This window comes from Colwellia sp. SU-HH00943 (assembly GCF_057546125.1).
In genome coordinates, this window is record NZ_BAAJLW010000001.1 from 519,043 (window position 1) to 576,713 (window position 57,671).

At 38.3% G+C, this 57,671-nt stretch carries 47 protein-coding genes (2 of these 47 only partly in view); 18 read left to right on the forward strand and 29 right to left on the reverse strand.

The features are described 5' to 3' along the window. Nucleotides 1-772 carry the start of a M13 family metallopeptidase gene (locus AC27GZ_RS02225; protein WP_487093247.1) on the reverse strand. Its footprint begins 1,313 nt before the window's first position, so 772 of the gene's 2,085 nt are visible here — the first part of the coding sequence; the start codon lies at nucleotides 770-772; its stop codon lies beyond the left edge, outside the window. 197 nt (nucleotides 773-969) lie between these two features. Between AC27GZ_RS02225 and mtnN the strand changes: the two genes are divergently transcribed. Genes mtnN through AC27GZ_RS02245 form a run of 4 tightly spaced genes read left to right on the forward strand, consistent with a single transcriptional unit; the run spans nucleotide 970 to nucleotide 3,808 of the window. Beyond that, on the forward strand, nucleotides 970-1,680 hold the full coding sequence (mtnN, locus tag AC27GZ_RS02230; protein WP_487093248.1) for a 5'-methylthioadenosine/S-adenosylhomocysteine nucleosidase: 711 nt from the start codon (nucleotides 970-972) through the stop codon (nucleotides 1,678-1,680). A gap of 30 nt (nucleotides 1,681-1,710) precedes the next feature. Next, entirely contained in the window at nucleotides 1,711-2,709 is a 999-nt protein-coding gene (locus AC27GZ_RS02235) for a cobalamin biosynthesis protein CobD/CbiB (RefSeq protein ID WP_487093249.1), read from the forward strand. Nucleotides 2,710-2,767: 58 nt separating this feature from the next. Continuing rightward, complete coding sequence (locus AC27GZ_RS02240; RefSeq protein WP_487093250.1) at nucleotides 2,768-3,172, forward strand: rhodanese-like domain-containing protein; 405 nt, start codon at nucleotides 2,768-2,770, stop codon at nucleotides 3,170-3,172. Nucleotides 3,173-3,181: 9 nt separating this feature from the next. After that, nucleotides 3,182-3,808 (forward strand): trimeric intracellular cation channel family protein, encoded by a 627-nt coding sequence (locus AC27GZ_RS02245; RefSeq protein ID WP_487093251.1) that lies wholly within the window; start codon nucleotides 3,182-3,184, stop codon nucleotides 3,806-3,808. A gap of 18 nt (nucleotides 3,809-3,826) precedes the next feature. On the opposite strand, the gene AC27GZ_RS02250 is transcribed toward AC27GZ_RS02245, so the two are convergent. The 12 genes from AC27GZ_RS02250 to nosR all read right to left on the reverse strand — a co-directional run bounded on the left by AC27GZ_RS02250 (nucleotide 3,827) and on the right by nosR (nucleotide 17,536). Then, complete coding sequence (locus AC27GZ_RS02250) at nucleotides 3,827-4,489, reverse strand: lysophospholipid acyltransferase family protein (protein WP_487093252.1); 663 nt, start codon at nucleotides 4,487-4,489, stop codon at nucleotides 3,827-3,829. 32 nt (nucleotides 4,490-4,521) lie between these two features. Further along, on the reverse strand, nucleotides 4,522-4,845 hold the full coding sequence (locus tag AC27GZ_RS02255; RefSeq protein ID WP_487093253.1) for a ribonuclease E inhibitor RraB: 324 nt from the start codon (nucleotides 4,843-4,845) through the stop codon (nucleotides 4,522-4,524). 117 nt (nucleotides 4,846-4,962) lie between these two features. After that, nucleotides 4,963-5,430 carry a hypothetical protein gene (locus tag AC27GZ_RS02260; RefSeq protein WP_487093254.1) on the reverse strand — a complete coding sequence of 156 codons (468 nt, stop codon included), beginning with the start codon at nucleotides 5,428-5,430 and terminating at the stop codon, nucleotides 4,963-4,965. Further along, a complete protein-coding gene (locus AC27GZ_RS02265) occupies nucleotides 5,430-6,032 on the reverse strand; it encodes a DUF4136 domain-containing protein (protein ID WP_487093255.1) in 603 nt (200 codons plus the stop codon). Before AC27GZ_RS02265 ends, AC27GZ_RS02260 begins: the two co-directional genes overlap by 1 nt. Nucleotides 6,033-6,082: 50 nt before the next feature. After that, nucleotides 6,083-8,101, reverse strand: a complete 2,019-nt coding sequence (locus AC27GZ_RS02270; protein ID WP_487093256.1) for a TonB-dependent receptor plug domain-containing protein — start codon at nucleotides 8,099-8,101, stop codon at nucleotides 6,083-6,085. Between the two features lie 158 nt (nucleotides 8,102-8,259). Next, on the reverse strand, nucleotides 8,260-8,772 hold the full coding sequence (locus AC27GZ_RS02275) for a nitrous oxide reductase accessory protein NosL (protein ID WP_487093257.1): 513 nt from the start codon (nucleotides 8,770-8,772) through the stop codon (nucleotides 8,260-8,262). A 23-nt stretch (nucleotides 8,773-8,795) separates the two neighbouring features. Then, the gene (locus tag AC27GZ_RS02280) at nucleotides 8,796-9,614 is read right to left on the reverse strand and encodes an ABC transporter permease (RefSeq protein ID WP_487093258.1); all 819 of its coding nucleotides are present in this window, start codon (nucleotides 9,612-9,614) and stop codon (nucleotides 8,796-8,798) included. A 2-nt stretch (nucleotides 9,615-9,616) separates the two neighbouring features. Then, a complete protein-coding gene (locus AC27GZ_RS02285; protein WP_487093259.1) occupies nucleotides 9,617-10,552 on the reverse strand; it encodes an ABC transporter ATP-binding protein in 936 nt (311 codons plus the stop codon). Next, nucleotides 10,549-11,922 (reverse strand): nitrous oxide reductase family maturation protein NosD, encoded by a 1,374-nt coding sequence (locus AC27GZ_RS02290; protein ID WP_487093260.1) that lies wholly within the window; start codon nucleotides 11,920-11,922, stop codon nucleotides 10,549-10,551. Before AC27GZ_RS02290 ends, AC27GZ_RS02285 begins: the two co-directional genes overlap by 4 nt. 128 nt (nucleotides 11,923-12,050) lie before the next feature. Next, entirely contained in the window at nucleotides 12,051-13,271 is a 1,221-nt protein-coding gene (locus AC27GZ_RS02295; RefSeq protein WP_487093261.1) for an Nramp family divalent metal transporter, read from the reverse strand. A gap of 152 nt (nucleotides 13,272-13,423) precedes the next feature. Continuing rightward, nucleotides 13,424-15,313, reverse strand: a complete 1,890-nt coding sequence (gene nosZ / locus AC27GZ_RS02300; RefSeq protein WP_487093262.1) for a TAT-dependent nitrous-oxide reductase — start codon at nucleotides 15,311-15,313, stop codon at nucleotides 13,424-13,426. 72 nt (nucleotides 15,314-15,385) lie between these two features. Continuing rightward, on the reverse strand, nucleotides 15,386-17,536 hold the full coding sequence (gene nosR, locus AC27GZ_RS02305; RefSeq protein WP_487093821.1) for a transcriptional regulator NosR: 2,151 nt from the start codon (nucleotides 17,534-17,536) through the stop codon (nucleotides 15,386-15,388). Between the two features lie 232 nt (nucleotides 17,537-17,768). Between nosR and AC27GZ_RS02310 the strand changes: the two genes are divergently transcribed. Next, nucleotides 17,769-18,836 (forward strand): sensor domain-containing diguanylate cyclase, encoded by a 1,068-nt coding sequence (locus AC27GZ_RS02310; RefSeq protein ID WP_487093263.1) that lies wholly within the window; start codon nucleotides 17,769-17,771, stop codon nucleotides 18,834-18,836. 368 nt (nucleotides 18,837-19,204) lie between these two features. On the opposite strand, the gene AC27GZ_RS02315 is transcribed toward AC27GZ_RS02310, so the two are convergent. Then, nucleotides 19,205-20,314: a CsgG/HfaB family protein gene (locus tag AC27GZ_RS02315; RefSeq protein ID WP_487093264.1), complete on the reverse strand. Its 1,110-nt coding sequence runs from the start codon at nucleotides 20,312-20,314 to the stop codon at nucleotides 19,205-19,207. A 157-nt stretch (nucleotides 20,315-20,471) separates the two neighbouring features. Between AC27GZ_RS02315 and AC27GZ_RS02320 the strand changes: the two genes are divergently transcribed. Genes AC27GZ_RS02320 through lnt form a run of 4 tightly spaced genes read left to right on the forward strand, consistent with a single transcriptional unit; the run spans nucleotide 20,472 to nucleotide 25,938 of the window. After that, complete coding sequence (locus tag AC27GZ_RS02320; protein ID WP_487093265.1) at nucleotides 20,472-21,275, forward strand: prolipoprotein diacylglyceryl transferase family protein; 804 nt, start codon at nucleotides 20,472-20,474, stop codon at nucleotides 21,273-21,275. A 55-nt stretch (nucleotides 21,276-21,330) separates the two neighbouring features. Further along, entirely contained in the window at nucleotides 21,331-22,857 is a 1,527-nt protein-coding gene (locus AC27GZ_RS02325; protein ID WP_487093266.1) for a B12-binding domain-containing radical SAM protein, read from the forward strand. Continuing rightward, complete coding sequence (locus tag AC27GZ_RS02330; RefSeq protein WP_487093267.1) at nucleotides 22,854-24,434, forward strand: B12-binding domain-containing radical SAM protein; 1,581 nt, start codon at nucleotides 22,854-22,856, stop codon at nucleotides 24,432-24,434. The genes AC27GZ_RS02325 and AC27GZ_RS02330 overlap by 4 nt, the downstream gene beginning before the upstream one ends. Further along, nucleotides 24,427-25,938 (forward strand): apolipoprotein N-acyltransferase, encoded by a 1,512-nt coding sequence (gene lnt / locus AC27GZ_RS02335; protein WP_487093268.1) that lies wholly within the window; start codon nucleotides 24,427-24,429, stop codon nucleotides 25,936-25,938. The genes AC27GZ_RS02330 and lnt overlap by 8 nt, the downstream gene beginning before the upstream one ends. On the opposite strand, the gene AC27GZ_RS02340 is transcribed toward lnt, so the two are convergent. Next, a complete protein-coding gene (locus AC27GZ_RS02340; protein ID WP_487093269.1) occupies nucleotides 25,935-27,062 on the reverse strand; it encodes a caspase family protein in 1,128 nt (375 codons plus the stop codon). The genes lnt and AC27GZ_RS02340 overlap by 4 nt on opposite strands. A gap of 46 nt (nucleotides 27,063-27,108) precedes the next feature. Beyond that, nucleotides 27,109-28,308 (reverse strand): tyrosine--tRNA ligase, encoded by a 1,200-nt coding sequence (tyrS, locus tag AC27GZ_RS02345; RefSeq protein ID WP_487093270.1) that lies wholly within the window; start codon nucleotides 28,306-28,308, stop codon nucleotides 27,109-27,111. A gap of 164 nt (nucleotides 28,309-28,472) precedes the next feature. Between tyrS and AC27GZ_RS02350 the strand changes: the two genes are divergently transcribed. The 3 genes from AC27GZ_RS02350 (at nucleotide 28,473) to AC27GZ_RS02360 (ending at nucleotide 31,504) form a co-directional block, all read left to right on the forward strand. Beyond that, entirely contained in the window at nucleotides 28,473-29,960 is a 1,488-nt protein-coding gene (locus AC27GZ_RS02350; protein ID WP_487093271.1) for an OapA family protein, read from the forward strand. Further along, complete coding sequence (locus AC27GZ_RS02355; RefSeq protein WP_487093822.1) at nucleotides 29,953-31,125, forward strand: anhydro-N-acetylmuramic acid kinase; 1,173 nt, start codon at nucleotides 29,953-29,955, stop codon at nucleotides 31,123-31,125. The genes AC27GZ_RS02350 and AC27GZ_RS02355 overlap by 8 nt, the downstream gene beginning before the upstream one ends. A gap of 187 nt (nucleotides 31,126-31,312) precedes the next feature. Further along, complete coding sequence (locus tag AC27GZ_RS02360; RefSeq protein ID WP_487093272.1) at nucleotides 31,313-31,504, forward strand: hypothetical protein; 192 nt, start codon at nucleotides 31,313-31,315, stop codon at nucleotides 31,502-31,504. A gap of 77 nt (nucleotides 31,505-31,581) precedes the next feature. Here the strand turns inward: AC27GZ_RS02360 and elbB are convergent, their stop codons facing one another. From elbB to AC27GZ_RS02375, 3 genes are read right to left on the reverse strand one after another with little or no spacing between them, the layout of a single operon-like run. Then, nucleotides 31,582-32,235: an isoprenoid biosynthesis glyoxalase ElbB gene (gene elbB, locus AC27GZ_RS02365; RefSeq protein ID WP_487093273.1), complete on the reverse strand. Its 654-nt coding sequence runs from the start codon at nucleotides 32,233-32,235 to the stop codon at nucleotides 31,582-31,584. Between the two features lie 16 nt (nucleotides 32,236-32,251). After that, the gene (locus AC27GZ_RS02370; RefSeq protein WP_487093274.1) at nucleotides 32,252-33,451 is read right to left on the reverse strand and encodes a multidrug effflux MFS transporter; all 1,200 of its coding nucleotides are present in this window, start codon (nucleotides 33,449-33,451) and stop codon (nucleotides 32,252-32,254) included. Then, nucleotides 33,451-34,926 carry an aminotransferase-like domain-containing protein gene (locus tag AC27GZ_RS02375; RefSeq protein ID WP_487093275.1) on the reverse strand — a complete coding sequence of 492 codons (1,476 nt, stop codon included), beginning with the start codon at nucleotides 34,924-34,926 and terminating at the stop codon, nucleotides 33,451-33,453. The genes AC27GZ_RS02370 and AC27GZ_RS02375 overlap by 1 nt, the downstream gene beginning before the upstream one ends. Before the next feature lie 193 nt (nucleotides 34,927-35,119). Here AC27GZ_RS02375 and AC27GZ_RS02380 point away from each other — a divergent pair, with 193 nt between their 5' ends. Further along, a complete protein-coding gene (locus tag AC27GZ_RS02380) occupies nucleotides 35,120-36,052 on the forward strand; it encodes a DMT family transporter (protein ID WP_487093276.1) in 933 nt (310 codons plus the stop codon). Nucleotides 36,053-36,147: 95 nt separating this feature from the next. On the opposite strand, the gene AC27GZ_RS02385 is transcribed toward AC27GZ_RS02380, so the two are convergent. Beyond that, nucleotides 36,148-38,652 carry a zinc-dependent metalloprotease gene (locus AC27GZ_RS02385; protein WP_487093277.1) on the reverse strand — a complete coding sequence of 835 codons (2,505 nt, stop codon included), beginning with the start codon at nucleotides 38,650-38,652 and terminating at the stop codon, nucleotides 36,148-36,150. 245 nt (nucleotides 38,653-38,897) lie between these two features. Here AC27GZ_RS02385 and AC27GZ_RS02390 point away from each other — a divergent pair, with 245 nt between their 5' ends. Then, a complete protein-coding gene (locus AC27GZ_RS02390; RefSeq protein WP_487093278.1) occupies nucleotides 38,898-39,866 on the forward strand; it encodes a class 1 fructose-bisphosphatase in 969 nt (322 codons plus the stop codon). 53 nt (nucleotides 39,867-39,919) lie between these two features. On the opposite strand, the gene AC27GZ_RS02395 is transcribed toward AC27GZ_RS02390, so the two are convergent. Then, nucleotides 39,920-41,134 (reverse strand): EAL and HDOD domain-containing protein, encoded by a 1,215-nt coding sequence (locus AC27GZ_RS02395; protein ID WP_487093279.1) that lies wholly within the window; start codon nucleotides 41,132-41,134, stop codon nucleotides 39,920-39,922. A gap of 258 nt (nucleotides 41,135-41,392) precedes the next feature. On the opposite strand from AC27GZ_RS02395, the gene AC27GZ_RS02400 reads away from it, so the two are divergent. After that, nucleotides 41,393-42,313 carry a manganese-dependent inorganic pyrophosphatase gene (locus AC27GZ_RS02400; protein ID WP_487093280.1) on the forward strand — a complete coding sequence of 307 codons (921 nt, stop codon included), beginning with the start codon at nucleotides 41,393-41,395 and terminating at the stop codon, nucleotides 42,311-42,313. A gap of 522 nt (nucleotides 42,314-42,835) precedes the next feature. Here the strand turns inward: AC27GZ_RS02400 and fadA are convergent. Together fadA and fadB are read right to left on the reverse strand one after the other, a co-directional pair. Then, entirely contained in the window at nucleotides 42,836-43,999 is a 1,164-nt protein-coding gene (gene fadA, locus AC27GZ_RS02405) for an acetyl-CoA C-acyltransferase FadA (protein WP_487093281.1), read from the reverse strand. Nucleotides 44,000-44,014: 15 nt separating this feature from the next. Next, a complete protein-coding gene (gene fadB / locus AC27GZ_RS02410; RefSeq protein WP_487093282.1) occupies nucleotides 44,015-46,183 on the reverse strand; it encodes a fatty acid oxidation complex subunit alpha FadB in 2,169 nt (722 codons plus the stop codon). 287 nt (nucleotides 46,184-46,470) lie between these two features. On the opposite strand from fadB, the gene AC27GZ_RS02415 reads away from it, so the two are divergent. Beyond that, nucleotides 46,471-47,646 carry an MFS transporter gene (locus AC27GZ_RS02415; RefSeq protein WP_487093283.1) on the forward strand — a complete coding sequence of 392 codons (1,176 nt, stop codon included), beginning with the start codon at nucleotides 46,471-46,473 and terminating at the stop codon, nucleotides 47,644-47,646. Nucleotides 47,647-47,738: 92 nt separating this feature from the next. Here the strand turns inward: AC27GZ_RS02415 and AC27GZ_RS02420 are convergent, their stop codons facing one another. Continuing rightward, complete coding sequence (locus AC27GZ_RS02420; RefSeq protein WP_487093284.1) at nucleotides 47,739-49,964, reverse strand: bifunctional diguanylate cyclase/phosphodiesterase; 2,226 nt, start codon at nucleotides 49,962-49,964, stop codon at nucleotides 47,739-47,741. Nucleotides 49,965-50,202: 238 nt separating this feature from the next. Here AC27GZ_RS02420 and AC27GZ_RS02425 point away from each other — a divergent pair, with 238 nt between their 5' ends. After that, nucleotides 50,203-51,099, forward strand: coding sequence for a TIGR03899 family protein (locus AC27GZ_RS02425; RefSeq protein ID WP_487093285.1), 897 nt, complete (start codon nucleotides 50,203-50,205; stop codon nucleotides 51,097-51,099). Nucleotides 51,100-51,122: 23 nt separating this feature from the next. On the opposite strand, the gene AC27GZ_RS02430 is transcribed toward AC27GZ_RS02425, so the two are convergent. From AC27GZ_RS02430 to AC27GZ_RS02440, 3 genes are read right to left on the reverse strand one after another with little or no spacing between them, the layout of a single operon-like run. Then, entirely contained in the window at nucleotides 51,123-51,929 is an 807-nt protein-coding gene (locus AC27GZ_RS02430; RefSeq protein ID WP_487093286.1) for a phosphoadenylyl-sulfate reductase, read from the reverse strand. Then, nucleotides 51,919-53,673, reverse strand: coding sequence for an assimilatory sulfite reductase (NADPH) hemoprotein subunit (gene cysI, locus AC27GZ_RS02435; protein ID WP_487093287.1), 1,755 nt, complete (start codon nucleotides 53,671-53,673; stop codon nucleotides 51,919-51,921). The genes AC27GZ_RS02430 and cysI overlap by 11 nt, the downstream gene beginning before the upstream one ends. Then, the gene (locus AC27GZ_RS02440) at nucleotides 53,673-55,499 is read right to left on the reverse strand and encodes an assimilatory sulfite reductase (NADPH) flavoprotein subunit (protein WP_487093288.1); all 1,827 of its coding nucleotides are present in this window, start codon (nucleotides 55,497-55,499) and stop codon (nucleotides 53,673-53,675) included. Before AC27GZ_RS02440 ends, cysI begins: the two co-directional genes overlap by 1 nt. 195 nt (nucleotides 55,500-55,694) lie before the next feature. On the opposite strand from AC27GZ_RS02440, the gene AC27GZ_RS02445 reads away from it, so the two are divergent. After that, nucleotides 55,695-56,321, forward strand: coding sequence for a lytic transglycosylase domain-containing protein (locus AC27GZ_RS02445; protein ID WP_487093289.1), 627 nt, complete (start codon nucleotides 55,695-55,697; stop codon nucleotides 56,319-56,321). Between the two features lie 87 nt (nucleotides 56,322-56,408). On the opposite strand, the gene AC27GZ_RS02450 is transcribed toward AC27GZ_RS02445, so the two are convergent. Continuing rightward, nucleotides 56,409-57,164, reverse strand: a complete 756-nt coding sequence (locus tag AC27GZ_RS02450; protein ID WP_487093290.1) for a TIGR04219 family outer membrane beta-barrel protein — start codon at nucleotides 57,162-57,164, stop codon at nucleotides 56,409-56,411. A 4-nt stretch (nucleotides 57,165-57,168) separates the two neighbouring features. Beyond that, a protein-coding gene (locus AC27GZ_RS02455; protein ID WP_487093291.1) for a DUF2333 family protein crosses the window boundary here: on the reverse strand, nucleotides 57,169-57,671 show its 3' portion. 499 nt of this gene lie beyond the right edge of the window; the window shows 503 of its 1,002 coding nt (coding positions 500-1,002); its start codon lies beyond the right edge, outside the window; its stop codon occupies nucleotides 57,169-57,171.

A 57,671-nucleotide genomic window follows, 5' to 3' on the forward strand; every position in this document is an offset into this window, starting at 1 on the left:
GCTCTTTTTTCATATGCTGTGCTGCTAAGCGAGTTTCAAGTGCCATAATAACCTTGGCAGACTGAGCCGCGTTTTCTATTCCAGCAAGATTAAACATATTCTCAATGTGTTCTAGATATTTAGCACGGATGCCTATTGATTTTTCATCTTCTGTAAAATAATACTCTCGATCTGGCAGCCCTAACCCCGCTTGCCAGGTATACATCATGTAAGTGTTAGGGTTTTTAAAATCGACATATTGCCCTAAAGAAAATGGCGTTCCGTAACCCAATTTATTCGCTGCAGCAAAATACACTGCTAATTCATCGTAATTACTAATCGCCGCAATTTTTTCAAATTCACTGGTCAAAGGCTCGGCAGCTAATTCGTTACGCTTTTCTCGATTCATGTAAGAAAAATATAAATCACCAACTTTTTGCTCATCACTGCCTTGCGCAAATTCTCCACTCGCAGATTCGTCAATGATGGTTTTTATATTCGCTTGCGATTCTTCATGCACGATATACCCCACACCATAACTTGCCTTATCGGCGGGTATTTCAGTATTTGCCATCCATGTGCCATTAACATAGGCATGAAAGTCATCACCAGGTTTGATGCTCAAATCCATATCCTTTAGGTACAAGCCTGATGTTAAATCTGCGGTGCTGATAGCTGGAGTTTTGTCAGCAACCATAGACGACTTATCTACTTCTTGATTTGGTCCACAAGCACTCAAGATCAGTGAAGTCAGTAATAGGCTTGGTATAAGTAACTGCTTTTTAATTATCATTATTTTTCCTTGTTCGGTAATAAGTTTATTTTTAAAACCTCTTTACCTCACCCATACTAGTGAACAATTTTTGAACTAGCAAGCTACCTCTTCCGTAACACGGTATTTCGTGAAAACATCTGACTTCACTACAGATTTTTCCCCATACTCAGGTTATAATTCTGTCATTATTAAGTAAAAACAAAGAAGACACTCAAATGAAAGCAGGTATTATTGGCGCTATGGAGCCAGAAGTTGCTATTTTAAAAGAAAGATTAAGCAACCCTAAAACCAGTACTCACGCAGGCTATACGTTTTACCAAGGTCAACTTGACGGAAATGAAGTGATTATTGTGCAATCTGGTATTGGCAAAGTGGCTGCTGCATTAGCTACGGCGCTTTTGATTGATAAATTCCAGCCTGATTATGTAGTCAATACAGGCTCTGCAGGAGGCTTTGATGCTTCACTTAAAGTTGGAGATATTGTTGTTAGCTCAGAAGTCAGGTATCACGATGTTGATGTCACCGCCTTTGGATATGAAATAGGTCAATTACCTGCCAACCCCGCAGCTTTTCTTCCTCACCCAATGCTGGTATCCGCAGCAAAAGAAGGTATTGCTAGCTTAACAGATATCAAAACAATGGTCGGTTTAATTACCACGGGCGATACCTTCATGACGAAAGAAGATGATATTGCTAAAGCACGTGCTAACTTTCCTGACATGGCAGCCGTGGAAATGGAAGGAGCTGCTATCGCTCATACCTGTCACCAGTTCAGTGTACCTTTTGTAATCATTCGCTCACTCTCTGATATTGCTGGTAAAGAATCTCCCACCTCATTCGAAGAGTATCTAGAAACCGCATCAGTGAATTCGTCGCAATTAGTACTTAATATGCTTAATGCCCTAAAAGGCAAAGTTCTGAATTAATCACGCGCTAATATAACTCATATGGATATAATGACTGATTTACATAATACTGATTTACCTAATATAACGGCGTTTAGTTATCAATTATTAATACTGATAACTGCTATTGCCGGTAAAAGTATTATCAGTCATTTTGTCGCACACGAGCCACTCAAATTTTTTCAATTTTATTGCCAAAAACTCAGTGATAAAGTCAATAAAGCTGAGAACTCGAAGCAACAACAAACCATTTCTGGCTTGGTAGCAATAGTTATAACACTCACGCCTATTGCGGTAATTTTATATTTATTTGAAGCCTTTATTGAAGTTGATTTTTTATGGAAAACCTTTTTACTTTACCTTGCTTTAGGCTCATTTGGTTTGTCTCAACTAACTAAGTCAGTTGCGCAAGCGATAGTCGCTAAAAAAAATTACCTCGCTAAAGCAACTCTATCCCCATTGGTGTTAAGGGAAACCGAGCCGCTATCAGAGTTGGGATTAAGTAAAGCAACCATTGAAATGAAATTGCTGCGTACAATACAACAAGGTTTTTCAGTCGCGGTTGTTTTTCTGCTAGCTGGCCCCTTAACTGCATTAATCTTCAGGTTATTACTTGAAATGCATTATTGTTGGAACAGCAAGCTCGAAAAATTTAATCACTTTGGTTTGTACGCTAAGTTATTTGTTAACTTATTACAGTGGCTACCAGTCAGGATTTTTGCATTACTCATACTTTTTACTGGTGTAGGCAAAAACTTTTTATTATTTTGGCGATTAAGTAAAAAACACTTCTTTAAGCTAAATAATAATATTGCTTTATTACTACTCGCCTTATCGTTAGAAGTAAAACTTGGCGGTGTAGCTATGTATGCCAATAGTAATGGTAGCAAAACTAAATTACGTAAAGTCAGCTTTAATGATTTAGCGAGACAACCACAGGCTACAGATATTATTCACGCCAATAATAAAATAACCTACTTACTCACCTTCAGTTTAATTTGTCTCATTGCGCTTGCCTTGGCAAACGAATTCATTGTCGCCAATATTTAGTAAATAGTTAGTAATTAAGATAAACTAATATTTTCATTAGCCGCTTGAAGAGATCAAAATGTTAAAAATAAACCGTTTATTTATTTTACTGTTAAGTGTTTTTGCTTTCGCTGCATTGGCAGCTAAAACAGTAGAGATTTCACAACAAGAATTACGCGCATCTCTTGCTAAAAGTGGCTCCAATATTGTGCTGTTAGATGTTCGTTCCCAAGATGAATATAATAAAGGCCACATTGCTGGCGCGATAAATATTAGCTATGAAAAAATAGAAGATAAATTAGCACAATTATCGCAATACCAACAAAAAACTGTGGTGGTATATTGCCGCTCTGGTCGACGTGCAGGCATTGCTGAAGAGATACTTGCTAATAATGGCTTTAACAATTTACTCCACTTGCAAGGTGATATGAATGGCTGGCTTGAGGCAAAGTTACCCGTTGTAAGTAATAAACAACCGCACTAACCCCTCATCATGAATGAACTTTTATACTGGTTAGATTTATTTGGAATTATTGTTTTTGCGCTGTCAGGCGCTTTAATGGCTGGCCGGTATAAATTAGATCCTTTTGGTGTAGTAGTACTTGCGGCAGTAACAGCCATTGGTGGCGGTACAATACGAGACGTTATTCTACAAACCCCAGTATTTTGGGTAATTAACCCTTATTACCTTTATGTTATTTTACTCACTGCCTTACTGACGATTATTTTTGTTCGTCAACCTAAGCGTATCCCAAAACGGTTTTTACTTATTGCTGATGCATTTGGTTTAGCGCTGTTTGCTGTTGTTGGAACACAAAAGTCATTGTCTTTAGGCGCACCATTTTCGGTAGCAATAGTGATGGGAACAATCACAGGCGTGGCTGGAGGTATGATCCGTGATGTTCTATGTAACGTGATTCCAATGATTTTACGACAAGAAATTTATGCGCTGGCAGCGATGTTAGGGGGCAGTTTATTTGTTGGTTTACGTTATTTATCTTGGCCTGAAAACGAAGCAACTATCGTCGCCGTATTAGGAGCGCTATTGTTAAGGTTGGCGGCTATTTATTGGCAAGTTTCATTGCCTGCATTTCACATTAACGAAAAAGATAAAGGGTAAAGCAAATTATTAACTTGCTTAGTTATATTGATCAAAAACAGCACTCATATCTTGATATGTTTTCTCGTACCAGCCTTCTTCAATAGTAATCGCTGGTAAAGCCTCTACTTCAATAACACCACTTTTGGCCGTTTTGGCTGACTCATTATAAATAGATAAAACATTTTTAATAACAAGTGGTTGTGCCTTTAACTTTAACTTTTCAACAATCAATTTAGTGCCACCTTCAAACGGCTCAATCTTACCCGATTGCGAACGTGTGCCTTCTGGAAAAATAATCACTTTTTTCCCTTTGCAGCCTTTAATATCTTTAAGCAGCTTTATAATGGCTTTTCTATCTTGTTGATCCACCGTAATGTGCCCAACTAAATCTACAATTCTAGAGACGGGCCATTTATCCATAATGCCTGTACGACCAACAAAGCGAACATCATTGCCAATTAGATCTTCTAAAGCAAAAATATCCATCATGGTTTGATGGTTGGCAATTAAAATATCTGTATCTTCATCAATAGTGCCTGTTAAGTTAACCGTTGCACCAGCATTTCTAACAATATTGATACTAAAAAAGCGACGATATCGGTTGAATCGTTCGCCATGACGCTTACACAGAGAAAGGGCTACTGACTCAGCGGCTATCGTTAAATAAACTTTGTATTTTTTTATCGTAAAGGACAACATAAATGTGATATTTTTTGACTTATTAAAAGCGCTTAAGCCTCTATTCCCCAACCATCATTGTAACCAGAAAACTTTGCGGCTATTTTTTCAAAATCAGCTTCTTGCTCTATTATTTTATCGTAGCTTGGTAACATTGAAATCGTACAATCTACATCCCACACATTTGGGGTTTCATCTTCATGAACACTCACGTTAACTTCAGGCATATTTTGATTAATATAATCAGCCATCGCTTGAGCTTGAGCTTGTTGTTCAAATAATTGAAAAAACACCACATCATGAATCACTGTAAGATCAACACCTGCTTGCTGCATTTCAGCGAGTACCTGACCTGTTTCATCTGTGGGGAAATCCATATATGTTTTCTCTATATTCTAAACTGAGCGTGAAATTTACTGGCAGGTATTATAAACAGTGAATTGCGCCTTGAATAGTTTTTTGAAAACTTTTGTTGTTACGCAACATCCTTGCAACTAATACGAACAGCGATTTTGATGGCATTGTGCCCCTAAAGGTTGCTGCTCATCATAAAGCTTTTGGCAATCGCCATTAGGTAGGCCACTATTTTTCTGTTGTGAAGCGACCTTGAGTAAAATTGCCGCCCCTGTTGCATTCACAGAAACAATGCAACCAACTGCTTGGTTATGGGTATGTACCAAAAAACATTGACTATCTGTATCACAATCTTGATTGCTGTTAATAATCTGTAATTGAGACTTTTCAGCTGAGCTTAACAGCGTTTTTTGAGCACTAAAAGGATTATTTTTACGTGCCTCTTTTTGTTTTTGTTGCTGCGCTTCTTGCACTAATTTCGCCTTTAACTTAGTAGTAACTTCTTCATTTTCTTTTAATAAATACCCTAAAAAGAGTAATACCATTAAAAAAGCACAAACAACAATCACAGTGATAGTTAACCATTTAAAGGCCGTACGATAAAACATTACTGTGCTTGCCTATTACTTAGATACGCTGTGGGGTATTGCGCTAGCATAGCTTTCACTGCATGTTGTATTTTATTGTTTTTTTCAGCGCTATTATCATCTGCTTTGATATTTAAGTGATAGACACTACGCCATACCGAGCGCTGTTTCTTAGGATCGACTAAATCTAAAATTAGACTACCATTATCTGCCCTCGTGTAAGTATTCTCTTTTTGCCACGCCGTTGCCCGAAGGCAATGCTGACAAAAATGCACAATTTTATTATAATTTGAATAATTAAAGCGATTATTATCAAAAAGATAATAAGTCACGATGATGTCGGCTTGCTCAAGCTCAGAATAATTAAACTGTTTTTGCGACATAGTTTTTTCAATGGCTAACTCTATCGAATTTCGGTGGGAATCAAGTAAACTCTGTGCTTCTGTAAAGTCAGAGTTTCGACCATACAAGCTGTACTTTTGAACTGCAGAAAAATTAAATTTCTCATAATAGACAGCTCCTGCTTTGCCACCTGTTGAGCAAGCATTAAGCAGAGGTAATAAAACAAGAAAAGCTAAAGCTTTTTTCACCATAATAGACTTAAAAGAGATAAGTAAATACATCGACTTAGACTACCAAGGACATTCTAACAAGTCTAATACAACCACTAGCTTTAATAGTTGATTGAAAAATTGAGGAAAACACCGCGAGCATGTGATTGTGGATAAGTATTGGTTGATCGTTGCCCCATTTCAGGAAACCAAACCTCTTTATCAAGTAAATTATCAGCAAAAATAGATATTTCAGCGTTCTGCCATTGAGGTTTATCAAGTAATTGTCCTATATTGGCAACCAAGTTGATACTTAATAAATTAACCGCATCAGCATCGGGATTGACCACAATAGCAGAGCTACCGGGTAAGTCTTCTAGCTTGGTTACGGCCCCTAAATAGTTATTCCATAGACTCGCCGTTAAACCATTTTCTAGCGAATAGCTAAATCCTAATTTCACCATCACTTTAGAAGCCATCATGACATCATTAAGCCCCATGTCATCTTCAGTTTGTTGATAGCTGGCATTACCTTGAAATTGAAGGTTTGATGTAATAGCCCAGCGCCCTTCAAATTCAATACCGTTATAGCTGATTTCTTGTGCTAAATTAACAAAGGTCGCTCTACCGCCAACCCGTCTACGACCAATTAAGTCATCTGTTACACTGTGATATAGAGTTGAAGTAAGCATTGAATGAGGAGTTGTATAAATAACTTGTAGCTCAGAGGTTTGAATCGTTTCTGGTTTGAGGTCTGGGTTACCTTGCAAAAAACCAGACTGAAAACCAATTTCAGTGCCAAAAGGTGAGCGATATGCTTCCGCAAATAGTGCCTTCATTGACCATTTTTCATCAAATTTTTGAACAATAGCGATGCGTGGTGATAACTTTCCTTCTTGCTCTTCCGGCTTATTCCACTGAGCGCCTGCGGTAATTTTAGTGCCGGTACTGAAGCGATAGTCAAACTGACCATACAAACTATTTCGCTTACTTTTATAACGCCCCCCGCGAATACCTAAGTCCCCTTGAACATGGTCTTGCACCATACCTAATACCACATCAATACTGTCGCTTATTTTGCCGTTTACAGTAAGCTCGTATAAATAGCCATCTGTAATAAAGCTATTCTCAAAAGGAGGCGGCACATCAAAGTTTACCTTATTAAGCGTATAGTTTAGTGCTGTACTCCAATCTTCATTAAACTGATAATCATAACTCAGATTCACATATTCACGTGTATGTTTCCAATCACTTAACCCTGACCAACGAAAAGAACCTGTAATACTAGATAACTCAATTTCACTCGTCATAGCCTCAATAGCAAAACCTTTATAGTTAGCATCTAATCTGGCAAAAAAACCATCTCGATATAATTGACTACTTCCCAGTTGATATACTGAATCTATCGCTGTGATTACCTCGCCATCATCTGAAAGTTTGTTGTAGTGTGCCGAAACGCCTGCATCATCTCCATTGCTAGCATAACCGTTAACGCCTAACTTTGTATAACCTCTACTACCAACCATAACATTAACACCAGCGCCCACGCCTTGCTCTGACGATTTAGTGATTATATTAATAGTGCCGCTAAAGGCATTACTTCCATAAAGCACTGAACCGGGCCCTCGAACCACTTCAATTCGCTCAATAGCATTGATAGGAAACATTAAATTAATATCAGTATGACGACCGCCATTTTGAGACTCTCGAAGGGGGCGGCCATTAATTAAATATAAGATATGATTGTTCAGATGTTGAGTAGCACCTGCACGCATGGTACTAGCAGAGGCACTAAATGTATAAGAGTCAAATAAGTAAAAATTAGGGATTCGAAGCAATACATCTTTTAAATTACGCGCGCCAAATGCTCGAATATCCGCTGAGGTATATACACTCACCACGCCTGGTGCTTCATAAATTGATTCTTCTCGCTTAGAAACCGTTACAACATTTATTTTTTGTAATTCTTCTAAAGATAGATCTAATAAATCATCGATTTCATCACTATGAGCGTTGAGGGCAAACGAGACTATTAATGCTGTTACTACCTGTTTAAAGCACTGGGGTATAATTTTTCTCAACTTTTCATTTTTATTTTTATTTTTATTTTTATTTTTATTTAAATATGCGTTTATGAGCATTAATTCAGCCTATATAACTTATCAAGATAGATGTGTCCTATTCTCAGGTTCATAGTTATGGAGGGCCTGACAAACCTTTACTGAAAAGTTAATTTAATATTTAGCAATAACATAATGCTAAGTATAGACAACAAGAATGATGTCGACAAAAAAATAAACTACATTAATATTTCATAAGTAATTTCATTAAAGCTTAAGACCTGACCACCAAACTCTTTAGCAAATGCGTTGGCATCAGCTTGTTGACTGAAACTCGCGAGTGTTTCACCCATCGCACCTGTTTTTTCAGAGCCGGCTACATACCAAGCGCTTTTGCCATCAATAAAGTATTTATCATCAATCCCTTCGCTTTCCCATGGCATTTTGCTCATATCATGAACAAGTAGTTGCGCAACATTACGGGTGTTTTCTGGATCTAAATAATAGCTGAACATATCACGCGTTGAGCAAAATTTATAAACTGTACTGCCTTGCTCTTTGCGAAATACTTCTCCCTTTGGGCCATCAAAGCGCGTAATTAACATACCGCATAAATGACATTCATCCCCTGTTTCCATTGCTACCGCTTTATGCAGCATTGTTTGCTGCTCAGAGTTATCTGAACAGGCAATCAAAGAGGTGGCAATCAAAACGAGTAAAGTCAGTAACGCTAATAATTTATATGCTTTCATGGTAAGTATTCTCTATGGATAAACTAAAGTTTCTTTTGCTTAAAAATCAAAATCGCCAAGGATAAAGGCAAAACAACCCAGGCGACTAATGCTGAAATTAACTGTGTTTGTGATAAGCTCGCATTGATGGCAACCGCCAATGCACCATTTACATCACTACTTTCTAAGCCAGCTAAATTCACTAAGCGAAAAATATCAGTTGGGTTTAGCATCATTAACTGTGTTAACCCTTGTTGAGTCACCCCTTCTTCAACACCGACTAATAAGGCCAATAAAGCCAAGTCAAAGGCTAAGGCAAACAAAAACCAAGTAATCAGCGCAAAACCAGCGGCTTTAGATTTTTCACTAACCGACAAACTAATTAAATAAGCAATGGCAGTAAAACTCAGTCCTAACAAAATAGCCGTTAATATAAATAAACTAAACGCGGTTAAAATGGCCGTGTCATCCAATTGAAAATATAGCAAGACAGCTGAAGCACCAAAACCTAACAAGGTTGCTAGCGCAATAATGCCTCCTTGACCAATAAATTTACCTAACAACAACTGGCTTTTACTAAGCGGGTAAGTTAACAATAATAATAAAGTCCCACTTTCTTGCTCACCAACAAAACTGTCGTAGCTAAGCAATAAAGCTATTAATGGGATAAGAAAAACCGCTAAACTGGCTAAGCTGGCTACCGTCGTTGAAAGTGAGGTTACCCCCACAGCACCAGATGCTGCGGCGCCAAAGTAGGTTAAACCAATAGAAAGTAGGGCAAAAATAAGTGTGATAGAGACTAGCCAGCGATTTCGTAAACCATCATGAAACTCTTTATTAGCAACGGTAAAAATTTGCTTCATGTTTACTGCCCTCCTTTAGCTTGCGGCTCATTTTTTTCAAGCTCATGTTGCGCTAAAAAGTGCTGATATACTTGCTCCAAATTAGCTGATTCAACATGAATGTCATCTAAGCCATTTAAGCTTAATAATTGCTTTAACACTTGCAATTTATCCTGCTCAGGTACCATTAAAGTATGCTGACAAGCGGTTGTTAAAAAGCTATTAAGTATACTATCCTCAGCAACAGCGCCATTGAGACCATGTGGTTTAATGACAACAGGTAATGCAGCTTGTTGGCGTAATTCATTCAATGTGCCCATGGCTAGTAATTTTCCTGCCGATAAAATCATCGCTCTATCAATATGCTGCTCGACGCCGGGCAAAACATGCGAGCACAAAATAACACTTGAGCCATTTGATTTAAGTTGATCGACCGTCTGATAAAAGTCACGAGTAGCAATAGGATCTAAACCAACCGTTGGCTCATCAAGTAATAATAATTTAGGCTCACCAATAAAAGCTTGAGCTAACCCCAATCGTTGACGCATTCCTTTTGAATAGGTTTTAACCTGTCGCTTCATCGCATGCGTAATACCTACTTGCTCAAGTAAGTCTATGGCCTGCTTTTTGTTAAAGCCTTTGAGTTTAGCAAAGTAAGTAAGCACTTCCAAACCGGTTAGTTGCTCATAAAAACTAACATTTTCAGGTAAATAGCCCACTCTACTACGACAATGCCAAGCTGCTTTTGAATCAGGCGCCATCCCCATTACTTCAACCTTGCCATGCGTCGGTGAAATAACCCCTAGAATTAACTTCATCATAGTCGTTTTGCCTGCGCCATTATGACCAAACAAGCCCAGTACTTCACCTTCACTGAGTGACATGGTCATTGCACTTAAGGCGTCTAATTGACCATAGGTTTTTCCTGCCTCAACTAATGAGACGAGTGGAGTATTCATAATCGTTTTTCCTGTGGATCTAACACTGCTTCATGGCTAGCGAGCGAGACTTGCGTATTTAATAAAGTCAGGTGCTCAGCTTGGGGCGACATCAGTGGATAACTATCTTTTACACCGGGTGGTTTTAACACTGGAAATTGCTTTTGAACCCAGCGCAAAATTAAAATAGCAGGGCTATCCATAATCATTTTCATCTCCGGATACTGCCAAACAAGCTTATCAATACCATCATTGGGCTCAAAAACCGCATCACCAATACCATCATTATTCATATCCCAACCTAGGTAGTTGCTCCAATAATTACCAACACCGTCTTTGCTCCATTCTTGTTTCGCATTAGACACATACTTAACTTGCGTGGGGTTATTGATAAAGCTATTGCCGTAAATTTTGATATTTTTTGAACCTGCCGTTAAGTGAATACCTATCTCTGCAGTATCAATAATATTATTTTCTAAGGTATTAAAGCCTGAGTTATATACAAACAAACCTTTACCATCACGACCTAGCACTTTATTTTCAGGCTTAGTCCAAACATTTTTAATGTAATTATTGCTAAAGGTGGATTGAGTAATAAAGTTGAGTAAGAAGCCGTAGTCTTCACTATCGATGGTTTTATTATCAACAATAGTTAGGCGTCTTGAACTCATTAAGGCGTAACCTGCACGGGTATTGTAAGCAAAGTTGCCTTTAACGGTATTATCGTAAGAGTACATATAGTGAATACCATAACGCAGGTGATGCATGGTATTACCTTCAATTAAATTGTTTTGGCTAGAAATAACATAAATACCATCGCGCACTTCAGAGGTTTCATTATTAAATACATGGCTATGGGTAACATTAGCTATTTGTATGCCATTGCCTCTGTCAGCTGAGCGAAGTGCTAAATTGCCTTTCACCTTATTATTAAACACCTTAGACTTGGTAATATGATTTAACCAAATACCAAAGCCATCCCCTGATAAGGTATTATTCTTAATTTCTAAAGAAGAAACCCTTTCACCATTTACTTTTTCATTAGAATAAATACCGGCATGTTGCTCAGTAAGGTTACTACCCCAGTTGATAATGCTCAGATTATCTAAGGTAATATTGGAGTTTTTGAGCACCAGTGCATGTCCTTGCCCTTTAGCATCAATAACGGCGGCCTGGCTACTTCCTTTATTTTGGCCTCGCAAGGTAATTTGCTTTTCGATAACAAAATTACCGAAATAATGCCCTGCATTAAGTACAATAACATCGCCGTTTTGGCTAGCATCAAGCACTTTTTGCAAATCATCTGAGGCATTAACGACATATTCTGCAGCATTAAGCAATTGGCTACACAAGCAAGTTAACACAAATAATAAAAACTGAATTTTTTTCATGCTCAGCAAGAGTAATTAAACACTGAATATAACAATAGTTGCAGCATAGCATTAATCATTATTTAACTGTTGATCTTAAATAAAAAACTATCAAAAGCGTGTTAAATTTCTCTTCAACCGATTTCAGGTTAAATAACATCAAATGCTGACAGTAAACTTCTACCGCTAAGCAGCAGTGATACACCGACAACAATCAAACCTAAAATATTTTGCCAAGTGTTATTCTTATACTCGCCTAAAATCTGGCTGTTCATGATAGCGAGTAAAAATATTGTCACGATAGGAAGTAAAATACCATTTGCTACTTGCGCAAACCAAATAATAGCCACGGGCTTATAACCCAAACTAGCGCCTAATACTCCTAAACACAGCACTACAATCCAAATTGCTTTAAAACTATTAGCACGTAAGTCTTTATTTAGATTTAACACGCCACTGAGCGCAAAAGCGGCAGCTAATGGCGCTGTAACTGCAGAAGAAATGCCAGAGGCAAATAAACCTAGACCAATAAAAATACCTGCTTTATCCCCAAACAAGGGTTGTAAAGCTGGTGCTAAATCTGCAGCTGAAGAAATTGACGCCTGTTGTCCAAAAAAAGCGGTTGCCGCCGTAGACACTATTGCTATCGAGATAATCCCGCCAAGTGGAATAGAAATCATCAAATCTTTTCTAGCTTCATTAAGTTGACTCGGCGATTGCCATTTTTCACTGACACTTGCCGCATGTAAAAACAAATTATAAGGAACCACTGTCGTACCAATAAGCGCTATAACCGTTAAGGTGGCACCATCAGGAATGATTGGTATTAATAATCCTGAAAATAATAAGGTTAGATCTGGTTTGGTTAAAATAAAGGTGGCGATAAACGCCAAACTCATTAATACCACTAGCACAATAAGTGCTTTTTCAATGACCTTATAACTTCCCGTAATTAATAGCGCAAATGCAACAATACCAATGAGTATTGGAAATAACGAATCAGCAAAAGGTATCGAAATTTCAGCACTGTCAACAATGCCACTTAGCCCTAAACTTGCACCCGATAAATTACCGCTTTGATAGGCGCTATTACCAATAACAATGGCTGATAAAATTAATATTACCGCTAAGTTTCGAAGCCAAGGATTGCTGCAAACTCGACGAATATTTTCACCTAAGCCTTGCTGGGTAACAACGCCTAACCTCGCCGTCATTTCTTGCAAAATGATCGTGGCGATAACCGAAAACAATAAGGCCCACAATAAAGCGAAGCCATAATGAGCACCAGCAAGAGAAGCAGTAATTACCGTGCCTGGACCAATAAAAGCCGCCGTTACTAAAATTGCAGGACCAACTTGAGGAAGTTTCATATAAATCAGTTTGTAATTAATTTTTATTGTTTTCTCAGCATACCTACAAACGAATAAAATAAAAACAAAAAAGCTCAACATCTTTCGATGTTGAGCTTTTAAAGAGTGCAGCTATGGTAGCTGTTAAATTCTACCTTAACGCAATGCCTAATTTAAGCTTTAACGAACATACGACCACGCATTTCCATATGAAGAGCGTGACAGAACCAGTTACAGTAATACCACTGAACACCAGGTTTATTAGCCGTAAATGTGATCGACGATGTTTGCTGTGGACCAATTTCCATTTGCACACCATGGTTTGTCATACAGAAACCATGTGTTACATCTTCTACTTGGTCTAGGTTAGTCACGATAACCGTCACTTCATCACCTAAGTTCACATCAAATGATTCCATACCGAATGTTGGTGCCACTGAAGTCATGTAAACACGCACTTTTTTGCCATCACGAATAACTTTGTTATCCATCATAGTATCAACGCCATCACGCTTAGCTTGCGCTAGTGTTTCAGCAAAAATTGAATCATCGCGTGACCATACTTTATCAGGCTTCACTTTACTACGGTGGATAATAGTACCGTCATGTGGTTCAGCATAAGTCGGACCATCATGAACTAACTTCATAGTATCACCAGAAATATCAATTAATTGATCGTTTTCTGGTTTTAATGGCCCAACCGGTAAGAATCTATCTTTAGAGAACTTACAAAGAGATACTAACCACTTACCGTCAGCATCACGTGTTTCACCTGAAGAAGTTCCGTTATGGCCTGGTTGATAATGTACATCTAATTTTTGACGAATATAGTTAACTTTTTTACCATTATACGCTTGAATAGCCTCTTCAATATTCCACTTAGCAATTTGGCTATCAAGGAACAAGGTGGTATACGCATAACCTTTACCGTCAAAAGCAGTATGAAGTGGCCCTAAGCCTAATTCAGGCTCACCAACAACGGTGTCACGTTCTTTAATTTTACCTGCAAATAAATCATCAAGTTTCTTAATTGAAATAATAGAAACCGTAGGCGATAACTTACCATTGGCGATAAAGTACTTACCATCAGGCGATGTATTCATACCGTGAGGAGACTTAGGTACAGGAATATAACGAGTTAAATCTGAGCCTTTTCGACCATCTAATACCGGGACTTTATTACCATTATAGGTTTTAAACTTCCCTGCTTTAACTGCCGCTTCACAACGTGCTAGGTTAAAGACAACCACATGATCACGCTCTGCAGAAATCATATCCCCTAAATTCATGCCCATTTCTGAGTTGTAACTTGTTGAGGCGAAATATTTACCATCATAATCAGCATCTGTGTTATCTAAATTACCATCTACGACAACTTGGAATGCTATTTCCATGGTCTCAGCATCTAGCACACTAAATATAGAGCGATAAGTGCTAACATCTTTCATGTTTGCTTTACCGTTGTTATTCATAGGAATTTCAAATTCACCATTACAAATAACATATTTAGTGTACGGCACTTTTTGCACACGTAAACCATGTATTGCTTGTACATTAGGGATGGTAATCATCTTGTCCACTTTCATCACATTACAGCGAATACGAGCAACACGAGAATTAGCCTTATCATTTATAAATAAGTATTTTCCGTTATAACGACCATCGGTCATACTCATGTGTGGATGATGAGAATCCCCCGCCATAAGATCGGCACTGTCGCCTTTAATGCGCTTAGATTCATCCGTTAAACCCCACCCCGTAGCTGAGTCAGTATTAAAAACAGGAATTCGCATTAATTCACGCATCGATGGTATACCCATAATACGCACTTCACCAGAATGACCACCAGACCAAAAGCCGTAATATTCATCTAATTCACCAGGGTGAACTATACCGCTATTACCCGCTTCGGCAGCTTGTGCTTTTGCTGTTGCCGCAAAAACAGCCGCTGTCATAGGTGCAGCCACAGCTCCAGCACCAATGAGTGCTGTTTTACCGAAAAACTTTCGGCGGTCTTCACTTTCTAATTCGACCTCGTTATTTTTTTGTTCTTCATTACTCATTGTTTTTCTCCATTTTTATATCAATATGTTTTTTGGCAGAATTGTTGTTACAAGTCATCTAACCATCATTTACTACGCAACTTCTTTTACCTGTATTTCCGATTCTTTATACTTAGCTTTCTTACGTGCCAATTTCTTAAGTGGCGGGCATTTTTCTTCATTGAAATAAGTGACTTGGCAATCTAAACAGTAGTGACATTCCCGCATATTAATGACACCGTCAGGGTTGATTGCTTGAATTTCACATTCTTTGGCACAAGTTTTACAGGGTTGACCACACTCAGGGCGACGACGTAACCAACTAAATAAGCGTATGCTATTACTGGTTGATAGAGCTGCCCCTAATGGACACAAATAGCGACAGAAAAATTTACGATTGAAAATATTGATCAGCAGCAAAGCACTGGCGTATAAAATAAATGGCCATTCACGATCAAACTTCAGTAAAAATGTCGTTTTAAACGGTTCTACTTCTGCAAACTGTTCAGCAAGCGCTAATGACTCCATGGATAAACCGAAGAGGCCTAACAGAATTAAATATTTAATGGCCCATAAGCGTTCATGCACTGCCCAAGGCAACTCAAATTGTGGGATTTTGATGTGGCGAGCAAAAATATTCATAAGCTCTTGCAAAGCACCAAATGGACATAACCAGCCACAATAAACTGCTCTCCCCCATAAAATCATGGTAACTGCGGCTGCGCCCCATAAGATGAAAATTACCGGGTCAAGTAAGAACAAGTCCCACGAAAAATCAGACATAAAGGCTTGTAAAAAAGTGAATACATTAACAACCGATAATTGCCCTCCCCAAGACCAACCGATAAATACCACGGTGATAATCAAGAAAAGGTGACGGAAGTTATGCATAAAAGTAGGATGTCGCACTAAAATGTCTTGGAAAAACAAACTTAAAACAACAATCGTTAATAAAATCACTAAAACGATAACTTCAGAGTTTTTCTCTTTCCACACCTGTTGTGTTAATGACAATTCAGGCTCAGGCATAATTAAAGGTGGACGATCAACATAACGATCTAATGTATGGTAATCTCCTTTAAAGCTAGTAAATATGCTTTCTAACGGTCCTGTCTGACGGCGAACCAATAACTCTAGTTGCCAATCTGAAGCAGGGTTAAATTCATGGTGTTCACGAACAATAAAGATAGATCTTTCATTAAATCTAGGAGCGCCTTCAATATAAATATCGGGTAAACGACTGTGATCTAAATCTCTAAAGGCAATAGCTTCACCATTTTGTAACACTTGAATTCGATCAAAAATTGCACCACGCACATAACCAGAGCCTTTAAATGAGTAACCCGTTCCCATTAACGCAATAGCATGCTCACCCGGCTTTAGTGATGAGATGAGGTATTCATATTCGCTGTCACCCAATAAATTTCGACCTATGGTTGGAATATCCACTTGAGCAAAATAAATTTCAGCAAACATATCTTGTTTTTGTTCAGGGCTTGCTTTATCTACATGTTCAGCCTCAGTACCAACAAAAGCTTCATCAACCGTTTGTCTATTAAGGTAAAGCTTTCTGATTGAGCCATCACCAGTGAGTGTTATCCAGTCAGCTTTTTCATAAACTTCTGGGTAAATTGTTCCCATAGGTTGAATAGCCTCTTGGCTAGCACTGATGATACCTAATGAACGAGCCACTTGGGTTGCGGCTTTAACCACTGCAACATTCATCACCATCACGGTTACGGTAGCACCAGAAAGGCCGTCAATGTGTACTGTGCCTTCAGTTTGGTTGCCGCCAACCTTTAATCGATCGCTAACACTTAAACCATTGTATTGATCAGCAAATTCATGCAATTTTGATTCAGGAATACCGGCTAAAATAATTGGCTCATGGTGCTCAAGTACCTTAGCACCTAAGTAAATCCCTTGAGTGTCAATGGCTACCAGCATATTGACTGGCTCACCAGAATAAGCGGGTATTTTCGCTAAATCATTAGTTTCAAATGCGTACCCTAATACTTCATCATTTTTAGAGATGGTCCATATAAGAGGAGAACCTTCCTTGGCAGAAACTTTTTCAGAAATATGGGTTTGAGTAGGAAAAATTTCTTTAATTAGCGGTAAAGGATCTTTAGGCGGGCTAACAAAGAGTGCTTGAGCAGGTAGTGCTGTCAAAAAAAAGATGCATACTAAAGCCGCTTGACATAGCAAGCGCTTAAACACATTTTTAATGAGAGAAAAAACCATCAAGCAACCACTTTTTCAAAAAAAGTCGGCCTAAAAATTAGCCAACTGCGACAATATGTCACAGTGTACGCCCTTGTATTTTGGCTGTTATGATTTAGATCAAAAAACAACTATGAAGTGAATAATGAAAAATTTAGTAAGAACAAGCATATAAACCATAAAAACTTAATGGTTATTAATTAAAAAAATCCAGCTATACTTGTTTTTATGAAGTAGAGCATTAGGCATAAGTATGAATAATCAAGAAGAAATATCCGAAAGTGAAAAATTAATTAGACGGTTATACGAAATAACTACTTATCAAAAAGAAGGCATTTCAACTCAAATTAAAAATCTATTAGCCTTAGGCTGTGAACGTTTCAATTTAGATATCGGTATTCTCTCTAAAGTGTCAGGCTCAAATTATCAAATAGAACAAGTATATTGCCCTGAAGAAGTCGGCTTAAAAATTGGCGACAGCTTTGAGCTTGGTGAAACTTATTGTGATGTAACACTCAAATCAGAAGGCCCAACAGGCTTTGAATACGTAAAATACTCAGCTATAAATCAACACCCTGCCTATAAAGCTTTTAAACTTGAAAGCTATATAGGCATTGCAATAAAGGTCAATGATAAAGTCTTTGGAACACTTAACTTCTCTAGCCCAGAACCGTTAGATAGAAAATTTAGCTCGGTTGACCTCGATGCACTGCATATTATGGCTTTGTGGATAAGTTACGCCCTCTCTCATCAGCAGACTACCAATTTACTCAAAAAGAGTAATGCAAAATTAAGGCAACTTGCCATTACCGATCCACTGACTAACCTCCACAATAGAAGAGCGTTTCAAAAGTTTTTTGAAAAGCAAATTCTGTTAACCCAGCGGAACTTTAACAATGCTTCAATTTCACTGATAATGATTGATATCGATTTTTTTAAGGAAATTAATGATAAATTTGGCCATATTAAAGGAGATGATGTCCTAGTTGATTTTTCCAAGATTTTACTTAATAGCCGAGCAAGTGATCTTATCGCAAGATTTGGCGGTGAAGAATTTGTTATCGCTCTTCTCAATACCACAAAAGAAGGCGCGATGAAAAAGGCAGAAAACCTACGCAAATGCATTTGCCATTTTGACTGGCAAGATAAACAAGTTACTGCCAGTTTTGGCGTGGCAACATACACAACCAGTAACCGTGACGAAAATGCCGTAACTAATATTACACAGCGGCTATTTAAAGATGCTGATCTAGCTCTGTATTATTCAAAAGAACATGGAAGAAACCAAGTCACTCATATAAGTGATATTCAAAGCAATTAATACCAAGTTGATTAAGTTCTTTCCCACTCAGCGAGAATTAAAAGGCTTAGAGGCAAGGCATTGATTGAAGAGAATGGTTATTCCCTTGTCAAAATCAATAACGCAGCATGTAAGCCTTTTAAACTCGCCCTTTGGGAGCTTGCTCGATGCCCACTAACTTCGTTAAATTTATTTGATTTAGAATGACTAAACCTAAACAAATTTGCCTTGTTATTGAACATCGAGCATGGCTCTGAGTAGGGAAGAAATTTAATCAAATTGGTATAACCTCGCCATTCATTATCACTCTTTAAAAGTACTTTTCTCAAACACAAAAAAACACCGAAGGTTTTCACCATCGGTGTTTTCAATAAGTAGGTATGATTAAATTAAGGTTTACTAATAAAGCTTGAATTTAAACCTTTAACAATACGTCGCATACCCGCTTGTATTCTTAAATCTTGTAAACTTGCAAAACCAACCCAAGAAACATCTGAAGTTTTGATATTAATAATCTTAGCAGTAACACCTACACGAGCAATATTAATATAAGAGCTTCGTGCGTTACGTGCTGAATCAAATTCCCATTCTTGCAATGTTTTCGGCATAGCTGGTAAACGTTTGAAGTCATCACCAAATTCATCATAAAAAGCAATGTACTCTTCACGCTCTGTCATATAACGATTGCGATCTTTCGGGTCAACTTGTGGCGATAATTGAATATTCTCACTCTTAGAAACATACTCAGTAATTGCACCATAAATGATGTAATCTGCATCAACTAACTTACCTAATTTTTTAGATATTTCTAAATCTGTTAGTCTAGTTTTTCCTTTAGCTAATAAACCTTGCTCACGCATAACACGATCAATTTGTTCACGGTCTACTACATTAAAGCCTTTAACTTGTAAATCTAAGATAATGTTATCGGCAACTAATGAACCGGCGCCAGAGCCTGCTGGCTCTTTAAATGTCATGACCGCAATCGTATCTTCTTTTTTGATATAGAAAGTAGGCTTACGCGTAGATTCGATATCTAAAGGCGTAACAGCTACATCTTTAGGGTTAGGGAAAACAAACTGTGGTGGTTCAGGGCGTGTTGGTAACGGCTCTAAAGTAACTAAATTAGAACGGTTAGCATTAGCTGCAGCATTTACTTTAATAATTGCCGGCTTATAACCACGTTTTACCACTTTAAAGTAACCGGCATTCCAACGAGGGTAGGTTGAACGGTGAGAGTCATGATAAGGGGTTGTACCAACATGAGAGTTAATATTTTCTCGACTCGTTCCCCAGTAAACATCAGCTCCTTGCACATTGGCATTTGTCGATGTTCTTGCTTTTAAAGTATCGTAAATTGTGTAATAGGTAGGGCCTGAATTACAACCTGAAATACTATAGAAGGTAAAAATACTACCAACAAGCACTAAAGCGCTCCATAATACGGATATAAAGCGATTTTTACTTTTAAGTGTTCCTATATTCATGCTTTTTCTCATGTTTTATTCCTGCCAAGATTACGGTCAAGCAAGTTTTATTTGTTAATTTTTAGATTAATTGTAAACTTTGGCTTTTATCGCCAACAGTTGCAATTTTGCACATTTGTAGATATCGTACTGCTTTGAATATAACACTAATTTTCCTCCTTTTCAAAATATGTATCCACACTTCACAATTTTAAATCACACCATTTCACTTTGGGGTGTTATCGGCTTATTTGCTACAGTTTTTTGTTGGGTATTATTGTATTTTAGAAATAAATCAACAGGCTACAATGGCTTTACTTTAGCTATGTTTCTAATACACGGTATACCTGTTGGATTGTTTGGTGCTTATGCGACTAATGCTATTATTACCGCATTAACGACCTCAACCCTGCATAATCAATTTACCGGTATGACGGTTTCAGGCTCAATTCTTTTTTGTTTAATTTATGCCTATTTATTCGCTAAATACACACTCAAAGTAGCCCCATTACAGTTTTTAGATGACATTGCCTTTACGTTTCCTTTATCTATTTTACTCGGCCGTTTTGCTTGTTTATTTGTAGGTTGTTGTTTTGGGCATCCTTCACCCGATGGCATCGAAAACACTTGGCTAACCTTGTTTGTTGGCAGTTACCATATTGAAAGCCCTGCGGCACACTACTATCAATTACAGGGAATAAGCGCAAGTACGCAAGTATGGAACTTGCCGCTACTGTTTATTGTTTCAAGTAGTCTCATATTAATTGCCACAGAATATTTATATCGTCATAAAGCACGCTTTAAGCTTGCCCATGGTGTAGTATTTTTAACCGCCACTGTTGGTTACACCGCTGCACGTTTCTTAATTGAATTTACTCGGGCAGAACAAAAAGTCAGCAACTCAATATTCAACCCTTGGCAGTTGTTCGTTTTACTGTTATTTTTTATCGCTGCATTTTGGTTAACAAAAACAATAAAGCAAAGCAGACAATAATAATCATTAAATTAGCCCTTATGCGCTATCTATTAAGAAAACCATTAGGAACATCATGAAAATCACTTTCATTACAACAAAGATCCAGCCTCATGCGATGAATTTAGCCTACACTATGGATCTTGTCGGTAGAAAATTTGCTACTATTCCGCTGCCTTTAGCAACACTTGCAGCGCTTACTCCAAGTGATATTGACTGTGAAATTATTGATGAAAATATCGAAGAGGTTCCCGACAATTTATCCAGCGATATCATTGTTTTTACCGGCATAGCTTGTCAAAAAGAGCGTACTATTAAGTTAGCCGAACACTTTAAAAATCAAGGAAAGTGTGTGGTTATTGGTGGGCCATTAGTTGACAGTCACAAGGCTGAATGTATGGCAATTGCAGATACCGTTTTTATTGGTGAAGGTGAATATACTTGGCCGCAATTTGTCAAAGATTATCAAACTAATAACGTACAAAGTCTTTATCACCAAAAAGATAACGTCGATATTGACGATTCTCCAATCCCTCGTTTTGATTTAATCAAATATGAGCATTATGTTTCAGGCGCTGTCCAAGCGACCCGTGGCTGTCCGTACGGATGCGAGTATTGTGACGTTCCGGCTGTATGGGGCAAAAAAGCCCGTACCAAAAAGATTGAGCAAGTACTTGAAGAAATAAAAATTCAAACACAATTTCATGTCGATTCAATCTTCATTGTTGATGATCACTTTGCCGCCAATATTAAGTATGCCAAAGAGCTGTTACGTGCCATTGCTGCATTATTAAAAACCTTACCTAAACAACTCTACTTTTATACGCAAGTTCCGATCAACATTGCCAAAGATGCAGAGTTGTTAGACTTGATGCAAGCCGCTAACATGCGCCGGTTATTTATTGGTATTGAAACTTCTGACAAAGATAAGCTTGTCACCATGAACAAGCTGCAAAATAATCAGGTCGATATTCGTACCGCAATTGATGAAATTCAAAAACGCGGCATTGTGGTTTGGTCAGGTATCTTATTTGGCTATGATGGCGAAACCAAAGAAAGTTTTGAACGTGAGCTTAACTTTATTAAAGAAACAGGTATATCGCCGATGTTAATTGGCTTAGTACAAGCCTTACCTAACACACCTTTATTTGATCGTATGCAAGAAGAGGAAAGGGTCAAGGAGTTACCTTTGGGTATGGGTAGCGCAGCAACAGGTGATGAACGTCATGAGCCAAGTTCAAACATAATTTTCACCACAGATACCGAAAAAGAGCTAAACCTGAACTTTTGTAACTTTATTCGTACCATTTATCAGCCAGAAGTTTATACTGACTTTATCCTCAAAGGCACAGCCAAAGAGCAAGGCAGCGGTTTTGGTGGTTGGCCAGATATAAATTGGAATAACATAAAATTAGTGTCACGAATTTTATGGCACTTTACTACCGCATCAAAAGCGAAACGTAAAATGCTTGGCCGGTTTATTTGGTCTTATTTGACTGGAAAGTCTAAGAATATCGAAGAATTATTTTTTCACCTAGGCATTTATAAGCACATGGATATTTTTTACACCAAACTTGCGGAAAATATAGAAGCAAACTCGTGAAAATATTAATCGTAAACCCTATTTTTGCACTATCTTTATGGGACTTTTCCCTCTGTAAAGATATCACAGAAAAAGGCTTCCCTAATCCCCCGTTAGCACTGCCAACCTTGGCTGCAATGGTGCCTGAGGGTATTGATGTTGAACTGTGTGATGAAAATGTAGAAGATATTAATTTTAATTCTAACGCAGATATTATTGCCATTACCGGTTTTCTTATTCAATCAAGCCGTGTTTTTGAAATTGCCGATAAGTTTAAAGCGCTTGGAAAAACCGTGGTTATTGGTGGCCCTGTTGTTGAAAAATCTATTCTTGATGAATGCCAACAGCATGCCGATACTATTTTTATTGGTGAGGCTGAATATACTTGGCCACAATATATTGCCGACTTCCAAGCTGGCGAAACAAAAGCGGTATATGAGCAAGTTGAGCGCATTAATATGCATGACTCGCCATTACCTCGCTTTGAATTACTTAAAAAAGGCGCATACTCTACTGCCATAATAGAAACATCACGAGGCTGCCCTTATTCATGTGATTTTTGCGAAATCCCCATGAGGTTAGGTAAAAAGTCACGCACTAAATCCGTCGAGCAAGTACTTGCCGAAGTAGAAAAATATTACCAGTTAGGTTTTGACTCTATTTTCTTTATTGATGATCACTTTGTTGGCAATAAACGTCACACAAAGGAATTACTACATGAGTTAATAGCTTTTGTTAAACGCGTTAATTACCGGGTTAGCTTCAGCGTACAATTCACTATAAACTTTTCCAAAGAAACGGAAATGCTTGAACTCTTTTACCAAGCAAATTTTCAGCGTGTGTTTATTGGCTTAGAAACTTCTCGTGAAACTAGCCTAAAAAACGCCCATAAAAAACAAAATATGAATATTGATTTAGTGCAAGCGGTTAAGCGCATTCAATCATTTAACATTGTCGTTTGGGCTGGGTTTATTGTTGGATTTGATGGCGATGATCATACTGTTTTTGATGAACAATTTGACTTTATTCAAGCGGCAGGTGTCACCATTGGTATGATAGGCCTATTGCAAGCTATTCCGGGTACCAAGCTTTATGAGCGACTTGAAGGGCAGCATAGAATAAAACGTGATATCACCAGTGGTGTGCGTGGCCCTTACCAAGAATTAATCTACTCTAATGTGGTTCCTACAGACTTAACGCCAGCCCAATTAGCAAAAGGCTACCAATCATTAGTCAGTAAAGTTTATCAAGACAAAGCCTTTAGTGAACGATTGATGCGATTAATTAAATCGTCAAACCGTGCAATTCATCCTAATGATAAAGTTGCAGGTGATTATGAGAAACAGGTATTTAAACGCTTACTGAAATACTATTTAAATTTGAAATACCCGAGTCGCGTTTGGTTATTTATTAAGACGGTCGGCTATACATTATTACGCAAGCCTGCGTTACTAGAGATTGTAATTACTCAATTAGTCGCCTTTAAGCATTTTCGTGAATTTTACCATAAAGTTGCTGAGCAACCGGTAACTGAAAAAAGTGGCCATAAAGTAGCCCCGCAACTGATCCCCGTCGTTAATCAGGCTGTTGATGATTAAGCTCTTACTGGCAAGCATAACGGGTATACTCTACTTTTTAGTGCTTCCCGCTCATAATTATGCATTGCTAGCAATTATTACCTATTTACCCTTATTAAAAGCCACAGAAAATGCCTCCCTTAAACAAACCTATGGTTTAAGTTTGCTCGCTGGCATGGTGATGACAATACTATGTACCCCATGGATGGCAGATGTAGGCCAAACATTTTTCAATATTCAGCCGCCGTTTCATGTATTGGTCGTCATTGAAATGGCTATTATTGGTGCCCAGCCCCTTGCCATCAGTGTCACTTTATATCGCTACCTTGTATGCAAACAACCACAGTTAACGTTATGGTTACTACCTTTGTCTGTCACGGCAACATTTACGTTATTTTCGCCTTTATTAAATAGCCTGCTCGCATATGGTTTTATTGAACATAGCCTTATTATTCAAACCGTCGACATCACTGGCGTGTTGGGTTTAGAGTTCATAATTATCACCTGTAATGCTGTCCTGTATCAGTTATTAACAACCAAAAACATTAAAAACACTTCAGTGTTTGTCAGTATAGCCATGATATTACTCTGGCTAGGATACAGTCATTGGCGATATCAAGCTTTAGCGCCACAGCTGTCTTCGCAATTAAGTAATGTTAAAACCTTTGATATTGCCTTAATGCAAGTTAATAGAAAACCCACCTTGGATGCTCGTAACACACATAAAGTAGGTCAAAAAAACCTGTGGGAGTTTAAGCAATACCAAGCCTTAAATAGTCAAAACGTTGAATTAGCCATTTGGCCTGAAGGCACCTTTTACGGTTACCTTTATGATCAGCCTAGTACCGAAAATATAAAAAACTTAATTGCCAGCAAGCAGATACCACTATTTTTTCAGGATGATTATTTTTCTGCAGATCAATCCACCATTGAAAACAGAATTTACTTTTTGACGCATCAGCAACAACACACTCAGCAACATTACGCTAAGCGTGCATTAATGCCATTTGGAGAGAAAACCGATGTACTAGGTTACAACCACTTGCTCGCAGCATTAGACATAGAAAAAGTCCCTTACCAAGCAGGTAAAAAGCCAGAGTACTTCTCGTTAAATGATAAACATTTAGTGCCATTTATCTGTTTTGAATCACTAAAAAGTGAGTTAGTCGCCAAGGCATTAAATGCAGAACATCCATATAAAGTGGCTATTTTACTTTCTCAAGATGGTTGGTATGGCGACTCTGTACAGCAAGTAAGTGCTCACCGCACTATTACGCAATTTAGAGCGATTGAGAATAGAGTGCCCTTTGTTCATGTGATTAACAATGGTCCATCACATACAGTGAATATTTTAGGTGAAAATACCTTTAGTGGTGAGCATTTAACTCGAGGAAGTTGGCAAACCAGTGTCTTAGTTCCTGAAAATACACCATCATTTTTCAGACAATATCCCAGCTGGTTCGAACGTTTATTGCAGTGTTTATTGCTAGTTATATTCTTAATTACCCGATTGAAAAAGCTTTAGTGATCAATTACCACTTGGTAGGCTATTTCAGCCACTTTCCCTTCATCTGAATATTCTAATTCAGTTTGTTCACCATTTTCATAAATAGCATTGATTTGACTTCGACTAAGCTTATAAGGCGGTTTTGTTAAGGTTTTCTGCAAAAATTTCTGTACTTTTTTTAGCGCATTTTTATTACTGGTAATTTTACGACTCACCATATCATCAGAGCTACTTTCACCTTGCGTGTAAAGTGTGATCACTTTATCCGCGGCTTCCACTTCAATATCATATTGATAAGCATTTGCCCAAACATCATCAACTTGATTAGTAGCTTTATTAGGTAAGCTAACAGCCGTGATAGCAGGCGCTGCACCAGCATTCGAATCTTTTGAAAAGTAAAATTTCTGTGTCAGAGAGCTTTCATTCCACGGGATTTGTTTTCCGCCAGTCGCTTCAATCACACCAATACGTGTTCGCAGCACCACTTCATTTAAATCAATATTAGGAATGGCCATATTCTGTAAAAAGTGCTCAGTAAATGGACCATTACGCCCTTTACCATCAGCAGCAGTTTGACTTGGCGCGGTAGCGTAAATCACCATAGAGCCAGTTGGCGCACTAACGCGTACTAAACCACGTGTACCAACACTGCGACTAAAAGAGTTTTCAAAAGGGTTGTCGCGACAAGCATCAAGTATGATGATATTCACTTTACTACGCGCCGATTGCATTTTGGCCAACACCATCCCAGCGTTCAGTGTTTGGTAGGGAATTTCATCTTCTGACTCAATTTGCGCTGCCAAAGGTAATAAATAGTTATTACCATCAACTTGCACAGCATGACCTGCGTAGAAGAAAAGTGCGACATCAGCATTTTTCATTTTCTTGCCAAAGTGTGATACCGCTTTATTCATACTGCGCTGATCAAGGTCCGTTTGTAAGGTAACATCAAAACCTAAACGTTCGAGCATCTTCGCCATGTCGTTGGCATCATTAAGGGGGTTTTTTAATGCCGCTTTTTTATAGTCAGCATTGCCGATAACCAAAGCAACACGCGATTCAGCCCAAACATGTTTGCTGGTCAATAAACCGGTAAGTAAAACAACGATTAATAGCCAAATACCCGCATAACGTTGAACCACAAACATCCCCTTAATTTTTACTTAGTCGAGCATTAATCATAGTGCGTCACTTTACGCTAACACGTGCAAACTTACGCTTACCAACCTGATACACTGCTGCACTACCGCTTGCAATGGTTAAGTTTCTATCGGTAATTTTTTCACCTTCAATTTTAGCTGCACCTTGTTTGATCATGCGGTATGCATCAGAAGTACTTGCCACTAATCCAGCTTCTTTTAATAAGTTAGCAATGGCAATTTCACCCCCTTCAGGTGTGATTTCAATTTCAGGCATTTCATCTGGCATCGCACCTTTTTGGAAACGATTAATAAACTCTTGGTGAGCGGCTTCTGCCGCAGCTTCATCATGAAAACGGGCAATCAACTCTTTCGCTAAGTCTATTTTTACATCACGAGGGTTTTTACCTTGTTCAATCGCCGCTTTATAACCTTCGATTTCATCAATGGGTTTAAAGCTTAATAATTCATAATAGCGCCACATTAACACATCAGAAATTGACATGATTTTACCAAACATCTCTGAAGGGCTATCAGTAATACCAATATAATTACCCAACGATTTAGACATTTTTTGCACGCCATCTAAACCTTCAAGCAATGGCATCATCAAAACAGTTTGTGGACGTTGCCCTTCACTCTTTTGTAATTCACGACCCATTAATAGATTGAATTTTTGATCTGTACCACCTAATTCAACGTCTGACTCTAAAGCAACAGAATCCCAACCTTGCACTAAGGGATACATAAATTCATGAATAGCAATAGCCTGACCGTTTGCATAGCGCTTTTTAAAGTCGTCGCGTTCCATCATCCGAGCAACCGTTTGGCGAGAAGCCAATTTTAACATACCCGCAGCACCGACTTTTTCCATCCAAGTAGAGTTAAAAGCAACAGTAGTTTTAGCCGGATCTAAAATTTTAAACACTTGTTCTTTATACGTTTCAGCATTGGCTAAAACATCTTCTTTGCTCAAGGGTTTACGAGTGACGTTTTTGCCCGTGGGATCACCAATCATGCCAGTAAAGTCACCGATTAAGAAGATAACTTCATGACCTTGTAATTGGAACTGACGTAGCTTATTGATAAGTACTGTATGACCTAAGTGAAGATCAGGAGCCGTTGGATCAAATCCGGCTTTAATTTTAAGAGGTTTTCCGGTTTTTAATTTTTCTAAAAGTTCATCTTCTACTAAAATTTCTTCCGCACCGCGTTTAAGTTCGGCAAACGCTTGGCTGACATCGGTCATTACTTGACTCCGAGGTTAATAAAAATACTACAATACCCGAATTCTACTCACTTTATCTTCCACATAAAAGTATAAAAGCCAATGTGACAGTATTTTTTGCGAAAGTTTTGTTATAGTGATGATCCAGTTATCCGAAAACACCGTATTTTAGTTATAAAGCCCCTGTGAATAAACAACAAATAATTCAACGAAAGTTAAAAACGCTGCATGCTATTTTTCTTCGCCTGCGAGAAGTTTTCCAACAATTACCAAAGCAGCATCGCGTTATTATCACGTCGATATTCGCGTTAATACTGTTAGTGATTTTATTACCAAGTGCCGATGAAAAATCTAGCAACGAAAATGACTTGCTTACTCAAAATATTCCAAGCCAAAGTTTAGAAGTTGGTAAGCGTTACCAGGTAGCCCTGCCACAACAAAATAATGACAATAAATCAGCAAAACTTAAGCCGGCTGTACTGCCTTCAATTAACCCAGAAAAGCCACCTCAAGTTGACACTAGTATAAGTACAGTCAATTCTGAGCAACAAGAGAATATTTCTTGGCAAACGGCAAAGGTACGTAGTGGTGATTCTTTAGCTAGAATTTTCAAACGCCTAGGTTTTAGCGCTCAAGAGACTTATGCAGTCAGTACAGCAAAAGGTGAAGAGAGCAAATTACTACGTAAAATAAATGTTGGCGATATACTACGTATTGCCAGTAATGATGAGCATAAAGTCACCGCGCTTGAATACCCTTTATCTAAAACGGACACCCTGTATATTAATCTTGTTGGCGACCACTACCAAGCACACAAAGAAAGTAAACCTGTTGAAATTAGAGAAGCCTTTGCTCATGGTATTATCAGCTCAAGTTTCTGGAATGCGGGTACGGAAGCTGGATTAACCGATGCCCAGATAATTAATTTTGCCAACATCTTTGGTTGGGACATCGATTTTGCCTTAGACCTTCGTAAGGGTGACAGCTTTCATATGATTTATGAGAAAAAATATGTCGAAGGTGAATACATAGGCACAGGAAATATTCTGGTAGCAGAATTCATTAACCAAGATGAGCCTTTTCAAGCAGTTCGCTTTACCGATGATGAATATTACACACCGGACGGCAAAAGTATGCGAAAAGCTTTTTTACGTGCGCCTGTAAACTTTAAATACATTAGCTCTAGCTTTAAACCCAAGCGTTTTCACCCAGTGCAAAAGCGCTGGAAAGCACATCGAGGCGTAGATTATGCGGCTAAAACTGGTACCCCCGTGGTAGCAGCTGGTGACGGTAAAGTAACCCATTCAACCTACAATAAATACAATGGAAATTATGTGTTTATTCAGCATGGAAATGGCATAGTAACTAAGTATTTACACTTTTCTAAACGGGCAGTCAAAAAGGGTCAACGTGTTAAACAAGGTCAGCTTATTGGTAAAGTGGGAGCAACTGGCCTAGCAGCTGGTCCTCATCTGCACTATGAATTTTTACTTAACGGCGTTCATCGCAACCCAAGAACGGTGAAATTGCCTGATGCAAAGCCCATTGCGAAAAAGTATAAAAATGAGTTTACCACACTCGCCCAAAAGCGATTACAAGCACTTGATGGTTCAAAAAATGCTGTGGTAGGTATGACAACCTCAGAAATAAACGAACAATATAGTGATGACTAAGGCAACATCAGTTGAGAATAAATCCTATTACATTGGCCTGATGTCAGGCACCAGTGCTGATGGGATTGACTTAGCGTTAGTCACGTTTGATAAAAATCAGCAACCTAAATTACATGCCAGTTATTATCAAGCTTACAACAAAGCGCTTGTAGAGCAAATTACCGCATTATATAACCCTAGTGATAATGAAATAGATCGCGCATTTAGCTTAGATATTGCATTGGCGAAGTTGTTTGCGCAAGCAGTCACGACATTATTACAACAAGCTGATTTAACCGCAAAAGATATTATTGCTATTGGCAACCATGGGCAAACCATTCGCCACCGCCCCCAACAACAATACCCTTTCACCTTACAATTAGGCTGTTGCCAAACACTCGCCACGTTAACGAATATTCGCGTAATAGGACAGTTTAGGCGTAAAGATATGGCCTTAGGTGGTCAAGGTGCGCCTTTAGTTCCTGCTTTCCATGGAAAGGTTTTCAGCGAAGAAAACAATAACATTGATGTATTTGTTGTGAATATCGGTGGTATTGCCAACATCACTTATCTGCCAGCAGACAAAAGTAAAAACGTTATTGGCTACGATACTGGTACAGGCAATGCGCTGATGGATGAATGGTTTCAATTACATAACCCTAAAAGCCAACATAATTATGATGCAAGTGGTCATTGGGCTGCTCAAGGTAACATCAATACTGCATTACTAAATCAACTACTCAGTGACGATTATTTTGCCCTTACTCCGCCTAAAAGTACCGGACGAGAGTATTTTAATCTCGCTTGGCTAAAAACTCAGCTGACAAACGTTGCTTCAGTGTCTGCACAAGATGTGCAAGCTACCCTAACCGCTTTCACCGCACAAACGATAGCCGACGCAATTAAACAGCACAGTAGCGAAAAGCCAACTTGTGCCAAAATATACCTTTGTGGTGGCGGTGCTCATAATGAAGAATTAAAAAATCAGCTTACTCAACAACTTGCAGAAAATTCAATCGATTACAATATTCTCCTTACTAATCATAAAGGTATAGATGGGGACCAATTAGAAGCTATTGCTTTTGCTTGGTTTGCTTATGCTTATGACAAAAAGTTATTAAGCAGCATGTCAGCTGTCACAGGGGCTAGCAAAAATTGTACCCTCGGGGTCGCTTTTATTCCATAAACATACTAGAAAAGTTCTTTTTTACTTCTATAATGAATTATTCGAAGCATAAAAAATCGACAAATACGGATGGATTTTCACACAAAACATCAGTGCTTCAGCGGTTCAAAAAACAAGTAAAATGAACTTTTTTTTGATTAGTCCATCTAAGTATTTGCGTCTTTATAATTAACAATTAGGAGGGGCTATGGAATTTAATGACGTACATATTGGTATGAAATGTGGCAGTAAAAAAGGCAGTGGTACTGTTACTTGGATTGATGGTTCAACACGTAGAATTTATATGGCAGACACCTGCAATAACAATAATTTTGAAGTAGAATTTGAAGAGCTGATCGAAGATCCTCAAGCACACAATAGAGAAGATACTTTTTACTAAATTTCCCGAAGCATTAATCAAAAAAAGCCCAATAACCATGTTATTGGGCTTTTTTTGATGTGTTTATTTTATGCAAACTACGCCATTAATAATACGCTTTTAACCAGTTTATTAATGCCTTCTGCAGCTTCTGTCACAGTCGTTGCTAACATATAGGCAGGAGTTGATACAACTTTTTGTGCAGGATCGATAATCACGTCTTCCACATTACAGTCATTATGCACTAATCCTTTCGCGCTAATTAATGATGCCGTGCCGGTATCAGTGCCTATTGTGCCTTGTATACCCTCAGGATAAATTAATGGCAACATCGCAGGCGCTATACACATGTAGCCTGCTGGTTTGTCGGCGTTTGCAAAAGCTTGGCATGCAGCTAATACTTGTTCATTGATCGTATAGTTCTCACCATCAAGAGCAAAATTACATAAGTTTTTTGCCGCACCAAAACCACCAGGCACAATTAAGGCATCAAAATCCTGCTCTCTCAATTCGCTGATATCTTCACAATCACCGCGAGCAATTCTGGCAGCTTCAACGAGTACATTACGAGTTTCTGTTTCACTGACTTCGCCTGTTAAGTGATTAATCACATGGTGCTGCGAAATATTTGGCGCGAAACAGCGATAAGTTGCGCCGTTTTGCTCAATGGCTAATAACGTTAACACTGCTTCATGAATCTCGCTGCCGTCGTAAACACCACAACCACTTAAAATTACCGCTACTTTTTTCATGATAACTCCTTCCTATTTAGGTCTTTTTATCGAGCAAATAAATAATTATTTGACATACTAGCACTATCAGCACAGATGAGAACATTAACCCAGCAAAAGGTAATGCGCTAGCATCATAAAAATACGCGAGTATAGGCCCAGCTAACGCGCCAACACCAAACCGCAACGTACCGATAACGGCTGTTGCTGTACCTGATTGCTCAGGAAATTTAGTTAACACTAGCGCATCTGCATTTACCGCCACCATAGAAATACTACCCATTAACGGTAAAATAGCTAATACCGTAAAAATAAGTGGTAATGAAAATAAGTTAACGATAAACAAAGTACTAGAAGATAGAACAGCCAATGTAAGTCCGTACCACAACATTTGTCTAGAGCCTTTACGAGACACTAAACGTGTATTAGTAAAGTGCGCTGTCATTAGGGCCAAAACAGTAATTGCAAACAACAAACTAAAGTTAAATTCTGAGACCTTAAATACCGATAAATAAACAAAAGGAATGGCGGTAATATAGGCAAAAAAAGCTAGCGATATCATCATGGAGCTGATGATATCTAAACGCGCGGCACTATTTGAAAACACTATTTTATAGCGCTGAATAAAGCTTACTTGTTCACTTTGCTGCAATGGCGCTCTTACCACTTCCGGTAAGAACTTAATCACCAGCATCAAAACAACAACACTGTAAATAGCCAACACATAAAATATCAGCTGCCAGCTATGTGCGATTAATAAAATACTGCCAATACTTGGAGCGATCATTGGCGCAAACATCATGATCATAGAAACATACGACAAGCCCTTGGCGGTATCTTTTTGATAATACTCTCGAATAGTACCAGGTATCACCACTGTGGCGGCACTACTGACAAATGCTTGGATAAAGCGTAAAGAGAGAAATTGCTCAATGCTGCTGACAAAAGGCAACAAAATACTCGCCAATAAAAAACCACTTAGACCAAATACCACCATTTTACGGCGAGAATATTTATCCGCCATAGGGCCAAATAAAATTAACCCTAAAGCATAGCCAAATAAATAAACACTCAGGCTATTTTGCACCATAGGCATATTAGTGGCTAAGTGTTCAGCTAATACTGGCATCGCCGGTAAATACATATCAATAGCTAACGGCGATAACGCCATAACTGACGCCAATAATGGTAATAATAATTTAACTGACACAGGGGAAGCATTTTTAGTATGCATCATTATCCATTACCCTGTTGCATCATGTACTTTTGTTTCTGGGTATATTCAAACACTAATTTTCCTAACACTTTGATGGCATTTTCTACCTGCTCATTCCACTTAACGCCATAACTAATACGCATGTAATTTTGATACTTTCCTGAAGGTGAAAAAACCGCACCTGGTGCAAAACTAACCCCTTGCTCAAGAGCGGTTTGAAAAAACTCACTGGTATTAACATGAGACTGACACCTAACCCAAAGGACACTACCCCCTTGTGGTTTAGAAATACAAACTTCTGGTGGAAAACATTCAGCAATCAGTGCCCGCATACGTTCACAATTAAAAATTAACTTTTTACGTAACACAGTTAAATGGCGGTCGTAATCACCACTTTGAATATACTCGTTTAATGTCCACTGCTGTAACATGGGTGTTGAACATGACTGAGCACGTTTAATACGTTTTGCTTGTTCTTCAAATTTTCCGGGTAACAACCAGCCCGTTCGATAACCCGGCGCCGCTGTTTTTGAAAATGAAGAGCAAGTCATAACCAAGCCTTTTTCAGAATATAACTGCGCCGGCTTAGGTTTTTGCTCACTAAAATAGAGTTCGCTATATACCTCATCTTCAATGAGTGGAATTTCATGTTGCTCTAATAAACTAACCATAGCTTGGCGTTGCTCATTCGTTTTCATTGAGCCCAATGGATTATTAATTGCCGTGGCAAACAAACAAGCTGCTACATTATGTTGTTCAATAGCTTTACTTAGCTCACCTAAATCTACTCCATCTTCTGTACAGGTATAGACTTCCAAAGCTTTCATGCCTAAGGTTTCAATCAATTCAATCATGCCAAAAAAACACGGAGACTCTATAGCGATTATATCTCCAGGTTTAGCCACACATTGCAGCGCAATGGATAAAGCTTCTTGCGCACCATTGGTAATTAAAATGTCATCCGGGTTGATGGCTACTCCCTGCTCTTGATAACGAAATGCCAACTGCATTCTTAACTTAGGATCTCCTGTTGGCGGCCCATAACTTACCGCTTTTTCAGCCACTTTTGAAATCACAGAACGCATTAATCTTGCTAAGGCTTTATCAGGTGGATTTGCTTGAATAGGGTTAGAAATACCCAAGGCGACAGTATCAGGAAAATGAACCGCTTCATGCACTCGTTCGATTAAACTCCGACATTGCACTGTCGTTGGCGCACAATGCGCCCACTTTGCAGGCCGAGGCTTTAGCGTACGCGCTTGCAATGCGGTAATATAATAGCCAGATTGTGGCCTTGCGCACACCCGTCCTTGGCGCTCTAACTCAATATAGGCTTGCTTTACCGTGGGAACACTGATTTCAAATTGCCGACTTAACTTACGTAAACTAGGTAATTTATCTCCAGGCAATAACGCACCGATTTTTTGTTGATGCTCAACAAAATCAATAACCTGTTGGTACAAAAAGGCGGGGGAATTTTTATCAAGTAAACGCATATCAGTAGTCTATAATTGAAGAAGTTTTGAGTTTGCTTTTATTCACCTTAGTACAGTTTTATATTTGATCTTGCGTTTAACTGTATAGGTTTCATTTTCATTATTTTGTATATGTTATTAAATCAAATTAACTCTACACTGTCACTATCTACTTTGAGCAATAGTAAATAAGCATACAAAAAGGAGTTAGCCAATGAGCAATAGTTTTTTATATCTGGTTACTGTCGTTATCTGGGGCTCTACTTGGATCGCTATTAATTATCAGTTAGGCGATGTTGCACTTGAAGCTTCTGTATCATACCGATTTGCGCTCGCGGCTTTTTGCTTATTTCTTTTTGCGAAAATTAAACAATTACCTTTATCGTTTTCATTAAAGCAACATGGCTTGTTTGCGGCTTTTGGTATTTGCTTATTTGGCATGAATTATTTATTGCTTTATACCGCGCAACAACACATCAATTCAGCACTAACCTGTATTGCCTTTTCAACGTTAATGTTGATGAATATTGTCAATGCCAAGGTGTTTTACAAAACGCCTATCACCAGACAGGTATATTTTGGTGCTGCTTTTGGCTTATTAGGAATAGTCACCCTTTTTTGGCCACAATTAACTGATGTTGAACTAGGTACTGTCACGATACTAGGCCTAGGGCTTTGCTTGCTTGGTACTTTCTCTGCGTCTATGGGTAATATGTTGTCGATAAAAAATCAGCAAAACAATATCCCTATCGTTCAAGCAAATGCATGGGGCATGCTCTACGGCGCTATGTTTACAGCCCTCGCGGTGATAGTTCAAGGTAAACAATTTAATTTTTCATTTGAACCCGCTTATCTCGTGTCACTGATTTATTTATCTGTATTCGGATCAGTCATCGCATTTGGTTGCTATTTAAGTTTAATGACGCGTATTGGTGCGCATAAAACCTCATACGCTAATATCATTTTTCCCGCGATTGCGGTGCTAATATCAACCCTAGTTGAAGGGTTTGTGTGGAGTGGCTTCACCATTGTAGGGCTAGGTTTAGTGTTACTGGGTAATTTAGTTGTACTGAGCAAACCTAAAACGCTCAAACAGCTGCTAAAGCCCAAACTACAAGTTGAAACATCGCACCCAAAAAAAGTCTAGTCTTTATGAGGTAGCATTAAGTTTCATATATAAAGCGACATAACAGTGTTGTTCTGTTATGTCGCTTTGAAAGCTTTAAAGATCAGCCATACCCACTAACTGCCAATAGGAGATCCTGGCGGCATGGTAATTTTCTTAGGCAAGATACTTTGTTTTCCTTGCTCCAAACTAAATTCAATTTGTTCTTTTAACAAAGTGAAATGTGTCGATAATTGCTTATAACGACGGTTATCATTATTGTCATCAAGCCACTCTTCTAGCATAGATAATTGAGCAAATACGTCACTACGCACTTCTGTAACCACTGTTTTTGAATGAAATAAAGCTAATAAATGCTCAATAACGAGTTGATTCACACGTTGTTGTATTAATAGCGCTAAACCTTCTTGAGGGCGCTGCTTAATAGTTTTGTTAATCAGCTGCGTCATTAATTGCTCCACTGACATGATGGTGTTTTTCATCACACCTTTTTTCCCAGCTATTTGATAGCGCATAGCCTGTTGTTGTAATCGAGCTAAACGTTCAGCATTTAGCAATAACGATATAGTATGTTTAGCACTAGCTTGTGCTGCCGATACAGGATCAAAAGTAAGGCCTGTTTGAGAACTAAAGCTTTCTCTTGTGCGGTAGTAACCGTATGCTTTTGGCGGAATTAGATTAATGATGTCTTCTGATAAGGTTAAAAAATCAGTATTGAGAGTTGCCAATAAGGCCGTTAATGCTTGTTGTTGCATAGCGCCTGAAACGGCTTGTACACCTTGTTGTTCCATAGACGAGGTATTAGCGCTTTTCACTTCATAAGTATAATTTACGCCAGCAATTAATTTCACCGCAGCTTCAACTTGATAACGATGAAAGTTATAAATAGGGACTAGGGATATCTCTAATTCTGATAGTGGCGTACCTGCTGCAATAGAGTTAAGACCAAAATCCGATAACGCTTTTGCGCGCACCTGCATTACACGAGTAAGTTCTGATGCTGCATTACTGCCATTATCCCACAAATGCCCAGTATGATGTGCACTTGATGCGGCACGTGCATCGGGATCTGATGCAAATTGCAAACCTTGTGCTTGAGTGCTTGCCACTAATTGAGCTAACTGTTCTTGCTCTTTATCAACATCATAATCACCATAACCATAGGCAATGACATACTTATCCCACAAACCAATGTTTTCCTTATAAGCATTAGATAAATCGATTTCACCATTTTCATCTAAGGTAATATAAGGGTGCGGATAATCCATCACCGAAGCACGATCATTTACACTGGCAGCAAAATTATGTGCAATACCTAACGTATGACCTACTTCATGGGCTGATAATTGGCGAATACGTGCTAATGCCATCGCTTTCATAGCACTGGTATCAGCTTGTGCTTTTTCTCCTGCAGTTGTTTCAGAAGCGTCTTGATTAAACGGTGACGTTAACCCTAAAGCAATTAAATAATCTTGACGAACACGTAACGAGCCTAAAGTGACATGACCTTTCAATATTTCGCCGGTACGAGGATCTATCACGGAATAACCATACGACCAACCGCGAGTAGCTCGATGTACCCACTGAATGACATTATAACGAACATCCATCGGATCTGCGTCTGCTGGTAGCATTTTAATTTGAAAAGCATCTTCATAACCTATCGCTTTAAAGGCTTGTTGCCACCACATTGCACCATCGATGAGCGCAGTGCGAATTGGCTCAGGCACACCAGCATCAAGGTAATATATAATGGGCTCAACCGCTTTACTCAACGCTTGGTTAGGATTTTGTTTTGCTAAGCGATGACGAGGGATCATGCGTTTTATCAGCGGCTCTTCAATCTCACTAGCATAGTCCGCATAAGCTATTGACCAAAAGCCACTAAAGGGATGAAAAGCGCGTGTTTGATAATTATCATCAGGCAATTTAATTAATGAATGATGCAAGTGAACCGTCACTGCACTCGACTCAGGCGTTACTGATTTTAAATAATTACCCGCTCCATTGCCTTTAAAAGTAACCATGGCTTCTAATTCTGTGTTGTCAGGAAAAGCCTTAGTTCGTTTAGCAAATAATGCACTTCGACTCTGATCAATTTTATAACTGCCTTGTTTTTTCGACTTTAATTTTTCACTAATATTATGAATATCAGAGAGAAGAAATGGCGTGTAATCAATCAGTACTTGATTGCTTTTACTTTCATTCACAACAGTAAAGCCCCAAATAACAGAACTGGCAAAAGCTTCATTGATCGCTTGCTGCTCTAATGGATTGTTTGAATCAGCACGGTAATAAGTATTAAGTTGCTTAAGAAAAACTTTATTGCCAACACGCTCAAACTGCACTATACGCGTATCGCCCAACTGTCCACGATCTAAGCCAATATCATTGGAGCCAATACCATATGGTAAGCTTGATTGAAATAAAAACGCTTGTTCAAATTTATCTATTTGTAAATAAACTTTGCCTTGGCTTTTATCATGATAAAACGAAAAATATCCCTTATTGAAGGTTTTATCTTTAATAAAGTCGTTAAAACTTGTGGACGCTTTGGCAGCAAAAACCGTTGTTGAACTCAAAAAAAACAGAGCTATAAACAAACGAATAATAAAATTCATCATTTTTCCTTATGGATTACAGGTAAATGTATATGACTAATTAATAAACACTCAATAAAGTTGAGTAAAAACTTTAGAAAGCAAATATAAACTTGTTATAATCAAGGTGAAAGCCATAAAAAATATCAAATAAATACTTGAATGCTTTCAAAACGTATGGATATTTATTAAATGCACTCTCACTAAATAGCCATTATTAACTTATATTATAAAGTATACAACTTTAACATTATTAGGTACCCCCAATGCAACGACTCTCACCGGCTCTTCGTCAAGACAATGTTCCTTTAGATCTCATCGCACTAATTAAAACAATATTAGCTGCTACAAAAGAGATTTCATTTCGTGTAAGCCAAGCTCACTTAAGTGGCTTAATGGGTTCAACCTTAGATGAAAATATTCAAGGGGAAGTACAGAAAAAGTTAGATGTAGTTGCCAACGAGTTATTTAAAGATATTTTATTAGAATCAGGCTTTGTTAAAGCCATATCCTCAGAAGAGGAAGATAGCTCTGTAGCTGGAGAGCAAACGGGTAGATACATAGTGTCATTTGATCCACTCGATGGTAGCTCAAATATAGATATTAACTCCCTTATAGGTACTATTTTCTCAATTCATGAAGCGCCTGAGCATATGGAAGCGAGCAACCCTGATATGTTTAAACAATCAGGAGATAGACAAGTTTGTGCAGGTTATGTTTTATACGGACCATCAACAATGTTGGTGATGACAACAGGAAGTGGGACACACTTCTATGTTCTTGATAGAACACATGGTGGTTACCTTTTAGTTAAGCGCAATGTACAAGTTCCTGCCGATACTCAAGAGTTTGCTATTAATATGTCAAACCAACGTTTTTGGCAAGCGCCGATGCAAAACTACATTGCTGATTTACTTAAGGGTGATACGGGTCCACGTGGAAAGAACTTTAATATGCGTTGGATTGCTGCCATGGTTGGCGATATTCATCGAGTATTATGTCGTGGTGGTCTTTTCACTTACCCTACAGATAGTAAAAACCCAGATCAGCCTAACAAATTACGTTTAATGTATGAAGCGAATCCTATGGCATTCTTAATAGAGCAAGCTGGTGGCAGTGCGGTAACCAGCCAAGGTCGAATTATGGAAATAGCGCCATCAAGTATACATCAGCGCGTAGAAGTTATTATGGGCTCTAAAAATGAAGTAGATGCTTGTTTAAATTATTATAAATAAACGTCTAAGTTTATAATGAAAACCCCGTATTTTCGTTTACGGGGTTTTAACCATTACTGGCAAGAAAGCATGCAATCTGTCCAACAAATTGCATCATGGTACGCATCCATACAGTTACTTTCTTTAACCGCTATTGAGTCACTAATCACCTTAGTTAACAACCAATTCCCCTTCTCTAAAGCAAAAGATAACTCAATATACTTGGCTAAATAATTATCTCTTTTTACTAATGCTTTTTTAATTTCACTATGCACAGGTAAAATGTTCATCACCTCATTTATACCTTGATCTAATACGCCATCAATATGTGACAACATCCCCGTTAAAAAAGCTTTTGGCGGATTTTCACTATCTTTTTTAAGCGCAGAAATTTGTTCACAAAACTTAGCTCTGACTAAAGAGGCTCTCATAATTTCATTCGGCTTATTTTCATTTAAGTCGGCTAATACTAATAATGCGATAAATTTTTTCAATTCAAGATCGCCAATATAAATTAACGCATGTTTTAAAGAACTGATTTCTTTAGAGGGTCCGTAACCAGGGCTATTAATAAAGCGCAGCAATTTATAAGTAAGTCCTAAATCTCTGCTAAATATTTCACTGATTGCTTCAAAATCAAAGGTTGAACTGCTGGCATGCGCCATAAGATCTATGATGTTCTGTTTCGATGCCAATATACTCTTTTTCTTCATCATTTCTGGCTTAGCAAAAAAGTAACCTTGAAAAAGTGTAAAGCCGAGTAATTTCAAGCGCTCAAAGTCTTTATGAGTTTCAACCTTTTCAGCGAGAAATGTGATGTTATATTTTGCTAACCGCGATATATATCGACTAATATCCAATAAGCTGACATCAAGCACATCGACTTTGATAATATCGATAAAAGGTAAAAAAACATCCCATTTTACATCAAAGTTATGATCATCTAAAGCCAAGGTATAACCTTTCTCTTTTAGTAATTTACAGGCATTTAATAACTCATCACTGATAGGTACATCTTCTAATATTTCTATTACTATTTTTTTCGGATCTAAAAAAAATGGAAAATGATAAATGAGGGCATCAGCATGAAAATTTATATAGGCAGGTAAATTACCCGTAACTTCTTCCATTCCCAGTGTCAGCTGGTTATCAACAATTATTTTAGAGGTAGCTTTATCAGGGCAAATTCCGGGAAAACTATTATTTTCGCCATCACGAAACAATAGTTCAAACGCCACGGTTTCTTGCTCAATATTTAATATAGGTTGTCTTGCTATATACGAATACACACAATACTCCTCTAACTGATCAATTGAATTCATCAGCACTAAATTGCTTTTATTAGAATACACCTTTAAGTATAGCTGAAAGACTTTAAAAACCGATTGAAAACAAGCCTTTTAATAAACAGCTTTTGAGATACATCAATTTTCAAAATAAAAATACCATCAAAAATGCAGAAAGTTTTATTAACTAACTTTTTGCTATATACACATGTAACAAAGAGTTTGTTAGAATATCGCCAAATTTTAAGAGAGTATTTTTCTATGCCAAATTATGTTGTGGGTCATAAAATTCCAGATTCCGACTCAATCTGCTCCGCTATCGCGTTATCTTACTTAAAAACTACTTTAGGTGAAGAAACAGTACCTGCTCGTTTAGGTGAACTTAGCCCTGAAACACTATTTATTTTAGATAAGTTTGGCTTTGAACAACCAGAGCTAAAAACAAGCTATGCCGGTGAAAACCTGTATATTGTTGATCATTCTGAACGAACCCAAGGTCCTGACGATATCGATGACGCAACAATTTTAGGCATTATTGACCATCACAAATTAGGCGATATTACTACCTCTACTCCGCTTGAAATTTGGGTTCGTCCTGTCGGCTGTACTAACACCATTATTAAAATGATGTACGACTTCCATAATGTTGAAATTCCAAAGAACATTGCTGGTGCAATGATGTGCGCAATTTTAAGTGACACTGTGGTATTTAAATCACCAACGTGTACCACTGCAGATATTAAATGTGTTGAAGCATTAGCTGAAATAGCTGGTATTGAAAACCCAACTGAAGTCGGCATGGAAATGTTTAAAGTGAAGTCTGCGGTTGAAGGTACACCCGTTCGCGATCTCGTTTTACGTGATTTTAAAGATTTCGACATGAACGGCAATCTTGTGGGTATAGGTCAGCTAGAAGTAATTGACTTAGCTATTTTCGACGATATGAAAGCAGAGCTTGAGGCAGATATTGCCAAGCTTAAAGCTGAAGGAAACCGTCATAGCGTTATATTACTATTAACTGACATTATGAAAGAAGGCTCAGAACTATTAGTTGTCAGTGATAAAGATGATTTAACACAAGCAGCTTACGGAAAAGCTACTACCGATGGCAAAGTATGGCTTGATGGTGTCTTAAGCCGTAAAAAGCAAGTTGTACCACCATTACAAGAAAGCTTAGCTTAATTCAAAGCATAGAATCTTGAAATAAAAAAACCAGCAATTGCTGGTTTTTTATTGCCTGAAATACTGTAAAAATTAATCTTATGTTACAAAACTAAGTAAAGAGTTCTAATATTGAAGATGAAAACTTTAGTAGCTAGGCGAAAGCACGGAGTTGACGCTAGTTTCAACGCTGTTTAAATGCTTCATTAGTATTAGTTAACTCACATTCTCGAAGCTAATTAGCCTTTAAACAAGGCGAAAGCACGGAGTTGACGCTAGTCAATGAGTACTTTCAACGCTGTTTAAATGCTTCATTAGCATTAGTTAACTCGTATTCTCGAAGCTAATTAGCCTTTAGACAAGGCGAAAGCACGGAGTTTGCAAGTGCAAATGAGTACTTTCAACGCTGTTTAAATGCTTCATTAGCATTAGTTAACTCACATTCTCGAAGCTAATTAGCCTTTAAACAAGGCGAAAGCACGGAGTTTGCAAGTGCAAATGAGTACTTTCAACGCTGTTTAATGGTTATATTAGCAAAGAGAATTAGGCTCTCTCGAATACGGTTGCGATACCCTGTCCGAGTCCAATACACATAGTAGCTAGACCAAGGTTAACATCCTGCCCTTCCATTAAATTAATCAAGGTACCTGAAATACGCGATCCTGAGCAACCTAGTGGATGGCCTAATGCAATTGCACCACCATTTAAATTAATTTTATCGTCTAATTGATCTTCCACTTTCAGTGCTCGCACACAAGAAAGTGCTTGAGCAGCAAACGCTTCATTAAACTCAAATAGCTCAATATCTTCAATGGATAAACCTGCGCGTTTTAACGCTTTTTTCGTTGCTGGTACGGGCCCATAACCCATGGTTGATGGATCGCAGCCTGCAACTCCCATACCACGTACTTTCACTCGTGCTGTTAAGCCTAATGCCTTTGCTTTCTCTGCTGACATCACGAGCATTGCTGAAGCACCATCAGAGAGCGCAGAAGAAGTACCTGCTGTCACTGTTCCGTTTGCTGGATCAAATACAGGCCGTAGAGCTGATAAACTTTCTGCTGTCGTTTCAGGCCTGATCACTTCATCATGCTCAACCAATGTTAATGCACCTGTTGCATCATGACCTTGTGTTGGCACAATTTCATTGCTCCAGCGCCCTGCTACTGTTGCTTCATGGGCTTTTTGATGAGAGCGAGCTCCAAAAGCATCTTGCATTTCCCGTGTTATACCATGTTGTTTACCAAGTAGCTCAGCGGTTAAGCCCATATTACCTGAAGCTAATGCAATATGTTTATTTAGTGCAGGATCAAAGTCTACATCGTACATCATGGGTACATGTCCCATATGCTCAACACCACCGATCAGAAATACATCTCCTTGGCCTGACATTATACTTGTACTCGCTTGATGTAGCGCTTCCATTGAAGAGCCGCATAAACGGTTCACCGTAACACCACCGATAGATTTTGGTAAACCTGCCAACAATGATGCATTACGGGCAATATTAAAACCTTGTTCTTTTGTTTGCTTTACACAGCCCCAAATTACATCTTCAATATCTTCTGGATTCAACGCAGGGTTACGTTCTAAAATTTTTTTCATTAAATGTGCTGATAATGTTTCAGCTCGGACATTGCGAAAAACACCGGCCTTAGAGCGACCCATTGGAGTTCTTATGCAATCTACAATAACAACTTCGTTCATTTTATTCTCCTTGGCTTAAGCTGATTTAACATCAGTAGTGAAATATGACTTACCTGACTTAGCCATTTCTCTGAGGCCATCAGTCACTTGATAAATTTCGCCTAATTCAGCGTATTTATCTGCCATCTCGATAAAGTTATCTAAACCCAGCGTTTCTAAGTAACGAATTGCACCACCTCTAAATGGAGGGAAACCTATACCGTAAATTAAGCCCATATCTGCTTCTGCAGCAGTATCGACCACACCTTCTTCTAGACAACGAATGACTTCATTCACCATAGGGATCATCATTCGCGCAATAATTTCTTCGCTAGTAAATGCTTTTTTGTCAGCGCAGTTCTGACTAAATAATTCATAAGCTTTTGATGCAGGGACTTTTGTTGGGCGACCACGCTTATCTTTTATATGATCATAAAAGCCTTTGCCATTTTTTTGTCCAAAGCGCTCATTAGCGTATAAGGTGCTTACTGGATCATTAGCAATTTTTTTCATTCGGGTTGGGAAGCCAGCTGACATAACACCTGTACAGTGATCCGCCGTATCGACACCAACCACATCAAGTAAATAGGCAGGGCCCATTGGCCAACCAAACTCTTTTTCCATCACTTTATCAATATCAGTAAAGTCAGCACCTTCTATTACTAACTGGCTAAAACCTGCAAAGTATGGAAATAAAACACGGTTAACATAAAAACCTGGACAATCGTTAACGACTATTGGTGATTTCCCCATTTTAGCGGCATAAGCAACGACAGAAGCAATTGTTTCATCTGAAGTAGCTTTACCGCGGATAACTTCTACTAATGGCATTTTATTTACAGGATTAAAAAAGTGCATACCACAGAAATTTTCCGGGCGTTTGACACTTTCGGCAAGTAAATCAATTGAGATAGTGGATGTATTAGACGTTAAAATAGCATCTTCATTGATCACATTTTCCACTTCGGCTAAAACACTGCCTTTAATGTTAGGGTTTTCAACCACGGCTTCTACAACAATATCAACACCTTTAACGCTATCATAGCTTAAGCTTGGGGTAATATTGTTTAACACACCGGCCATTTTTTTGGTGTTCATACGACCGCGTTCAACTTGTTTAGATAATATGCCTGCAGCAGTGCTTAAACCTAGTTCTAGCGCTTGATCATTAATATCTTTCATAATGATTGGTGTGCCTTTATAAGCTGACTGGTAAGCAATACCGCCTCCCATAATACCTGCTCCTAACACCGCCGCTTTTTCAACTTGTTTACTGGCAAGTTTACTGGCTTTCTTCGCTTTACCTTTGATCACTTGATCTGCCATAAACAAGCCAATTTGTGCTGTTGCTGCATCGGTTTTAGCTAATTTTGCAAAACCAGCATTTTCAGCTGCCATGGCACCTGCTCGCTCTAAACCTGCAGCCGCTATCAGGGTATTAATCATCACCATAGGCGCTGGATAATGTTTACCTGCTTTAGCAGCGATCATCCCTTTACAAGTCGTTGAAGACATAAGCAATTCAGTAGCTGAAAGCTTTAGTGGCTCTAGCTTAGCTTGACGCTTAGCTCGCCAATCTAATTTGCCCTCAATCGCCAGCTTTAACATGCTTATCGCGGCTGAACGTAAATTTTCAGGCTCTACAACGGCATCAAGTAACCCTTGTGCAAGGGCTGCTTCTGGCTTAAATGTTTTACCTGTAGACATCCAAGTAGCAGCATTATCAAATCCGATTATACGAGGCAAGCGCACTGTACCACCGAAACCTGGCATTAGGCCGAGCTTAACTTCAGGTAAGCCAATACTGGCATTAGAGTCTGCAACACGGTAATCACAAACTAATGTCATTTCACAACCACCGCCTAAAGCAATACCGTTAATAGCGGCAATGGTTGGTAATTCTATATCTTCAAAAGAGTCAAACACATCTGAGGCACTTTTTGCCCATGTGACTAATGCTTCTTCAGGTTGTGCGAATGCACCTAAAAACTCTGTGATATCAGCGCCAACAATATAAGTTGATTTCCCAGAAGTAACTATTACACCCTTAGCTTCAGAACAACTATTGATTGCTGCAACAACTGCTTTATATTCTTCAAACGTTGCTTGATCAAATTTATTAACAGATCCTTGAGCATCAAATTTTAATTCGATAATTCCGTCTTCAAGTAGTTGAGCTGAAAGGCTTTTGCCTTGATATATCATACTTTGTCTCCTTCACCTAAAAATGGTGTTGATGTATTGATGATTTTATTTTTATGTTAACCAAACGGGCTAAACACCGCTTGGTAATTGAATATTTGATTAGCTTGTCATCTATGCATATTAATAATAGACGACTGAGTGTGCCTTGAAAGGAAGTTAAATGCAATATTTTTAAACAACTGTTTTAATCGTATGTTTCAATACCTCGTTATCAGTATATAAAAAAGAGAAAAAAGCGTAGACTATTCGTTTAAAAATTATCTAAGCATCACTAAGCAATGAGAAAAATGATAAGCCGTTTCAACCAGCCTGAGCATCTTTTGCTTGCTATGGCCTTTACCATGCCATTGGTCTTTTCAGTTTGGATGGTATTACTTAATAACTTTGTTATTGAGAAGGCAAATTTTACTGGGGTAGAAATAGGCATATTGCAAAGCCTACGAGAAGTTCCCGGATTTTTGGCATTCACCGTTATTTACGCATTAATTTTTATCAAAGAGCAGCGGCTAGCTTTACTTTCTTTAGCTGTTACCAGCTTAGGGGTGTTCCTAACTGGTTACTTTCCAAATGTGCTGGGTTTGTACTTAACAACTATATTAATGTCGATTGGTTTTCACTATTACGAAACACTGAGCCAGTCATTAACATTGCAATGGATAGATAAAGACAAAGCGCCACACTTTATGGGAAGAATGTTATCGGTCAAAGCTATTGCCTCTTTAATTGCTTTTTCAAGTGTTTGGCTATTGATGGAGCAATTCTCATGGGGGTATCAAAGCACTTATGCCCTTTTCGGTGGTTTAGGGTTAATACTTACTTTACTTTTAACAGTATCTTTTAAGCATTTTAAAGAGAAAACACCGCAAACTAAAAAGCTCATTCTAAGGAAAAACTATTGGCTGTTTTATGCTCTCACCTTTTTTAGTGGTGCTCGCAGACAAATATTTGTGGTTTTTGCTGGCTTTTTAATGGTGGAAAAATTTCACTATAGTGTCGCGGATGTGAGCGCTCTATTTCTGATAAATTACATATTTAATTGGTTATTTGCCGCTAAAATTGGCAAGTTAATAGGGAGAATTGGTGAACGTGCGACATTAGGCTTTGAATACATTGGTTTAACTGTAATTTTTATAAGTTACGGCTTAGTTGAAAGTGCCAATATTGCTGCGGCACTGTATGTCATAGATCACCTTTTCTTCGCACTCTCTATTGCCATTAAAACTTACTTTCAAAAAATTGCCAAACCTGAAGATATTGCAGCAAGTGCCGGCGTTAGTTTTTCAATTAACCATATAGCCGCCGTTGTTATTCCTGCGCTATTAGGCATGTTATGGATTATTCAGCCAGCTTGGGTATTTTATATTGGCGCTGGATTTGCCTTATGCTCGTTGTGCTTAGCCACGCTGATCCCTAACGAACCAAAGCAAGGGATGGAAACGAGAATGTCTGCAGCATTTAGATAGAATTCAACTCCTTGAGCGTACAGCACATTTATATTCAATAAGTTCAAGGAATTGTTTAATTTAGGAGGTTAGGAGAGGAGATTGAAATAAAATTAATTATTGCTTTTAAGGAATGTTAAAAATTCATCTTGAGGCATAGGTTTGGCGTAATAAAAACCTTGTACTTCGTCACAACCTAACTCAATTAAGCGCTCTTGTTGTTCAAGCTCTTCAATGCCTTCAGCAATCACTTTCAGGTTCATTTTCTTACCTAATTCGATAATAGTTTCAGCAATAACCGATTCACCTTCTTTAGCAATATCTGTGATAAATGCACGATCGACTTTTAAGCGATCAAGAGGTAATTTTTTCAAATAGCTAAGAGAAGAGAAACCTGTACCAAAATCATCTAGCGCAACATTAATACCGTGCGATTTTAACGTTACAAGCGCATCGATAACCATCTGTGGATCATCCATTAAAATATTTTCAGTAATTTCTAATTCCAAATTACTCGGCTTAATTTGATGATTTTGAATAGCATTCAATACGGTATTAACAAAGTTTCCTCGTCTAAATTGAGGAATAGAAACATTTACAGATATAGTAATATCAGCAAAATTTTGTTGGTTTAAGTCATTAATTTGTTGGCAAGCTTGATTAACGACCCAATCACCAATATCAACAATCAACCCAGAGTATTCAGCTAAAGGAATAAATACTGCGGGAGAAATAAATTTACCATCAGCAGTCCGCCAGCGTAATAGTGCTTCAGCGCCAATCACTTTACCTGTTTCTAATGACAACTGTGGTTGATACCATAGCTCTAATCTATTATTAGCAAAATCTGTGCGCAACTCCCTGATCATATTCAAACGCCATAACGTTGCATCTTCCATTTCAGGGTTATAGTAAGCGTAGTGCTCCATACGTTGCTTTTTAGCAAGATTGAGTGCGATATTTATTTGATTCAATACCTGAACACCACTGCCACTCGCATGCTCTTTAGTACAAAAGCCAAAACAAGCATTAATCGGTAGGTTTTGCTCTCCGGCAACAAATGGTTGTTCAAATATGCGCATCAATACATCAGGAGTTACACAGTCTGTTATACCAATAACACCAAATACATCGGCGCCAACACGAGACACTTTACAACCAGTATTTAAACTTTGTAGTCGTTGGGCAACAGCGGCCAACAACATATTCCCTACATCTTGGCCTAAACCATCATTAACATCACTAAAATGATTCAAATCAATCAGTGCCGCCACTTCATTTTCAGAATCGCTTTTGGCAAAAGAGTCAAGCAGGCGTACAAATTCAAGACGGTTAGGTAGGTTAGTTAACCAATCTTTATAAGCAGCATTACTTAGCTTTTGAAACAAGTGAACATTTTCATAACCAACAGCAGCATTAGTTAAAAACACTTCTAATAACTGCTGTTGAGTTTCCGTTAGAGGTTCTTTTAACGAAAGATAAATTACAGCGCGATAACCGCCTCTAGCGATATAGTAATATTGTGTTAAGCCCTGATCTTGGTGTGCTTTTTGAGTAAAACAATACTTAACCTGCTGACTGACTGTTTCGCTTTTAAAAGCTTCTAATTTTTGCTTTGTCAGATCATTAGAAAAGCCTTGCTGAGCTATAATATAAAAACTTAAGTCATCAGCATTATCTATTATGCCTTGTCCTCGGGCACAAAATAAACACTCTACATCTTGATCAATAAGCGTAGTCAACTGTTCTAACACCCCCTGACAATACTCTGTCATTGAGTGTAATTCTAATAAATCAGCTGAGCCTGAAACGATTTTCTCTAAACCTTTTCGGTTTTCAGTAACCGTGGAAATTTGTTGGTAAGAACGAATAGCGGCATAAACAGTCGTCACAAGCTTACGACGTGTTAATTCAGTTTTCGTTTTATAATCATTAATATCGTATTCTTTGATCACGCTCTCTTCTGGCGCGTAGCCCGGTTGACCGGTACGTAACACAATACGAATATCTTGGCGTTTAATATTTTCACGGATATGCTTTACAACATTAAGTCCCGCATCATCAGTTTCCATCACAACATCTAGCAAAACTAATACTATAGAACCATTGTTCTCGATCAAAGAACAAGCATCTTGGCCAGAGTATGCGTGTAAATACTCTAGGCGACGACCTAAAACAACTAAGTCAGACAAGGCTAACTGAGTGACAGAATGAATTTCAGGATCATCGTCGACAATGAGCACTTGCCATGTCTCTTTGCCGTCGCCGTCTAAAATTTCATCTTCATCGCTATCATCGATAAATAGGAAGTCATCATTAGAGTTTTCTGATGCTTGCATACTGCCCTCAAGTAATTAATCTTTTTCAAATTGCACTTGCTTAGCGCAAATTTCGATTAATTAATTTTGATTGTGATATTAATTACTATAACTATAACGTAACTATCCGCTAAAGCTACTTTTTTATCTTATTCTTCTACATAATAAAAGCCACTTTGACAATATTCAATAATTCAATACAATAAATTTTATTTATTGCGGAAATAACCATGAAACCTAACACTATTTTGAGGATGTTATGAGTAAAAATGATAAGTCTCCTATAGTCGTAGTAGATGAGACAGTTATTTCAGCAGAGCCTAGTAACTTAACGTCAGAAGAAGTCGACAAAAATTCTGAATCACAAGCCCACAAACAGTTTTTCAATATCAGTCAACAGTTTGGTCTAGAAGCCTCTCTGCTTCCCGTTGAACAACAAATGCCTGTGGAAGATCGCAGTAATAAACGCGCTCGTTTATCAAGTTTACGTAAGCAAGAAAACATTGAAGCGATTATGGCAAAAACCTATGGTTTTTGTGCCAGTAAAACCATTGATAAGCGTACTGATCTCGATTGGTTTAACCGTTTTATCATGCTAGCTGAAGATGTTAGCAATAAAACGATGCAAGACCTATGGGCTAAAATATTAGCCGGTGAATTAGCTCGTCCGGGCTCTTATTCACTAAAAGCACTGAAAGTATTTCGTGACATGAGTATTGTTGATGCAAAACTACTCGCCAAGGCGTGTTCTTTAGCGGTAAAAGATCAAAGTAGAAAAAATATTAGGCTCATTACTGGTAGCTACCAACAACCCGGTTTACTCAACTTTTTTAGCAAAACGCGTCAACAGTACACTAAATTGAATGGTTTTGGATTAAATTACGCTGATATATTATCGCTAGCTGATAACCACTTGCTATTTATTCAAGAAAGCGAATCAAGTGTTATGGAACGTGGGGAGTCACTTAACTTTTATTACAATGGATTGCCATTAAAATTAACCAGTAAACAAGCGAATGTTAGTTTACAGTTTTATAAATTTACGCCGATTGGTGCGGAGTTAGCGTCTCTTATTGCAGATAAAGTTAATGATGATTTTTTTAGTCATTTAAAACAACAGCTCTCACATCATTTTGACATAGCCAGCAAAGCATAAACCTGCTGGCTTACTATTGACGTCTATATGCCGTCACCATCAGTATGTAAACCACATTCTCTTTGACCTGGACCAAAACGTGTTTCACTCTCATCCATACCTAAAGTAAGTGGTCGAGTACTGTGCACATCGCCCACAGACACATATCCTTGCTCCCATAATGGGTGATAAGGTAGATCATGCTTAGTTAGGTATTGGTGCACATCCTTATTACTCCAATCAATAATAGGGTGTACCTTAAAACGTCCGCGTAAAATACTAACAACAGGTAAACCTTGTCTGTGATCAGATTGTTGTCTGCGAACTCCAGAAAACCAAGCACCACAATTTAATTCAGACAATCCACGCTCTAAGGGCTCAACCTTGTTTTTACGATTGTACTGCTTTAATGCTTCTTCATCTTGAGCCCATTGCTCACCGTATTTAGCAAGCTGCCATGCAGCACTTTCCACTGCACTATAGACATGTAGATTCAACTTTAAACGCTTAGTCATTTGCTCAATAAAGCGATAAGTTTCTGGAAACAAGTGCCCTGTATCCGTTAACAATACCGGAATATTGGGGTCTACTTGGGTCATCATATGCAACATAACCGCAGATTGGATACCAAAGCTTGATGACAAAACAAACTGACTAGGCAAATTTTCCATTGTCCATTTGATTCTCTCAAGTGGTGATTTCTGCTCTAAATCTTCATTCCACTCGTCTAACCAAGATTTTGGTAACGAGGCAGGAAAACGATTATTCACAGGGCTTTCACTTAAATCAGTACTAGTTGAAAGCTGTGTCACCACATCAGGCTTAGTTGCAATCGGTAAGTTAGTCATCATGAAAATCTCTCATGCTAACTTTGACTTCATCTACGATGCCAGCGCGGATAACAAAGTCACCAAAGGCTTCGTTTTCATTACGCTCTTTTGCCCAACGTGCAGACAATAAATCAATGTGTTCTAGGATATCGCTTTCATTCACATTTTCTTGATAAAGTTTTGGCACACGCGAACCGGCAAGGTCACTGCCTAAGTACATATTGTATTTACCAGGTCCTTTACCTACTAAACCTATTTCAGCCAACATCGCACGACCACAACCGTTTGGACAACCGGTAACGCGTAAGATAATGCTTTCGTCGGTTAAGCCATTCTTAGCCAAAATATCTTCAACGTTATTAACTAACGTTGGTAAGTAACGTTCTGCTTCAGCCATCGCTAATGGACAGGTTGGGAAAGCAACACAAGCCATTGAGCTCATACGTTGGTTAGACACTTTATCGCTGATTAAACCGTGTTCACGAGCAATTTTTTCAATCTTAGCTTTGCTCTTTGGTGCTACACCAGCAACAATTAAGTTTTGGTTAGCTGTTAAACGGAAATCGCCTTTGTGTATTTTTGCAATCTCAAGCATACCTGTTTTAAGTTGCTTACCTTCAAATTGATCTTCAGGGAAGTCAAGAATACGGCCATTTTCAATAAATAGCGTTAAGTGCTCTTTACCGTCAACCCCTTTAACCCAGCCAAAGCTATCACCACGGTGAGTAAATTCGTAAGGGCGAGAGTCTTCAAACGTCACACCAGCACGTTCTTCAACTTCAGCTCTAAATGCATGAGCGCCAACACGATCTAAGGTATATTTAGTTTTAGCATTTTTACGGTTAACACGGTTACCCCAGTCACGCTGTGTTGTTACCACAGCAGCTGCAACGTCTAATGCTTTTTCTTTTGGAATAAAACCAAAGTCATCAGCACAACGCGGGTATGTTGATAAGTCACCATGAGTCATGGCTAAACCACCACCCACTAAAACGTTAAAACCAACTAATTTGCCGTTTTCTTCAATAGCAACAAAGTTTAAGTCATTTGCGTGTACATCAATGTCGTTATTTGGTGGGATTACTACTGTCGTTTTAAATTTACGTGGTAAGTAGTTGCTGCCTAAAATTGGTTCAACTTCTTCACCTTCAGTGGTTTCTACACGCTCTTCATCTAACCATATCTCAGCATAAGCACGAGTTTTAGGAAGTAAGTGTTCACTTATCTTAGTCGCCCATTCGTAAGCTTCTTGATGTAATGTAGACTCAACTGGGTTAGAGGTACATAACACATTTCGGTTAACGTCACCTGCTGTCGCAATTGAATCTAGACCAACACTGTTCAGTGTTTGGTGCATCAATTTAATATTTGGTTTTAACACCCCATGAAACTGAAAAGTTTGACGAGTCGTTAAACGAATACTGCCGTAAGATGTGTGTTCATCAGCGAATTTATCTATAGCAATCCACTGATCAGTACTGATAATACCGCCCGGTAAACGCGCTCTAAGCATTACGTTATGTAATGGCTCAAGCTTTTGTTTTTGACGTTCAGCTCTAATATCACGGTCATCTTGTTGATACATACCGTGAGTACGAATCAATTGGAAGTTATCTGCGGTAAAACCACCTGTGATGCGATCTTGTAAATCTTCTACAATCGTACCGCGTAAAAAATCACTTTCCGCTTTTAAACGCTCGTTATCAGCCTGTTTACCTTCAACAATTAATACAGGGTTTTCTACTTTCGTTAAATCGTTGCTCATTAGTAAACATCCTTCTGGTAACGCTTATTAGATCTAAGGGATTTTAAATAATCTTCTGCTTGTTCTGTACTTAATTGGCCTTGCTCACTGATGATTTCAATCAACGCTTGATGAACATCTTTCGCCATACGATTTGCATCACCACAAATATATACATGTGCGCCACGCTCAAGCCATGCGAACACTTCACTGGCTTGTTCTTTTAATCTGTCTTGCACATAAACTTTTTCTGCTTGATCGCGAGAAAAAGCCACATCCATGCGTGTTAACAAGCCTGATTTCAAATAATTTTGCCACTCAACTTGATATAAAAAATCTTGAGTGAAGGTTTGGTCACCAAAGAACATCCAGTTATCACCACTAGCATCATCAGCATCGCGTTGCTGCATAAAGGCTCTAAATGGTGCAACACCAGTACCTGGGCCTATCATAATAACTGGTGTGTCATTATCTGCAGGTAAACGGAAGTTATCGTTATGCTCAACAAAGACACGTACAGTTTGACCTTCTTCAATACCTTCAGCTAAAAAGTGTGAAGCGCCACCAAAACGTTGCTGACCATTATTTTCAAAGCTCACTACACCAACCGTTAAGTGTACTTCTTCTTCCACTTCAGCTTGCGCAGATGCAATTGAATATAATCTTGGAGTAATTTTACGTAAGGCATCAACAAAGGTTTGTGCATCAACTTCAGCGCTTGCTAGGTTCACTACATCAATAATTTGATGATTGCCTGCAAATTCTCTTGCAGCATTTTTATCTTCTGCAATGGCTAACAACTTGTCATCAGCGCTTTGTTTTGCCCAAAATTCAACAAATGCCGGAGCAGTTTGGGTAATTTCTAATTGACTTGTTAAGGCTGCTTTAAGGGAGAAGTTTTGCTGTTCACCAGCCACTTTTAAACTTACCTCTTCTTCACCAGTAAAGTTCAATGCTTTTAGTAACTCAGTAACAAGGGCGCTATTATTTTCAAAGTACACCCCTAAAGCATCACCCACTTGGTAAGTTAACCCTGATTCGCCTAAATCAATCTCGATATGACGAACATCTTTGGCAGAGTCACGGCCAGTAATTTTTTGGCTCAATAGAAACTCAGCACTGAGTGGATTTTGCTTGCTGTACTGGCTTTCAGCTGCAACTGGTAGGTCAATAACAGGTGCTAACGCAGCTTCTGATTGCGTTAATTCATCTTTTAAAGTATCAACGATTGATAAAATCCAGCTTTCACTGTCACTGTCGTAATCTACATCACAATCAACTCTTGGCGCTACTTGCTTAGCACCTAATTCTTTTAAGCGCTCATCAAAGTCTTTACCTGTTTGACAGAAGAACTCATAACTACTATCACCTAGTGCTAACACGCTATAACTAAGGTTTGGTAATTTAGGAGCTTTTTTACCTAATAAGAACTCATGAAATTCGATAGCATCATCTGGCGGCTCGCCCTCACCATTAGTACTGGCAACAATAAGCACATGGCTTTCGTTCTTTAACCCTTTCGCTTTATAGTCGCTGGTATTTATCAATTTAGTCGTAATACCTGCAGCGCTCGCGCTTTTCTCTAATTGCGTAGCTACACCTTTAGCATTACCTGTTTGAGAAGCGTACAAAATAGTCAAGGTTTTAGCGGGTGCTGCAGCACTGGCTGTATTAACTTGTGGTGCTTGACCTTGTTCACTTTTAGCAGCTAAATAGCCACTTGCCCAAGCCAGTTGCAACGATGAATAACCAGACGTTGCTTGCTGAAGTAAAGATAACTGATTAGCATCAAGCGAGCTTGATAATGTATTTGAATTTTGCTGTAAAGATAGCAGCTCTTTCGTCATGAGAATATTCACCTATAACAATCTATACTGCTATGATAGACAAATATAATAAAAACCAAAAAGAATAGATGACGATTTTTTATTCCAAAAACGAATAACACTATAATCATTAGGTAATATTGATTAGGTTTAACAACTTACAAACGCTATATTGTTATTCGGTTACGACTTTAATTTAAGGTACTCGCTCAATACATGGCTAAATATTTACCTAAAATACTACTACTCTTAATGTGCTTTTTGGTGCTCACTCATTTTAGTGCTTATGTTCAAGAGGCACGAATTTATAAATATAAGTCGGACAAAGGCGTTACTTCTTTTTCAGATATTGAGCCTATAGATATTGATTATGAAGAAATACGAATAGGTTGCTTTGCATGTGACTTAAATTCTCATGTCGATTGGCATAATGCCAAGCTATATTTAAACCAGTATCAACATGCTATCGAAACAGCTGCCCAACGTCATAATGTTGAAATGGCGTTTATTCGCGCCATTATTCATGCTGAATCTCATTTTAAAGTTAATGCCTTATCAAAAAAAGGCGCTCAAGGTTTGATGCAACTGATGCCCAAGACAGCTAAAGCGTTAGGTGTTAACAATGCTTTTATTGCTCAACAAAACATAAATGGCGGTGTTAAGCATTTATCAACTTTACTTAGAAAATACAATGGTAATACGCGTTTAGCTGCTGCTGCCTATAACGCCGGCGAAGGAGCAGTGAAAAAGTACTCAGGCGTGCCACCCTTTGCTGAAACACAAGTGTATGTTGAGCGTGTAGCGATACTTCATAGGCGTTATGAAAGAGCGATTAGATTGTAAAGCGCGCATAAAAAAGAGACTTAATCATTATTAAGTCTCTTAAATTGTAATATAAAACTAGCGTATTAAACTTAACGAATAAGCGTTTTAGAAGTGTACCACTACACCCGCAAATGCACCGTCAAATGTCATATCACTGTATAAATCATCGATATCGTTTAGCTCTAATTTCACGCCACGATAACCAACGGTAATGTCTAAATCAACCGCTAAATTATCAAGTACGGCATAACTCACACCAACCTGATAATCATAAATAGTATTATCGTCATAAGATAAAAAGTTTGCTTCGGCAAAAACATTAAAACCAGTAAATGGTAAACCCACAATAGTATTAAGGTATAATAGAGGCACTATGCCCGATACCGATAAATCACTACTTTGAGCGGTTACTTCTTCAACCACATTAATTTTGGCATCAAGATCACGTGCGGTTACACCAAAATCGAAAGTTAACAAGTCATTATCAAACACTTCATAATAAAAAGTATAATCCATATAGCTTGTATCAAAGGTTGTATCTAAATCTGAGTTGGCAGTATAAGTTTCACCTTCAAAAGTAAAGCTCGTTGAAAGCGTAGTGCCACCAACAGTATCCAACGTGGTTGAAGCTATTTTTACATTAGGAATTAATGGAATTGGATGCTCAAGTGCTACAAAATAACTGCCTTGTTTTTCATCATTAAAGTCAAACACCGCTTGATCAGTTTCTCCTTCACCAAACGTACCACTAGCATCATTTGCCCAAATTTGGCCACCAATGTACAACCCCAAAAGAGTATCTGCTTGAGCGCTAGTACAAAGTAATGTTGATAAGCTTACTGCTAATATTGCTTTTTTCATATTGTTACCCTTTTCTTAGTAGTTCAGTTAAATCAATTAAAGCGGCATTGGCACGTGAAATATAATTAGCCATCACTAAAGAATGATTAGCCAACACACCAAAGCCATCGCCATTAAGCACCATAGGGCTCCATAGCGTTTGTTGGCTTGCTTCAAGCTCTCTTATTATTTGTTGCAAACTAATTTTAGCATTTTTATTTTCTAATACACTGTCAAAATCAATTTCAATGGCTTTTAAGAAGTGTAATAAAGCCCATGCCGCTCCACGAGATTCATAAAAAATATCGTCAAGTTGCCACCAACTGGTTTTTACTTGCATATTAGAAGCTTCAAAGCTCGATTGCTGAGCAACATTATCACCCGCTAGATCGGTATTAACTTGGACACGGCCAACACTGGCACTTAAACGTTGAGAGTAACCACCAAGTCGCTTTTGTACTTCTTCAAAGTACGAGGCTAAATTATCAGCTCGGGCATAAAACTGTGCTTGATCATTTTTATCTTTAC

Coding starts and splice junctions, on each gene's coding strand:
- AC27GZ_RS02280 (WP_487093258.1), bottom strand. CDS start 9,614: ATGAAGCAAATTTTTACCGTTGCTAATAAAGAGTTTCATGATGGTTTA.
- elbB (WP_487093273.1), bottom strand. CDS start 32,235: ATGAAAAAAGTAGCGGTAATTTTAAGTGGTTGTGGTGTTTACGACGGC.
- nosR (WP_487093821.1), bottom strand. CDS start 17,536: ATGGTTTTTTCTCTCATTAAAAATGTGTTTAAGCGCTTGCTATGTCAA.
- cysI (WP_487093287.1), bottom strand. CDS start 53,673: ATGAGCAACGATTTAACGAAAGTAGAAAACCCTGTATTAATTGTTGAA.
- AC27GZ_RS02270 (WP_487093256.1), bottom strand. CDS start 8,101: ATGCTCATAAACGCATATTTAAATAAAAATAAAAATAAAAATAAAAAT.
- AC27GZ_RS02245 (WP_487093251.1), top strand. CDS start 3,182: ATGAATGAACTTTTATACTGGTTAGATTTATTTGGAATTATTGTTTTT.
- AC27GZ_RS02425 (WP_487093285.1), top strand. CDS start 50,203: ATGAGTAAAAATGATAAGTCTCCTATAGTCGTAGTAGATGAGACAGTT.
- AC27GZ_RS02390 (WP_487093278.1), top strand. CDS start 38,898: ATGCAACGACTCTCACCGGCTCTTCGTCAAGACAATGTTCCTTTAGAT.
- AC27GZ_RS02400 (WP_487093280.1), top strand. CDS start 41,393: ATGCCAAATTATGTTGTGGGTCATAAAATTCCAGATTCCGACTCAATC.
- AC27GZ_RS02355 (WP_487093822.1), top strand. CDS start 29,953: ATGACTAAGGCAACATCAGTTGAGAATAAATCCTATTACATTGGCCTG.
- AC27GZ_RS02265 (WP_487093255.1), bottom strand. CDS start 6,032: ATGTATTTACTTATCTCTTTTAAGTCTATTATGGTGAAAAAAGCTTTA.
- fadB (WP_487093282.1), bottom strand. CDS start 46,183: ATGATATATCAAGGCAAAAGCCTTTCAGCTCAACTACTTGAAGACGGA.
- AC27GZ_RS02255 (WP_487093253.1), bottom strand. CDS start 4,845: ATGGATTTCCCCACAGATGAAACAGGTCAGGTACTCGCTGAAATGCAG.
- AC27GZ_RS02325 (WP_487093266.1), top strand. CDS start 21,331: ATGAAAATCACTTTCATTACAACAAAGATCCAGCCTCATGCGATGAAT.
- AC27GZ_RS02235 (WP_487093249.1), top strand. CDS start 1,711: ATGACTGATTTACATAATACTGATTTACCTAATATAACGGCGTTTAGT.
- AC27GZ_RS02450 (WP_487093290.1), bottom strand. CDS start 57,164: ATGAAAAAAGCAATATTAGCAGTAAGCTTATCAACATTACTTTGTACT.
- AC27GZ_RS02295 (WP_487093261.1), bottom strand. CDS start 13,271: ATGAAACTTCCTCAAGTTGGTCCTGCAATTTTAGTAACGGCGGCTTTT.
- lnt (WP_487093268.1), top strand. CDS start 24,427: ATGATTAAGCTCTTACTGGCAAGCATAACGGGTATACTCTACTTTTTA.
- AC27GZ_RS02290 (WP_487093260.1), bottom strand. CDS start 11,922: ATGAAAAAAATTCAGTTTTTATTATTTGTGTTAACTTGCTTGTGTAGC.
- AC27GZ_RS02250 (WP_487093252.1), bottom strand. CDS start 4,489: ATGTTGTCCTTTACGATAAAAAAATACAAAGTTTATTTAACGATAGCC.
- AC27GZ_RS02260 (WP_487093254.1), bottom strand. CDS start 5,430: ATGTTTTATCGTACGGCCTTTAAATGGTTAACTATCACTGTGATTGTT.
- tyrS (WP_487093270.1), bottom strand. CDS start 28,308: ATGACCGATGTCAGCCAAGCGTTTGCCGAACTTAAACGCGGTGCGGAA.
- AC27GZ_RS02315 (WP_487093264.1), bottom strand. CDS start 20,314: ATGAGAAAAAGCATGAATATAGGAACACTTAAAAGTAAAAATCGCTTT.
- fadA (WP_487093281.1), bottom strand. CDS start 43,999: ATGAACGAAGTTGTTATTGTAGATTGCATAAGAACTCCAATGGGTCGC.
- AC27GZ_RS02310 (WP_487093263.1), top strand. CDS start 17,769: ATGAATAATCAAGAAGAAATATCCGAAAGTGAAAAATTAATTAGACGG.
- AC27GZ_RS02285 (WP_487093259.1), bottom strand. CDS start 10,552: ATGAATACTCCACTCGTCTCATTAGTTGAGGCAGGAAAAACCTATGGT.
- AC27GZ_RS02430 (WP_487093286.1), bottom strand. CDS start 51,929: ATGATGACTAACTTACCGATTGCAACTAAGCCTGATGTGGTGACACAG.
- AC27GZ_RS02385 (WP_487093277.1), bottom strand. CDS start 38,652: ATGAATTTTATTATTCGTTTGTTTATAGCTCTGTTTTTTTTGAGTTCA.
- AC27GZ_RS02440 (WP_487093288.1), bottom strand. CDS start 55,499: ATGACGAAAGAGCTGCTATCTTTACAGCAAAATTCAAATACATTATCA.
- mtnN (WP_487093248.1), top strand. CDS start 970: ATGAAAGCAGGTATTATTGGCGCTATGGAGCCAGAAGTTGCTATTTTA.
- AC27GZ_RS02360 (WP_487093272.1), top strand. CDS start 31,313: ATGGAATTTAATGACGTACATATTGGTATGAAATGTGGCAGTAAAAAA.
- AC27GZ_RS02415 (WP_487093283.1), top strand. CDS start 46,471: ATGATAAGCCGTTTCAACCAGCCTGAGCATCTTTTGCTTGCTATGGCC.
- nosZ (WP_487093262.1), bottom strand. CDS start 15,313: ATGAGTAATGAAGAACAAAAAAATAACGAGGTCGAATTAGAAAGTGAA.
- AC27GZ_RS02320 (WP_487093265.1), top strand. CDS start 20,472: ATGTATCCACACTTCACAATTTTAAATCACACCATTTCACTTTGGGGT.
- AC27GZ_RS02240 (WP_487093250.1), top strand. CDS start 2,768: ATGTTAAAAATAAACCGTTTATTTATTTTACTGTTAAGTGTTTTTGCT.
- AC27GZ_RS02370 (WP_487093274.1), bottom strand. CDS start 33,451: ATGATGCATACTAAAAATGCTTCCCCTGTGTCAGTTAAATTATTATTA.
- AC27GZ_RS02445 (WP_487093289.1), top strand. CDS start 55,695: ATGGCTAAATATTTACCTAAAATACTACTACTCTTAATGTGCTTTTTG.
- AC27GZ_RS02275 (WP_487093257.1), bottom strand. CDS start 8,772: ATGAAAGCATATAAATTATTAGCGTTACTGACTTTACTCGTTTTGATT.
- AC27GZ_RS02420 (WP_487093284.1), bottom strand. CDS start 49,964: ATGCAAGCATCAGAAAACTCTAATGATGACTTCCTATTTATCGATGAT.
- AC27GZ_RS02380 (WP_487093276.1), top strand. CDS start 35,120: ATGAGCAATAGTTTTTTATATCTGGTTACTGTCGTTATCTGGGGCTCT.
- AC27GZ_RS02375 (WP_487093275.1), bottom strand. CDS start 34,926: ATGCGTTTACTTGATAAAAATTCCCCCGCCTTTTTGTACCAACAGGTT.